The sequence below is a fragment of the Nocardia callitridis genome (assembly GCF_039543305.1).
Classification (GTDB): domain Bacteria; phylum Actinomycetota; class Actinomycetes; order Mycobacteriales; family Mycobacteriaceae; genus Nocardia; species Nocardia callitridis.
Genome location: NZ_BAABJM010000001.1, coordinates 1,761,767 through 1,819,437 on the forward strand (window position 1 = coordinate 1,761,767; position 57,671 = coordinate 1,819,437).

Annotated in this window: 50 protein-coding genes, 1 tRNA gene, 1 pseudogene and 1 riboswitch; of the genes and pseudogenes, 31 read left to right on the plus strand and 21 right to left on the minus strand. The window is 66.2% G+C overall.

The window, feature by feature from the left end; translation table 11 throughout:
- Positions 1-147: 147 nt before the first annotated feature.
- Positions 148-375, minus strand: coding sequence for a hypothetical protein (locus tag ABEA50_RS07480; protein ID WP_345494313.1), 228 nt, complete (start codon positions 373-375; stop codon positions 148-150).
- Positions 376-481: 106 nt separating this feature from the next.
- On the opposite strand from ABEA50_RS07480, the gene nth reads away from it, so the two are divergent.
- From nth to ABEA50_RS07500, 4 genes are all read left to right on the plus strand, one after another.
- Complete coding sequence (gene nth, locus ABEA50_RS07485; RefSeq protein ID WP_345494314.1) at positions 482-1,315, plus strand: endonuclease III; 834 nt, start codon at positions 482-484, stop codon at positions 1,313-1,315.
- Positions 1,312-1,941, plus strand: coding sequence for a TlpA family protein disulfide reductase (locus ABEA50_RS07490; RefSeq protein ID WP_345494315.1), 630 nt, complete (start codon positions 1,312-1,314; stop codon positions 1,939-1,941). Before nth ends, ABEA50_RS07490 begins: the two co-directional genes overlap by 4 nt.
- Before the next feature lie 91 nt (positions 1,942-2,032).
- Positions 2,033-2,749, plus strand: coding sequence for an NUDIX hydrolase (locus ABEA50_RS07495; protein ID WP_345494316.1), 717 nt, complete (start codon positions 2,033-2,035; stop codon positions 2,747-2,749).
- Positions 2,746-3,939: a MarP family serine protease gene (locus ABEA50_RS07500; RefSeq protein WP_345494317.1), complete on the plus strand. Its 1,194-nt coding sequence runs from the start codon at positions 2,746-2,748 to the stop codon at positions 3,937-3,939. Before ABEA50_RS07495 ends, ABEA50_RS07500 begins: the two co-directional genes overlap by 4 nt.
- Positions 3,940-3,961: 22 nt before the next feature.
- Here ABEA50_RS07500 and ABEA50_RS07505 read toward each other — a convergent pair whose 3' ends face one another.
- The 4 genes from ABEA50_RS07505 to acs form a co-directional block, all read right to left on the minus strand.
- A complete protein-coding gene (locus ABEA50_RS07505) occupies positions 3,962-4,909 on the minus strand; it encodes an alpha/beta fold hydrolase (protein WP_345494318.1) in 948 nt (315 codons plus the stop codon).
- Between the two features lie 45 nt (positions 4,910-4,954).
- Entirely contained in the window at positions 4,955-5,500 is a 546-nt protein-coding gene (locus ABEA50_RS07510; protein ID WP_425577543.1) for a phage holin family protein, read from the minus strand.
- Entirely contained in the window at positions 5,497-6,777 is a 1,281-nt protein-coding gene (gene nhaA / locus ABEA50_RS07515) for a Na+/H+ antiporter NhaA (RefSeq protein ID WP_345494319.1), read from the minus strand. Before nhaA ends, ABEA50_RS07510 begins: the two co-directional genes overlap by 4 nt.
- Positions 6,778-6,933: 156 nt before the next feature.
- Positions 6,934-8,883: an acetate--CoA ligase gene (gene acs / locus ABEA50_RS07520; RefSeq protein WP_345494320.1), complete on the minus strand. Its 1,950-nt coding sequence runs from the start codon at positions 8,881-8,883 to the stop codon at positions 6,934-6,936.
- Between the two features lie 397 nt (positions 8,884-9,280).
- Between acs and ABEA50_RS07525 the strand changes: the two genes are divergently transcribed.
- From ABEA50_RS07525 to ABEA50_RS07545, 5 genes are all read left to right on the plus strand, one after another.
- Positions 9,281-10,921, plus strand: coding sequence for a peptide ABC transporter substrate-binding protein (locus ABEA50_RS07525; protein ID WP_425577544.1), 1,641 nt, complete (start codon positions 9,281-9,283; stop codon positions 10,919-10,921).
- Between the two features lie 64 nt (positions 10,922-10,985).
- Entirely contained in the window at positions 10,986-11,912 is a 927-nt protein-coding gene (locus ABEA50_RS07530) for an ABC transporter permease (RefSeq protein ID WP_345494323.1), read from the plus strand.
- Positions 11,905-12,867 (plus strand): ABC transporter permease, encoded by a 963-nt coding sequence (locus tag ABEA50_RS07535; protein ID WP_345494325.1) that lies wholly within the window; start codon positions 11,905-11,907, stop codon positions 12,865-12,867. The genes ABEA50_RS07530 and ABEA50_RS07535 overlap by 8 nt, the downstream gene beginning before the upstream one ends.
- A complete protein-coding gene (locus ABEA50_RS07540; RefSeq protein ID WP_345494326.1) occupies positions 12,864-14,591 on the plus strand; it encodes an ABC transporter ATP-binding protein in 1,728 nt (575 codons plus the stop codon). The genes ABEA50_RS07535 and ABEA50_RS07540 overlap by 4 nt, the downstream gene beginning before the upstream one ends.
- 51 nt (positions 14,592-14,642) lie before the next feature.
- Complete coding sequence (locus ABEA50_RS07545) at positions 14,643-15,386, plus strand: Fic family protein (RefSeq protein WP_345494327.1); 744 nt, start codon at positions 14,643-14,645, stop codon at positions 15,384-15,386.
- A gap of 651 nt (positions 15,387-16,037) precedes the next feature.
- Here ABEA50_RS07545 and ABEA50_RS07550 read toward each other — a convergent pair.
- On the minus strand, positions 16,038-16,862 hold the full coding sequence (locus ABEA50_RS07550) for an HAD-IB family hydrolase (protein ID WP_345494329.1): 825 nt from the start codon (positions 16,860-16,862) through the stop codon (positions 16,038-16,040).
- A 400-nt stretch (positions 16,863-17,262) separates the two neighbouring features.
- Between ABEA50_RS07550 and ssd the strand changes: the two genes are divergently transcribed.
- Genes ssd through ABEA50_RS07565 form a run of 3 tightly spaced genes read left to right on the plus strand, consistent with a single transcriptional unit; the run spans position 17,263 to position 20,341 of the window.
- Positions 17,263-18,372 carry a septum site-determining protein Ssd gene (gene ssd, locus ABEA50_RS07555; protein WP_345494330.1) on the plus strand — a complete coding sequence of 370 codons (1,110 nt, stop codon included), beginning with the start codon at positions 17,263-17,265 and terminating at the stop codon, positions 18,370-18,372.
- Positions 18,369-19,553, plus strand: a complete 1,185-nt coding sequence (locus ABEA50_RS07560) for a TadA family conjugal transfer-associated ATPase (RefSeq protein ID WP_345494331.1) — start codon at positions 18,369-18,371, stop codon at positions 19,551-19,553. The genes ssd and ABEA50_RS07560 overlap by 4 nt, the downstream gene beginning before the upstream one ends.
- On the plus strand, positions 19,550-20,341 hold the full coding sequence (locus ABEA50_RS07565) for a type II secretion system F family protein (RefSeq protein WP_345494332.1): 792 nt from the start codon (positions 19,550-19,552) through the stop codon (positions 20,339-20,341). Before ABEA50_RS07560 ends, ABEA50_RS07565 begins: the two co-directional genes overlap by 4 nt.
- On the opposite strand, the gene ABEA50_RS07570 is transcribed toward ABEA50_RS07565, so the two are convergent.
- Entirely contained in the window at positions 20,319-20,726 is a 408-nt protein-coding gene (locus tag ABEA50_RS07570) for a hypothetical protein (protein ID WP_345494333.1), read from the minus strand. The genes ABEA50_RS07565 and ABEA50_RS07570 overlap by 23 nt on opposite strands.
- A 1,161-nt stretch (positions 20,727-21,887) precedes the next feature.
- Between ABEA50_RS07570 and ABEA50_RS07575 the strand changes: the two genes are divergently transcribed.
- The 4 genes from ABEA50_RS07575 (at position 21,888) to ABEA50_RS07590 (ending at position 24,270) form a co-directional block, all read left to right on the plus strand.
- A complete protein-coding gene (locus ABEA50_RS07575) occupies positions 21,888-22,502 on the plus strand; it encodes a type II secretion system F family protein (RefSeq protein WP_345494334.1) in 615 nt (204 codons plus the stop codon).
- A gap of 126 nt (positions 22,503-22,628) precedes the next feature.
- Positions 22,629-22,829 (plus strand): DUF4244 domain-containing protein, encoded by a 201-nt coding sequence (locus ABEA50_RS07580; protein WP_345494706.1) that lies wholly within the window; start codon positions 22,629-22,631, stop codon positions 22,827-22,829.
- A gap of 74 nt (positions 22,830-22,903) precedes the next feature.
- A complete protein-coding gene (locus ABEA50_RS07585) occupies positions 22,904-23,215 on the plus strand; it encodes a TadE family type IV pilus minor pilin (protein ID WP_345494335.1) in 312 nt (103 codons plus the stop codon).
- Positions 23,216-23,877: 662 nt separating this feature from the next.
- Positions 23,878-24,270 carry an Rv3654c family TadE-like protein gene (locus ABEA50_RS07590; protein WP_345494336.1) on the plus strand — a complete coding sequence of 131 codons (393 nt, stop codon included), beginning with the start codon at positions 23,878-23,880 and terminating at the stop codon, positions 24,268-24,270.
- 440 nt (positions 24,271-24,710) lie between these two features.
- Here the strand turns inward: ABEA50_RS07590 and ABEA50_RS07595 are convergent, their stop codons facing one another.
- Both ABEA50_RS07595 and ABEA50_RS07600 read right to left on the minus strand, forming a co-directional pair.
- Positions 24,711-24,845 (minus strand): hypothetical protein, encoded by a 135-nt coding sequence (locus tag ABEA50_RS07595; RefSeq protein ID WP_345494337.1) that lies wholly within the window; start codon positions 24,843-24,845, stop codon positions 24,711-24,713.
- Between the two features lie 72 nt (positions 24,846-24,917).
- The gene (locus tag ABEA50_RS07600; protein ID WP_345494338.1) at positions 24,918-27,383 is read right to left on the minus strand and encodes a DEAD/DEAH box helicase; all 2,466 of its coding nucleotides are present in this window, start codon (positions 27,381-27,383) and stop codon (positions 24,918-24,920) included.
- 356 nt (positions 27,384-27,739) lie between these two features.
- On the opposite strand from ABEA50_RS07600, the gene ABEA50_RS07605 reads away from it, so the two are divergent.
- The 5 genes from ABEA50_RS07605 (at position 27,740) to ABEA50_RS07625 (ending at position 33,285) form a co-directional block, all read left to right on the plus strand.
- Positions 27,740-27,946: a cold-shock protein gene (locus ABEA50_RS07605; protein ID WP_297626431.1), complete on the plus strand. Its 207-nt coding sequence runs from the start codon at positions 27,740-27,742 to the stop codon at positions 27,944-27,946.
- Between the two features lie 327 nt (positions 27,947-28,273).
- Positions 28,274-31,216 (plus strand): type I DNA topoisomerase, encoded by a 2,943-nt coding sequence (gene topA / locus ABEA50_RS07610; protein ID WP_425577545.1) that lies wholly within the window; start codon positions 28,274-28,276, stop codon positions 31,214-31,216.
- Between the two features lie 179 nt (positions 31,217-31,395).
- Complete coding sequence (locus ABEA50_RS07615) at positions 31,396-31,524, plus strand: hypothetical protein (protein ID WP_345494339.1); 129 nt, start codon at positions 31,396-31,398, stop codon at positions 31,522-31,524.
- Positions 31,525-31,575: 51 nt separating this feature from the next.
- Positions 31,576-32,781, plus strand: a complete 1,206-nt coding sequence (locus ABEA50_RS07620) for a DNA polymerase III subunit delta' (RefSeq protein ID WP_345494340.1) — start codon at positions 31,576-31,578, stop codon at positions 32,779-32,781.
- A gap of 428 nt (positions 32,782-33,209) precedes the next feature.
- Positions 33,210-33,285 (plus strand) — tRNA-Thr (locus tag ABEA50_RS07625).
- 169 nt (positions 33,286-33,454) lie between these two features.
- Here ABEA50_RS07625 and ABEA50_RS07630 read toward each other — a convergent pair.
- From ABEA50_RS07630 to ABEA50_RS07640, 3 genes are read right to left on the minus strand one after another with little or no spacing between them, the layout of a single operon-like run.
- Positions 33,455-33,760: a hypothetical protein gene (locus ABEA50_RS07630; RefSeq protein WP_345494341.1), complete on the minus strand. Its 306-nt coding sequence runs from the start codon at positions 33,758-33,760 to the stop codon at positions 33,455-33,457.
- A complete protein-coding gene (locus ABEA50_RS07635; RefSeq protein ID WP_345494342.1) occupies positions 33,760-34,092 on the minus strand; it encodes a hypothetical protein in 333 nt (110 codons plus the stop codon). Before ABEA50_RS07635 ends, ABEA50_RS07630 begins: the two co-directional genes overlap by 1 nt.
- Positions 34,089-34,394, minus strand: a complete 306-nt coding sequence (locus ABEA50_RS07640; protein WP_345494343.1) for a hypothetical protein — start codon at positions 34,392-34,394, stop codon at positions 34,089-34,091. The genes ABEA50_RS07635 and ABEA50_RS07640 overlap by 4 nt, the downstream gene beginning before the upstream one ends.
- 593 nt (positions 34,395-34,987) lie before the next feature.
- Here ABEA50_RS07640 and ABEA50_RS07645 point away from each other — a divergent pair.
- Both ABEA50_RS07645 and ABEA50_RS07650 read left to right on the plus strand, forming a co-directional pair.
- A complete protein-coding gene (locus tag ABEA50_RS07645) occupies positions 34,988-35,860 on the plus strand; it encodes a tetratricopeptide repeat protein (RefSeq protein ID WP_345494344.1) in 873 nt (290 codons plus the stop codon).
- Positions 35,861-35,970: 110 nt separating this feature from the next.
- Positions 35,971-36,336: a hypothetical protein gene (locus ABEA50_RS07650; protein WP_345494345.1), complete on the plus strand. Its 366-nt coding sequence runs from the start codon at positions 35,971-35,973 to the stop codon at positions 36,334-36,336.
- 338 nt (positions 36,337-36,674) lie between these two features.
- Here ABEA50_RS07650 and ABEA50_RS07655 read toward each other — a convergent pair whose 3' ends face one another.
- The gene (locus ABEA50_RS07655) at positions 36,675-37,259 is read right to left on the minus strand and encodes a TetR/AcrR family transcriptional regulator (protein ID WP_345494346.1); all 585 of its coding nucleotides are present in this window, start codon (positions 37,257-37,259) and stop codon (positions 36,675-36,677) included.
- A 101-nt stretch (positions 37,260-37,360) separates the two neighbouring features.
- Between ABEA50_RS07655 and ABEA50_RS07660 the strand changes: the two genes are divergently transcribed.
- Together ABEA50_RS07660 and ABEA50_RS07665 are read left to right on the plus strand one after the other, a co-directional pair.
- Positions 37,361-38,500 (plus strand): acyl-CoA dehydrogenase family protein, encoded by a 1,140-nt coding sequence (locus ABEA50_RS07660; RefSeq protein ID WP_345494347.1) that lies wholly within the window; start codon positions 37,361-37,363, stop codon positions 38,498-38,500.
- Between the two features lie 124 nt (positions 38,501-38,624).
- Positions 38,625-39,605, plus strand: coding sequence for an NAD(P)H-dependent flavin oxidoreductase (locus ABEA50_RS07665; protein ID WP_345494348.1), 981 nt, complete (start codon positions 38,625-38,627; stop codon positions 39,603-39,605).
- Positions 39,606-39,701: 96 nt separating this feature from the next.
- On the opposite strand, the gene ABEA50_RS30910 is transcribed toward ABEA50_RS07665, so the two are convergent.
- Positions 39,702-39,824: a type II toxin-antitoxin system YoeB family toxin gene (locus ABEA50_RS30910; protein ID WP_425577575.1), complete on the minus strand. Its 123-nt coding sequence runs from the start codon at positions 39,822-39,824 to the stop codon at positions 39,702-39,704.
- A 9-nt stretch (positions 39,825-39,833) separates the two neighbouring features.
- Here ABEA50_RS30910 and ABEA50_RS07670 point away from each other — a divergent pair.
- A pseudogene (locus ABEA50_RS07670) lies at positions 39,834-39,899 on the plus strand (type II toxin-antitoxin system YoeB family toxin); the annotation flags it as partial.
- A gap of 63 nt (positions 39,900-39,962) precedes the next feature.
- Here ABEA50_RS07670 and ABEA50_RS07675 read toward each other — a convergent pair.
- The gene (locus ABEA50_RS07675; protein WP_345494734.1) at positions 39,963-41,153 is read right to left on the minus strand and encodes a hypothetical protein; all 1,191 of its coding nucleotides are present in this window, start codon (positions 41,151-41,153) and stop codon (positions 39,963-39,965) included.
- 154 nt (positions 41,154-41,307) lie between these two features.
- Between ABEA50_RS07675 and ABEA50_RS07680 the strand changes: the two genes are divergently transcribed.
- The gene (locus tag ABEA50_RS07680) at positions 41,308-42,747 is read left to right on the plus strand and encodes a hypothetical protein (protein WP_345494349.1); all 1,440 of its coding nucleotides are present in this window, start codon (positions 41,308-41,310) and stop codon (positions 42,745-42,747) included.
- Positions 42,748-44,056: 1,309 nt separating this feature from the next.
- Here ABEA50_RS07680 and ABEA50_RS07685 read toward each other — a convergent pair.
- From ABEA50_RS07685 to ABEA50_RS07700, 4 genes are all read right to left on the minus strand, one after another.
- A complete protein-coding gene (locus ABEA50_RS07685) occupies positions 44,057-46,270 on the minus strand; it encodes an ABC transporter ATP-binding protein/permease (protein ID WP_345494350.1) in 2,214 nt (737 codons plus the stop codon).
- 495 nt (positions 46,271-46,765) lie between these two features.
- Positions 46,766-47,737 carry an ABC transporter permease gene (locus tag ABEA50_RS07690; RefSeq protein ID WP_345494351.1) on the minus strand — a complete coding sequence of 324 codons (972 nt, stop codon included), beginning with the start codon at positions 47,735-47,737 and terminating at the stop codon, positions 46,766-46,768.
- 2 nt (positions 47,738-47,739) lie between these two features.
- The gene (locus tag ABEA50_RS07695) at positions 47,740-49,317 is read right to left on the minus strand and encodes an ABC transporter substrate-binding protein (RefSeq protein ID WP_345494352.1); all 1,578 of its coding nucleotides are present in this window, start codon (positions 49,315-49,317) and stop codon (positions 47,740-47,742) included.
- Between the two features lie 35 nt (positions 49,318-49,352).
- Positions 49,353-49,503: riboswitch (cobalamin riboswitch) on the minus strand.
- 105 nt (positions 49,504-49,608) lie between these two features.
- Entirely contained in the window at positions 49,609-50,676 is a 1,068-nt protein-coding gene (locus tag ABEA50_RS07700; protein ID WP_345494353.1) for an alpha/beta fold hydrolase, read from the minus strand.
- Between the two features lie 179 nt (positions 50,677-50,855).
- Between ABEA50_RS07700 and ABEA50_RS07705 the strand changes: the two genes are divergently transcribed.
- The 4 genes from ABEA50_RS07705 to ABEA50_RS07720 are packed head-to-tail and all read left to right on the plus strand — an operon-like array spanning position 50,856 to position 52,144.
- Positions 50,856-51,242 (plus strand): glyoxalase superfamily protein, encoded by a 387-nt coding sequence (locus tag ABEA50_RS07705; RefSeq protein WP_345494354.1) that lies wholly within the window; start codon positions 50,856-50,858, stop codon positions 51,240-51,242.
- Between the two features lie 59 nt (positions 51,243-51,301).
- Positions 51,302-51,763, plus strand: coding sequence for a DUF2752 domain-containing protein (locus tag ABEA50_RS07710; RefSeq protein WP_345494355.1), 462 nt, complete (start codon positions 51,302-51,304; stop codon positions 51,761-51,763).
- Between the two features lie 7 nt (positions 51,764-51,770).
- On the plus strand, positions 51,771-51,947 hold the full coding sequence (locus ABEA50_RS07715) for a hypothetical protein (protein WP_345494356.1): 177 nt from the start codon (positions 51,771-51,773) through the stop codon (positions 51,945-51,947).
- An 8-nt stretch (positions 51,948-51,955) separates the two neighbouring features.
- Entirely contained in the window at positions 51,956-52,144 is a 189-nt protein-coding gene (locus tag ABEA50_RS07720) for a hypothetical protein (RefSeq protein ID WP_345494357.1), read from the plus strand.
- Position 52,145: 1 nt separating this feature from the next.
- Here the strand turns inward: ABEA50_RS07720 and ABEA50_RS07725 are convergent, their stop codons facing one another.
- On the minus strand, positions 52,146-53,477 hold the full coding sequence (locus tag ABEA50_RS07725) for a M1 family metallopeptidase (RefSeq protein WP_345494358.1): 1,332 nt from the start codon (positions 53,475-53,477) through the stop codon (positions 52,146-52,148).
- The gene (locus tag ABEA50_RS07730) at positions 53,477-57,424 is read right to left on the minus strand and encodes a Pls/PosA family non-ribosomal peptide synthetase (RefSeq protein WP_345494359.1); all 3,948 of its coding nucleotides are present in this window, start codon (positions 57,422-57,424) and stop codon (positions 53,477-53,479) included. The genes ABEA50_RS07725 and ABEA50_RS07730 overlap by 1 nt, the downstream gene beginning before the upstream one ends.
- Between the last annotated feature and the right edge of the window lie 247 nt (positions 57,425-57,671).

A 57,671-nucleotide genomic window follows, 5' to 3' on the forward strand; every position in this document is an offset into this window, starting at 1 on the left:
AGTCTACGCGGCATGGTGGTCGCGCAGTGATGGACACCACGTAAAGAGTGGATTGCGTGGCGCAGCGCAAAACCGTACCAGTGTCTGAACGAAGGCTTATGCGCGTCCCCCGGCGGTGTCCACACCCCGGACGCGACTCACGCCGGGTCAGCTTGCTCGTGCCACATCCAGTTCCTCGGTGCGGGCGCGTCGCTTCCGTTTCCGGGCGACACCCGCGGGGAGTCCGAGCTTCCTCAGCTCTTTCACCTCGGCGTTGCTTGCACTGTCCAGGTAATGCTGCACCTCTTCGTCGGGCTCGAGGAGCTTGCTGAGTCGATGTTCGACCCGCTCCATACCCAACGCGAACAGCATCAACACCACTGGGAAGAGCGCCACAGCGAGTCCTTGCATACGGAGGAGTAAACACGCTCGAGGTCTCAGATGGAACACGGCAGTGGAACTGACAGGACAAGCCTCTCCGACGATTCCGTATGGTGGTCGGGTGCGCGTCTCCTCCTCCTCAGCCGCTGAAAACGGGCTTTCCACCAACGCCGAGGAGACCGATGCGCCGCCGACGCGGCCGTCGGCACCGAAGCGGAAAACGCGGGCGCGACAAGCGGAAACCCGGCTCGGTCTCACCCGCAGGGCGCGCCGAATGAACCGGACGCTCGCCGAAGCCTTCCCCGACGCGCATTGTGAGCTGGATTTCACCAATCCGCTCGAATTGGCGGTGGCGACAATTCTTTCCGCACAGTCCACCGATGTGCGGGTAAATCTCACCACGCCCGCCCTGTTCGCGAAGTACCGCAGCGCCCGCGATTACGCCGAGGCAAACCGCGCGGAGCTGGAGGAATACATCCGATCCACCGGCTTCTACCGGAACAAGACGAGCTCGCTGATCGGCCTGGGACAGGCGCTGCTGGAACACCATGACGGTGAATTGCCTCACACCCTGGACGAATTGGTGCGTTTGCCCGGGATTGGGCGAAAGACCGCCAACGTGATCCTCGGCAACGCCTTCGACGTCCCGGGGATCACCGTCGACACGCATTTCGGGCGGCTGGTGCGGCGCTGGCAGTGGACCGAGGAAGAAGACCCGGTGAAGGTCGAGCACATCGTGGGTGCGCTCATCGAGCGCAAAGACTGGACGATGCTTTCGCACCGGGTGATCTTCCACGGCCGCAGGGTCTGTCACGCGCGTAAACCGGCCTGCGGCGTGTGTGTGCTCGCCAAGGACTGTCCGTCCTTCGGGGTGGGACCCACCGACCCCGAGACAGCGGCGAAGTTGGTGAAAGGTCCGGAGGCGCAGCACCTGCTCGAGTTGGTGGGGCGGTGAGATCGGGCAACCGGTGGCGCTGGTTGTTGGTCGCGGTGATCGTTGTCGTCGGGCTCACTGTCGCGCTGTGGCCGCGTGCCGAACACACCGAGAACACCCGCGACCGAGCGGCACCCCCCAACGCCGGCGTGTCGGAGCAGGCGCGCGCGGCGGCTGAACTCGCGCCGTGTCCGCGTGCCGAACCGGGGGCGACCAGCGCGGGACCGCTCGCGGGAATCACCGTGAAATGCCTGGCCGACGGCCGATCCACCGACATCGCCGCCGCGCTCGGCGGTAAACCGGCGCTGCTGAACCTGTGGGCGTACTGGTGTGCGCCGTGTGCCGAAGAGTTGCCGTATTTGCGGCAGTACGCACAGCGAGCGGGAAACGCGATTACGGTGCTGACGGTGCACAGCGATCCCGATGAGGCCAAGGCGCTTGCGCGGCTCACCGACATGGGTATCCGGGTGCCCGGTGTGCTCGACGCCGAGGCCGCGGTGCGAAACGCGGTAGGGGCGCCCGCGGTGCTCCCCGTTTCGGTACTGCTGCGAGCCGACGGATCGGTCGCGCGGGTTATGGTGCGAGCATTCACCGGGGTCGACGACATCGCGGCAACGGTCGCGAACGAACTCGGAGTAGCCGCGTGAAGTTGCCCAAACTTCCGCGACGGGGCGGACAGATCGGTGGTGAGTTTGTGCTGCGGGCGCGAACAGTGCGTGGTGGGTGCGAGGTCGACGCATGACCTTGCCCGTCCCACAAGACATTCCGAAATGGTTGAGTAGGGCGATCGAGCCGTCGACGGACACGACCGATACCTTGACGATCTCGCGCGCGGTACGCAGGGCGATGACGATCACCTCGACCCCACGGCAAGCCGCCGTCCTTGTCCTGTTCGGCGGCTCGGTCGAACCGAACCACGATGTTCCCGGCGGTCTGCCCGCCGACGCCGATGTGTTGCTCACGCAACGCGCTTCCACGATGCGCCAGCATTCCGGCCAGGTCGCCTTTCCCGGCGGTGCGGTCGATCCCGGTGACACCGGACCGGTCGATACGGCCCTGCGGGAGGCGTGGGAGGAGACCGGGCTCGATCGCTCCGGCGTCGAGCCGTTGGCCATCTTGCCGAAATTGTTCGTGCCGCCTTCACGTTTCGATGTCACCCCGGTGGTCGCCTACTGGCGCGAGCCGAGCGCGGTCGATGTGGTCGACACCGCCGAGACCGAGCGCGTGGTGCGTGTGTCGCTCGCCGAGTTATTGGCTCCTACCAACCGTTTCGTCGTTCGTGGTCGACTCGGCTACCAGAGCCCCGCCTTTCAGGTCGACGGGCTGCTGGTCTGGGGACTGACCGGCGGAATACTCGCGGCGATCAGCAAGACCGCCGGGTGGGAAATGGAATGGGACCGATCCGACGTCCGTGACCTGGACGTCGCGCTGGCCGCGGTGGGGATGACGTCATGAGTTCATCGGTATGGCTCGATATCGCCGTGGTGTTGCTCGCACTGCTGGCCGCCTCCTCGGGCTGGCGCCAAGGTGCGGTGGCTTCGGCGCTGGCCTTCCTCGGCGTCGTGCTCGGCGCGGTGGCGGGCATCCTGATCGCGCCACACATCCTGCTGCACGTCGACGAGGGCCGTGCGCGAGTGCTCACCGGCGTGCTGTTGATCGTGCTGTTGGTGATCATCGGCGAGGTCGCGGGCATGGTGCTCGGGCGCGCGGCGCGCGGCGGCATGCACCACCCGTTCACCAGGGGTGTCGACAGTGTGACCGGTGCGGTGTTGCAGGCGGTGGCCGTGCTGGTCACCGCATGGCTGCTCGCGTTGCCGTTGGCCACATCCTCGCAGCCCGCCATCGCGACCGCGATCAACGGTTCTCGCGTGCTCGCCGACGTCAACGATGTGGCGCCGAACTGGTTGCGACGGCTGCCGAACGAGTTCTCCAAACTGCTCAACACCTCCGGCCTGCCGGACGTGATCGGTCCGTTCGGTCGTGCGCCGATCGCGGCTGTCGACCCGCCGGACGCGAACCTCTTGTCCAGTCCCGCCGCCCGTGAATTGCAGCAGAGTGTGTTGCGTATTCGGGGCGTGGCCCCGAGTTGCCAACGGGCGCTGGAAGGTTCGGGTTTCGTGATCGCACCCGAGCGAGTGATGACCAACGCGCACGTCGTCGCGGGCACCACCGATGTGTCGGTCGATTCCGCGCGCGGACCGCTCGACGCGCAGGTGGTGTTGTTCGACCCCTCCAAGGACATCGCCATCCTCGCGGTTCCTGGCCTCACCGCGCCCCCTGTGCGCCAGGCTCCCGCGGCGGCGCGTTCGGGTGACAGCGCCATCGTGCTGGGCTATCCGGGCGGCGGCCAATATACGGTGAGCGCGGCGCGGGTTCGCGAGACGCTCGATCTCACCGGACCGACCATCTACCGTGACGGCACGGTGGAGCGCGAGGTCTACACCGTGCGTGGGCAGGTGCGCGCGGGTAACTCCGGTGGGCCGTTGGTCGACGCCGACGGTGACGTGCTCGGCGTGGTGTTCGGTGCGGCCGTCACCGACGACGACACCGGCTACGTGCTGACCCTCGACGAGGTACGCGAGCAACTCGACATCGCCACCGACGTCACGGTGCCGGTGGGTACCGGAGGATGTGTGCTGAGCTGAGCGGTGCTGGGCTGAGCGGTACTCAGCCCAGCAGTTGCGCCAACTCGGCGGTGACCGCCTCCGGGTTCTCCTGGTGGGCGAAATGGCCGGCGCCGGGAATGCTGCGCACCTGCCGTCGCGGCGAAAGGCGGGCGCCGCGACGGATCGTTTCCTCGAACAGGTAGGGGTCGTATTCGCCGCGCATGCTCAGTACAGGAATGTGGATCGGCTCGCGCATGGTGGCCATGAAGCGGCGACCGTCGGGACGCCACTGGCTGCGGAAGGCCCAGCGCTGATATTCCAGCGCGCAGTGCGCGACGCCCGGGATACGGATCGCCGTGCGCATCCGACGCACCGTGTCCACGAATTCGGCTGTTCCCGACCATGTTCCGCTCACCCGCGCGCGCAGCAGTCGTTCGACCTCGAAACCGTCACCGGTGGTGAGTCGGTGTTCGCCGTAGCGTGGGAGCTGATACCGCAGAAAGTTCGGTAGCCACGTGCCGCGCTGGTGCCGATCACGCAGGATCGAGCTCTTGAGCGCCGCGGGATGCGGTGAACCGACCAGCGCGATCGAGCGCACCAACCGAGGGTGCAGCACGGCCGTGCTCCAGCAGACCAAACCGCCCTCGGCATGTCCGACGAGGGTCGCGTCGGTGTGGCCGAGCGCGCGGATGAGACCGGCCACGTCACCGGCGAGGGTCCACCCGTCGTAGCCGCGTGGCGGTTTGTCGCTGTCGCCGTAGCCGCGCAGGTCGACGGCCACCGCCCGGTAGCCGAGTTCGGCGAGCGCGGTGAGCTGATGCCGCCACGACCACCAGAAGTCGGCGAATCCGTGCAGCAACAGCACCAGTGGTGCGTCGTCGGCAGGATGTGCTTCGGTCGACGCCGATTCGACGATGTGAAACCGAATGCCGTTGGCATGCACGTCGCGATGGTTCCAGTCACCGTCGTAACGGACGCTGGAGGGGTCCGGGAGGTAGTTCGACGGCACGTTCGACGAGCCTAGTGGGCGAGGTTCGCGCGAGGAACGGCGCGCTCAGGCACCCGGCTTGTCCAGTTCGATCGCGCCGTGTCCCTGCGTGAGCCGATCCTGGCGCGCGGACGCGCCGACACCCTGCGGCAGCACCGTGCGCGCCTGCTTGAGCGAGTCGATCGTCTTGGCGGGTGCGCGCAGCTTCTTCACCCGCAGATACCCCAGCAGCGCGAGCAGCACGGTGGTGAGCACCATCAGCCCGAACACGATCAGGAACGCGGCCCAGCGGGCGAGCCAGAGATCGAGCAGCTCGCCGAGGAAGAAGAAAAAGAAGAACGTGCTGAACAGCAGCACGGTGAGGGCGAGGATGAAGAAGACGCTGCCGGTGAGGCCCTTCTTGATCTCACCGGTCACCTCCGCCTTGGCGAGTTCCACCTCGGCACGGACCAGGGTGGACACCTGCTCGGTGGCGTCGCGAACCAGACTGCCGAAGCTGGAGGTGCCGTGGGGATCAGTGTCCGACAGCGGAATGGAGGTGACCGTGTGACCGTGGCGCACGTCGTCTCCGCCGGCGCTCTGCGCTCCATTACCGCCCTGGGTGAAACTCACTTGGTTGACCCTTCTCCCTGTCCCTGCACTGCCTGTCCCTGCACTGTCTCGGCCGCACTGCCCTGATCATCCTGCGTATCCGCGTCCCGTAGCGATTGGTGGACACGCCCACGCCGCAACAGTAACGCCGAACCGACCAACGATGCCGCCATTGAAGTGACCAACACGGCGGCCTTCGCCAATTCGGCGGCAGACCCGTCGCCGACGTCGGCGAGCGCGAGTTCTGCCACCAGAAGGCTAACGGTGAACCCGATCGCGCCGAGAACCGACAGGGCGAACATGTCGCGATTGCCCAGCCCGACGGGACGTTTGGCGACGCCCAACCGGATCGCCAGCCAGCTGATCCCGAAGATACCGATGATCTTTCCGAGCAAAAGGCCGAGCATGATGGCCAGCGCGAGCCGGTCGGTGAACAACTCGCCGACAACCTTGCCGTCCAGCGGAACTCCCGAAGCGAACAACGCGAACAGTGGGACGCACAGCCCCGCGGACAGCGGTTGGAGCGAGTGTTCCCAGCGGGTGGCAGGCGATTCTCGCTCACCTTCGTCCGGTCGCACCCTGGTGAGCAATCCGAGCGCCACACCGGCCATCGTCGGATGGATGCCCGCCTCGTGCAGGGCATACCAGGCGATCAACGCGAGTGGCAGGTAGACCACGGGCGTGTTGATTCGGCGATGCTGCAACAACGCCCACCCCGCGAAGCACGCGGCCGCGGCCAGTAACCAGAGCAGCGAGATCGCCGAGGTGAACAGCACGGCGATCAACAAGATCGCGATCAGGTCATCGACGACGGCGAGGCTGAGTAGGAACACTCGAGCGCTGGCAGGAATGCGTGAGCCGGTGAGCGCGAGCACGCCGAGCGCGAACGCGATGTCGGTCGCCACCGGGACCGCCCAACCGCGATCCATGCCTGGTACGCCGAACCCGACGGTGAATGCGATCAGTGCGGGGGTAATCACGCCCGCGGTCGCGGCGATGATCGGCAGCAGCGCTCGCCGGAAGTCGGCCAGTTCGCCGACGACGAGTTCACGCTTGAGTTCGAGCCCGGCGACGAAGAAGAAGATGGCAAGCAACCCGTCTCGGGTCCAGTCGCCGAGCGTCAGGTCGAGATGAAGCGGGGGTACAGGCAGCGTGAACTCGGTCATGGCGAGGTAACCGTGGCTCCACGGCGAGTTCGCCCACAGCAATGCCACGCCTGCGGCGATGAGAAGTATTGTGCCGCCGACCGTTTCGGTGCGGAGGTAGCGGGTCAGTTCCGAGCGCACTCGCGTGATCATCGGGGCCTTTCGGGCGTGCGGTCATGGCCGCGGTCACTCGGACCGCACGCCGACCAGACTTCCCGGCACACCACCGGTGATCTTACCGGTGCGTCCGCCGACTCGGACGACTGTGGCCGGTGCCGAAGACGGCACCGGCCACAGCGGCAGGTCAGGTCAGGACTTGCCCGCCTTGATCGCCTCGAAGACGGTCGGATCGACCAGTGTGGAGGTGTCGCCGAGTTCGTTGCCTTCGGCGACGTCGCGCAGCAGCCGACGCATGATCTTGCCGCTGCGGGTCTTGGGCAGCTCGGGTACCACGTGGATTTCCCTCGGCCGCGCGATCGGGCTGATCGCGCGCGCGACCTCCGCCTTCAATTCCTCGACCAGTGCGTTGCCGGTGTCGGTTGTCTCCGCGGTGAGGATGACGAACGCGACAATGCCTTGTCCGGTGGTCGCGTCGCTCGCGCCGACTACCGCGGCTTCCGCGACACCGGAGTGGCCGACCAGTGCCGACTCCACCTCGGCGGTGGAGATGCGGTGACCGGAAACATTCATCACGTCGTCGACGCGACCGAGCACCCACAGGTCGCCGTCGGTGTCGAGCTTGGCGCCGTCGCCTGCGAAGTACCAGCCCTGTTCGGCGTAGCGCTCCCAATAGGTGCTGCGGAAGCGGTCGGGGTCACCCCAGATGCCGCGCAGCATGGACGGCCACGGTTGGTCGAGCACCAGGTAACCGTTGGCCTCGGTTTCGCCGAGCCGCACCGGGTTGCCTTCTTCGTCGACGACTTTCGCCGAAATGCCGGGCAGCGGGGTCATCGCGGCGCCCGGTTTGGTCGCGGTGACGCCGGGCAGCGGGGAGATCATGATGGTGCCGGTCTCGGTCTGCCACCAGGTGTCGACGATGGGTGCGGTTCCCGCGCCGATCACGTCGCGGTACCAGCGCCACGCCTCCGGGTTGATCGGTTCACCCACCGAGCCGAGCACCCGGACGCTGGACAGATCGTGCGCGTCCGGAATCTCCCTGCCCCACTTCATGAATGTGCGTACCAGCGTCGGCGCCGTGTAATAGATGCTGACGCCGTACTTTTCGATGATCTGCCAGTGCCGGTGCTCGTCCGGGTAATTCGGGGTGCCCTCGTAGACCACCTGGGTGGCCCGATTGGCCAGCGGTCCGTAGACGATGTAACTGTGTCCGGTGACCCAGCCGATGTCGGCGGTGCACCAGTAAACATCTTGTCCCGCTTGGTGGTCGAAGACGTTGTGGTGGGTGTAGGCGGCCTGGGTGAGGTACCCGCCCGAGGTGTGCAGGATGCCCTTGGGCTTACCGGTGGTCCCCGAGGTGTACAGGATGAACAGCGGGTGCTCGGCGTCGAACGGCTGCGCTTCGTGCTGATCGCTCGCCTCGGCGACGGTCTCGTGCCACCACACGTCGCGACCCTCGGTCCACGCCACCTCGATGCCGACGCGGCGCACGACGAGCACGTGCTCGACGCTGTGCGGTGTCGACCCGTTCGCGGACAACGCCTCGTCGACGGCTTCCTTCAGTGGCGCGGGTTTGCCTCGGCGCCACTGTCCGTCGGTGGTGATCACCAGGCGAGCGCTCGCGTCGTCGACGCGCTGGCGCAGCGCCGACGGTGAGAACCCGGCGAACACGACCGAGTGGGTGAGTCCGAGCCGCGCGCAGGCGAGGATCGCGACGATGGCTTCGGGGACCATCGGCATGTATATGGCGACCCGGTCACCCGCGACCAGTCCGAGTTCGGTGAAGTAGTTCGCCGCGCGGCTGACCTCGGCGAGCAGCTCGCGGTAGGTGATCGCGCGCGAGTCGCCGGGTTCACCTTCCCAATGGATGGCGACCTGGTCGCCGTGTCCGTCGAGGACGTGCCGGTCGACGCAGTTGTAGGTGACGTTGAGTTTGCCGTCGACAAACCATCGGGCGACCGGCGCGGCGCTCCAATCCAGCACCCGCGTCCATGGTTCGTGCCAGTGCAGTGCCGCGGCTTGTTCGGCCCAGAAGGCGTCGCGGTCGGTCTCGGCGCGCTGATATAGGGAGGCGTCGGCGTTGGCCGCTGCGGCGAAGGCCGGGCTGGGTGGATACGAGTCCCGATGGTCGGTGTCAGTCATCTCGCTTCTTCCTTCGACGGAGCTCTTCTCGTGCGCGGCGCCGTTGTTCCCATCGACCGTTGGCAGGTGGTTGGCGCGCACGCCGTTTCGACAGTAGCCAAGTGTGACGGGTGTCGCGCCCGGTTGTGTCGGCGAGGTTTCCTGGAGCTCGTGCGCGCAGTTGCGTTCGCTGTGCGTCGAACTCGCGATTGCTGACTGTTCGCCGAGCCCATATCGCAGGGCTCGCGATGAAATCCTTGGACAGACAGCCAATTTTGTGCATTTCGTTCGTGTTGCCACCTCGATAACAAGCAGGTGGAACCTGATCCAATCAGATGACAGGACTCGTTCGCATGGCTAATGTGCGACACACCAGGGCGATCGTGCCGGCGTGCGCTGGGTAGTCAACGCACGCCCCATGGTCGCCCGTATTGCGAACCGGGAGAATGCGTTGAGATTCAACAGAGCGATCGCGCTGAGCGCGGCGGTGTTGCTGGCCACAAGCCTCGGACTTGCCGCGTGTTCGTCGGGGGACGACCTCGACCCTGACATCGTCACGGTCAACGGCGGCGAGCCGCAGAATCCGTTGGTGCCGACCAATACCAACGAGAACATGGGTGGGCGGGTAGTCGACCGGTTGTTCGCCGGACTCAAGTACTACGACGCCGACGGTGTCGCGCACGACGAGGTGGCCGACAAGATCGAGACCACCGACAACAAGAGCTACCGGATCACCATCAAGCCGGACTGGAAGTTCAGCGACGGGACCGCGGTCACCGCCAAGTCGTTCGTCGACGCGTGGAACTACGGCGCGCTCGGCACCAACGCGCAGCTGCAGAGTTACGTGTTCACCCCGATCGTCGGCTTCGAGGATGTCTCCGCGGAGCAGCCCAAGGCGCAGACGATGTCGGGTCTGAAGGTTGTCGATGACCGGACGTTCACCGTCGAGTTGAAGTCGCCTTCGATCGACTTCGAGGACGCGCTCGGCTACGCGCCGTTCTATCCGCTGCCGGAGTCGGCGTACAAGGACATCAAGGCTTTCGGTGAGAACCCGGTCGGCAACGGCCCCTACAAGTTCTCCGAGAACGGCTCCTGGGAGCACAACGTCAAGATCGACCTGGTGCCCAACCCGGAGTACCACGGTGGACGCGCTCCCAAGAACAAGGGCTTGCGCTTCGTGATGTACCAGTCCTACGACACCGCGTACGCGGATCTGCAATCGGGCAACCTCGACGCGCTCGACACCATCCCCGACAGCGCGCTCGGTGCGTACAAGCAGGATCTCGGTGACCGCGCGATCACCAAGCCCACCGCGCAGAACCAGCACATCGGTGTGCAGGCCAACGTGCCGCACTTCTCCGGTGAAGAGGGCCTGCTGCGTCGCAGGGCGATCTCGATGGCGATCAACCGGGAGCAGATCGCCGAGAACATCTTCCACGGCACCAGGGTCCCCGCCCGCGACTTCACCGCCTCCACACTGCCCGGCTTCAACGGAAACCTGCCCGGCTCCGAGGTTTTCGACTACAACCCGGAAGAGGCCAAGAAGGTGTGGGCGCAGGCCGACGCCATCTCCCCGTGGTCGGGTCGTTACGAGATCGCCTACAACTCCGACGGCGGTCACCAGGCCCTGTTCGAGGCGGTAGCCAACGGCGTGAAGAACACCCTCGGTATCGAGTCCATCGCCGTGCCGTACCCGACGTTCAAGAACATCCGTGACGAGGTGAACGCGCACACCATCGGCAAGGCGTTCCGCTACGGCTGGCAGGGCGATTACCCGACCATGCTGCAGTTCCTCACCTCGCAGTACTACAGCCACTCCGAGACCAACAACGTCGACTACAACAATCCCGAGGTCGACCGCCTGTTCAACGAAGCACTCGCCGCGCCGACCCAGGAGGAGTCCTACAAGATCGTCGCCCAGGCGCAGACGCTGATGATCAAGGACATGGCCGATATCCCGCTGGTCGACTACGTCGCCGCCGCGGGGCGGTCCGATCAGGTGACGAAGGCCGAACTCGGCTGGAGCGGCCTGTTCGACTTCGAGAACATCGAGAAGTAACCAGCCCCGCGACAGTGCCGCACCGAATATCGGTGCGGCACTACCGTTTACCCAGGAGGCAGCCATGGCCTGGTATATCGTGCGGCGTCTACTTCAGATGATCCCCGTGTTCCTCGGGGCGACGTTGCTCATTTATGCCCTCGTATTCCTTATCCCCGGTGATCCGATCCAGGCACTCGCCGGTGACAAGCCGATGACCCCCGCGGTGGAAGCACAACTGCGGGCGCGTTATCACCTCGATCAGCCGTTCATCATCCAGTATCTGGAGTACTTGAAGGGCATCTTCACCCTCGATTTCGGCACGGCGTTCTCCGGACGGCCGGTGCGTGACGAGCTCGCACGCGCGTTCCCGATCACCATCAAGCTCTCGATCATGGCGCTGATCGTCGAAGGAGTATTCGGCGTGGTGTTCGGGCTGATCTCCGGCCTGCGCAAGGGCAAGCTGTTCGACTCGACCATGTTGGTGCTCAGCCTGATCCTGATCGCGGTGCCGATCTTCGTCGTCGGCTTCCTCGCGCAGTTCCTGCTCGGGGTGAAGTGGGGTATCGCGCCGGTCACCGTTACAGGCAAAGCGAGCATCACCGAACTGCTGGTTCCCGCGTTCGTGCTCGGCGCGATGTCGTTCGCCTATGTGCTGCGGCTGACCCGGAACTCGGTGTCGGAGAACATGTCCGCCGACTACGTGCGCACCGCGACCGCCAAGGGGCTGAGTCGCCCGCGCGTGGTGACCGTGCACATCCTGCGCAACTCGATGATCCCGGTGATCACCTTCCTCGGCGCCGACCTCGGTGCGCTGATGGGTGGAGCGATCGTCACCGAGGGCATCTTCAACATTCCCGGCGTCGGTGGAACGATGTACCAGGCGATCACCCGAGGCGAGCCACCGACGGTGGTTTCCTTCGTGACCGTGCTGATCGTCATCTTCCTGGTCTCGAACCTGGTCGTCGATCTCCTCTACGCCGCACTCGACCCGAGGATTCGCTATGCCTGACCTCGATAAGAACCGGGAGAAGCAGCCGCGCGGCGGACAGCAACACTTCGTCGCGCCGCCGGAGGAGGTCGATGTCGTCGCGATCGACCAGGTGGTCGATACCGGCACGCCGACCAGCATCTGGCGGGACGCGTGGCGTCAGCTGCGCCGCAACCCGATCTTCGTCATCGCCGTGCTGCTGATCCTTTTCGTGCTGGTGGTCGTGTTCTGGCCGGGACTGTTCACCAGTCAGGACCCGCGATTCTGTAGTGGCGACTTCAGCATGCGCAGCAGCGGAGCAGGGCATCCGTTCGGATTCGACAAGCAGGGCTGCGATATCTACGCCCGAACCGTCTACGGCGCACGGGCTTCGGTGATCACCGGAGTCGGGGCCACGCTCGTGTTCGTGCTGGTCGGTGGCCTACTCGGGGCGCTGGCCGGGTTCTACGGTGGAATACTGGACTCGATCGTCTCCAGGGTCGGTGAGATCTTCTACGCGATTCCGCTGATGCTGGCCGCGATCGTGATCATGCAACTGCTCGACACGCGCACCGTCTGGACGGTGGTGCTGATCCTCGCGTCGTTCACCTGGCCACAGGCCGCCCGCATCGCGCGCAGTGCGGTGATCCAGGCCAAGAACAGTGACTACGTCACCGCGGCAGAGGCATTGGGCGTATCGAAGATCGGGACGCTGCTGCGGCATGTGTTGCCGAACGCCGCCGGTCCACTGATCGTTGTCACCACGCTGTGGCTCGGCGTTTTCATCGTCACCGAGGCGACACTGTCCTATCTCGGTGTCGGCCTGCCGCGCACAGTCGTTTCGTGGGGTTCGGATATCGCCTCGGGGCAGAAGGAGATTCGCACCGCGCCGATCCTGTTCTATCCCGCCACGGCGCTCGCGGTGACCGTGCTGAGCTTCATCATGCTGGGCGACGCGGTGCGTGACGCCCTCGATCCGAAGGCGAGAAAGCGATGAGCGCCCCGGCGAAGGACGAGTCCGAGCAGTCGCCGTTGCTGGAGATCAAAGACCTCGACGTGTCTTTCACCACCAACGGCAAGCAGACCCCCGCGGTCCGATCGGCGAGTCTGTCGGTGTATCCGGGCCAGACGGTCGCGATCGTCGGTGAATCCGGCTCCGGTAAGTCGACCACCGCACACTCGATCATCGATCTGCTGCCCGGTACCGGCAAGGTCACCTCGGGCTCGATCCTGTTCGACGGAAAAGACCTCACCTCCGCGTCGAAGAAGGACGTGGTCGCCGTGCGCGGCAGCGAGATCGGGTTGGTCCCACAGGACCCGATGTCGAACCTCAATCCGGTATGGACCGTCGGGTACCAGATTCGGGAAACCTTGGCGGCCAACGGCATCGCCAAAGGAAAGGCCGCGGCGGCGCGGGCGGTCGAGCTGCTGGAAGAAGCGGGTATGTCCGACGCACAGCGCCGGGTGAATCAGTATCCGCACGAGTTCTCCGGCGGCATGCGTCAGCGCGCGCTCATCGCGATCGGGCTCGCGTGCCGACCGAAACTGCTGATCGCGGACGAACCGACCTCGGCGCTCGATGTCACCGTGCAACGCCAGATCCTCGACCACCTCGACGGTCTCACCGCCGAGCTCGGTACCGCGGTACTGCTGATCACCCACGATCTCGGCCTCGCCGCCGAGCGCGCCGAGCACCTCGTCGTGATGTATCGCGGGCGGGTGGTGGAATCCGGTCCCGCGCTCCAGATCCTGCGCGATCCGCAGCACCGCTATACCCAGCGGCTGGTGAGCTCGGCGCCTTCGCTTGCCTCGCAACGGCTCTCGTCGGTGCGTCAACGCGCCGAGATCCGTGAACAGGCCGTGCAGGCCGCCGAACAGCACCATGCCGGACTCGACGCCGCAGAGGACACCGCGGCCGAGAGCACCGACGACATCGTGGTGGTCGACAAGCTCACCAAGCTGTTCAAGATCAGGGGCAACGCCCCGTGGAAGTCGACCGATTTCACCGCCGTCGACGCGGTGTCGTTTCGGTTGCGACGCGGGACGACCACCGCGATCGTCGGCGAATCCGGGTCAGGGAAGTCCACCGTCGCGCAGATGGCGCTCGGGCTGCTCGCGCCGTCCTCCGGCTCGGTGACCTTCGACGGACAGGAGGTCGCGAAGCTGGATCGGCACGGCACGTTCGCGTTCCGGCGTCGAGTGCAGCCGATCTTCCAGGACCCGTACGGCTCGCTCGACCCGATGTATTCGATCTTTCGCACCATCGAGGAGCCGTTGCGCACCCACGGTGTCGGAAATGCGACGCAGCGCGAGGAGAAGGTGCGTGAACTGCTGGACAAGGTGTCGTTGCCCTCGACGGTGATGCGGCGTTACCCCAACGAGCTGTCGGGCGGGCAGCGTCAACGCGTCGCGATCGCGCGTGCGCTGGCCCTGTCGCCGGAGTTGGTGATCTGCGACGAGGCGGTATCGGCGCTCGACGTACTCGTCCAGGCGCAGATCCTGCAACTGCTCAACGACCTGCAAGCCGAGCTCGGTCTGTCGTATCTGTTCATCACCCACGACCTGGCCGTCGTCCGGCAGATCGCCGACAACGTGCTGGTGATGGAGAAAGGGAAGGTCGTGGAGGCGGCCGCCACCACAGAGGTATTCGACAATCCGCGTGAGGAATACACGCGCCGACTGCTCGAGGCGATACCGGGCAGGGATCTGTTGGCCGGGTGATCGCGCCGGGGCGGCTCGGGCCGTGGGTGACGCGCAAGTAGCCTCGGTCGCGTGAACGATCCGTTGGCGCCCCTTGTCGATCTACCCGGCGTGCGTGACGCGGCCGACCGCGCCCGCGATGCCCTCGCCGAGGTGCACCGGCACAAAACCAACCGGCGAGGTTGGCCGGTGACCGCCGCCGAGGCGGCGGTGCGCGCGGCGCGGTCCTCGGCCGCACTCGAAGGCGCGGCCACTGAACTGCCCGCCGACGGGCGCGTCGAGGACCCGGTGCTGGCCGGGTCGCTGCGCGTCGGGCAATCGCTCGACGGTGACGCGTTGCGCAATCTGGTCGGTGTCTGGCAGCGCGCACCGTTGCAGGCGCTGGCCCGGCTGCACCTGCAAGCTGCCGCCGACCTCGTCGCGGACGAACAATCGCTCGGCAGGCCGAGGGCGGACGCCGGAGTGGCCGAACGACTCGACCTGCTCGGGCAGACGGTGCTCGGCTCGCAGGCGCCCGCGCCGGTGATTGCCGCGGTGGTGCACGGCGACCTGATCACCGGACAGCCGTTCGGCACGGCGGATGGTGTCGTCGCGCGGGCGGCATCGCGATTGGTCGCTGTCGCAAGCGGTTTCGATGCGCGCGGACTCGGCGTTCCCGAAGTGTTCTGGATGCGTCGACGTGCGGCCTACCTCGACGCGGCGGCGGGATTCGCCTCCGGACAGCCGGACGCGGTGGGTGCCTGGGTGATCCAGTGCTGCGACGCGTTTGTCGATGGTGCGCGGGAAGCGATGTCGATTGCCGACGCCGCCGGGTAAGCCGATCGGTGGTCTCGCCGGGGGTCGGTGCTCCGAGACACACACCGGTAGTTCGAATGCGCAGCATGTGTGGCGGTATATGGCCGAGCAGACGTGTGGGAGCTGACGAACTCGTCAGTAGCTGGCGCGCGTGCCATGGGTGTTCTGTGCGACACAGTCGCTACATTCGGGGAGAGCGTAGGCGGGGGATAATCGCACTTCCAGCAGTTGGCGGTGGACGACCGCGATGTGCTGGTCGTTGCGTCCGGAAAACAGCCCTACACATCAATGCGGGCGGCGTTGCCGTTGTCGACATCACCGCCCGCCTAGCACGGAACATCGGGTTACCAGGCGTGCTGAGGTGGGTTGTGTTTTCCGGCCTCGGCGACGGTCCGGACTTCGTCGGTTATCCCCGCAACCCGTGCGGGGCTTCCGCCTTCGAAACCCGTATCTCGCAGGCCCACAACGCTTATGCCCTTTCGCGGCGCGCTCCGCGTGGGTGCCCGGTGTCCGTGCTGGGAAGGATGGCTGGGAGAGCGAACCTTCTCTTCCGGTCCGACCTTGGCCTTCCGTCCCTCCGTAGCTTCAGTTCTACACTGTGACCGCGCTCACAGCAAGGGTTTCGGTCGACATCGACCCGATAGGCGGAATGTGCGTTTGGCGGTTCGCGCGTTATTTGCGCCGACGGAGTAGCCGGTAGCTGATCGCGCCCGCGAGCAGGGCACTTACGCTGACCGCCGCCGTAGCTGCCACGGTGGTGGACGAGGGGGACTGGAACCGAGCCCACAGCGAGACCGGGTTGGAGAAGGTGAGGATCGGCCACTCCCGGGCGAGCGACTCCTTGCGTAGTGCGCGATCGGGATTCACCGCGGTCGGGTGCCCGACAGCGCCGAGCATCGGCAGATCGGTGACCGAATCCGAATACGCGTAGCACCGGGAAAGGTCGTAGCCCTCGGTGGCGGCCAGCTTTTCGATCGCGGTGACCTTGCCCTCGCCGTAGCAGTAGAACTCCACCTCGCCGGTGTATTTGCCGTCCTCGACCACCATCCTGGTCGCCGCCGTGTGGGAAACGCCGAGCACCTCGGCGACCGGACCGACGATCTCCTCGCCGGAGGCTGAGACGATCACCACATCGTGGCCGCGGATCTTATGATCGGCGATCAGGTCGGCTGCCTCCGCGTAGATCAGCGGGTCGACCAACTCGTGCAGCGTCTCGGCCACAATGGATTTCACCTGTTCGACGTCCCAGCCCGCGCACATGCTCGTCAGGTGTGCGCGCATGCGTTCCATCTGGTCGTGGTCGGCGCCCGACAGCAAGAACATGAAGTGCGCGTAGCTGCTTTCCAGGACTGTGCGCCGGTTCAGCAGTCCCTGGGCGAAGAAGGGCTTGCTGAACACGAACATGCTCGATTTCGCGATGACGGTCTTGTCGAGGTCGAAGAACGCCGCGACGCGTCCGTCGTCGGCACGTGGTTGGTGGGTGGCTGAGTTGTCCACTCGACCAGGATAGGCATGCGGGTTCGCGGCGCGACGCTCGAGCCGAATCGCAGCGGCCGCTGCGGCCGCGTTCGCCGCCCAGACGCCGGGTCATTGCCCTCTTTGCGGGTCACGGCATCGCGAGAAGTTCCTTGAATATCGGACTTGCACTAAGCCAGGGGAGTGGGTGTAGTATTGCTGGCACCTGGACTTGTTCCAGGCGCGTTCAGCCCGACCCCCCGGGGCTGAACCCCGACGGCCCCAGCCTCCTCCCCCCCCGGCTGGGGCCGTCCTCTATTTCAGGGAGGTTCGCTCCAGCCGCACCAGCTCTTGCAACAGCGGTTGTCCACATCTGGCGAAGTTATCCACATTCGCCGTTCGGCTCTTTCGTCGGTCCGCGAATTCCGTGACGCTGACCTGCATGAACATCGAAGCACCACGAGCAGACGGCCCGCCGCCCGCGCTCGTCCTGGTTCGTGACGACAGACTGCGCGACGAAGTGCGCCGTGTCGCCGCGGCGGCCGAACGTGACCTGGACGAGCGGACGCCGCCCGTCGGCAGGCACGCGTGGACCGGGGCACCACTGGTGATCCTCGACACTCGCACGGCACAAGAATGCGCGAGCGCGGGATATCTGCGCCGCGTCGGTGTCGTCGTGGTCACCGAAGGCGAACCAGGACTTACTGATTGGCAGGTCGCCGCCGCCATCGGTGCTGAGCGAGTGATCGCCATGCCCGGCGCCGCCGTCGGATTGATCGAGATGTTCGCCGCATACGGTGAGCAGCGCCCCGGCGACGGCGTGGTCGTTGCGGTCACCGGTGTCGGCGGCGGTTCCGGCGCTTCGACTCTCGCCGCCGCGACCGCGCTTCGCGCTGCGGCACAGGAGTTTCGCGGCGACACCGTGCTCATCGACGGAGCGCCACTCGGCGGCGGTCTCGATCTGCTACTCGGTATCGAGACCACGCAGGGACTGCGCTGGCCGGACCTTGTCATCGAGGACGGGCGGGTCTCCGCCGCCGCGCTGCACGGTGCGCTTCCGAGCGCAGGTCCTGGTTTGGCGGTGTTGTCCTGCGGGCGCGGTGGTTCCGGGCGATTGCCTCGCGAGATCGGGTCCGCCGCGGTCCGCGCGGTGATCGAAGCCTGCCGCGCCGCAGGCGATCTGGTCGTTTGCGATATTTCCGGCGAGCGTGGTGCGCACGCGGATCAGATGCTGGACGCCGCCGATCTTGTCGTCCTCGTCGTCCCCGCGAGATTGCGCGCTGTCGCGGCCGCCGAAACGGTCTCCGCGCACATCGCTCGGCGAAATCCCAATCAGGGCTTGGTCGTTCGCGGGCCCGCCCCGGGAGGGTTGCGCGGCGATGAAGTCGCCGAGGTGCTCGGGCTTCCGCTGATCGCCGCGATGCGCGCCCAACCCGGGTTGGCGAACCGCGTCGAACGCGGTGGCCTCACCGTACGTCGGCGTAGTCCGCTATGTGAGGCCGCCGACGCGATCCTCGGCGTACTCAGCGCACCGACGGGGCAGCGGCGATGAGCGCGCTGGTGACCACGGAACTGCTGGACCGAGTGCGCGAACGGCTGTCCGGCGGGTCCGGGGAAATCGAGCCGGCACAGGTGGCCGCCGCGATCCGGGCGGAGGCGGGCGGAGTGCTCGGTGACACGGATCTGCTGCGCGCACTGCGGCTTCTGCAAACGGAGATGACGGGCGCGGGCGTCCTCGAACCGCTCTTGCACGACCCACTGGTGGCCGACGTACTGGTCACCGGGCCCGATGCGGTGTGGATCGACCGGGGTAACGGGCTGGAGCAGACCTCGGTCACGTTTCAGGACGAAGCGGCGGTGCGGCGTCTCGCACAGCGCCTCGCGCTTTCGGCGGGGCGCCGACTCGATGACGCGCAGCCGTGGGTCGACGGACGACTCACCGGAACCGGTACAGCACTGGGTGATTCGTTCGGAGTACGCCTGCACGCCGTTCTCGCGCCCGTCGCACACGGCGGCACCTGCCTGTCGCTGCGTGTGCTGCGTCCCGCCTCGCAGGGACTGGACGCGCTCGCCGCCGCCGGTACGGTGCCCGCGGAGGCGAAGCTTCTGCTGGAGCGAATTATTCAGGCACGCTTGGCATTTCTGGTAATCGGTGGAACCGGGGCGGGAAAAACTACGTTGTTATCGGGGCTCCTGGCCAAGGTGCCCGCGTGCGAACGCATCATCTGTGTCGAGGACGCCGCCGAACTGGCGCCGCCGCACCCGCACGTCGTGCGGTTGGTCGCCAGGACGGCCAACGTCGAAGGTGTCGGCGCGGTGAGCGTGCGCGATCTGGTGCGGCAGTCACTGCGCATGCGTCCGGACCGAATCGTCGTGGGGGAGGTGCGTGGCGCCGAGGTTGTCGACCTGTTGACCGCATTGAACACCGGTCACGACGGTGGCGCTGGCACAGTGCATGCCAATTCGCCGAGGGAGGTGCCCGCACGGCTGGAAGCCCTTGCCGCACTGGGTGGGATGGACAGGGCTGCGCTGCACAGCCAACTCGCTGCCGCCGTGCAGGTTGTGCTGCACGTGCACCGCCGCCCTGATGGCACCCGCGGTCTCCAGGAAATCGGTCTCGTGTGCCGAGCCGATTCCGGGCGCGTGAGTATCACCCCCGCATGGCATGCCACCTCGGCAGCACCCGCTGCAGCGAAGCTGGATTCACTGCTCACCGACCGGCTCGCACCATGAGCCCGCCGCTGGTGTGTCTGGCGCTCGCCTTGCTCGTCGCGCCCGCCTCGGTGACTCGACGCCGATTCGATGGACTGTTCGCCGTATCCGCGATAGTTCGAAAGCCGGGAAGCTCCTTGGTATTTCGTCTGGGCTGTGTCGGGGGTGCCGGCGCCGTCCTGATGGTCGGGCCCGGCCAGTTCATCGCGGTCGCGATGGTGATCCTGACCGCGGTCGTACGTTATCGGCGGGCCGAACGCGACCGTCGCCGAGGCACCGAATGTGGTTATCTGCTCGACGCTCTCGAAGCGGTGATCGGTGAGCTTCGGGTTGGCGCGCACCCGAGTGCGGCGGCCGGTAATGCCGCACGCGAGTCCAAGGGGGACGCGGCGCTCGCGCTCGCGGTCAGTTCCGCCCGCGGCAGGCTCGGTGGTTGCGCGTCCGAGGGGCTGCGCAAGGCCGATTCGATCGTCGCCGCCGAACTGTCGCGCATCGCCGACGCGTGGCTGGTCGCCGAGCGTCACGGCCTCGCGCTCGCGGAGTTGTTGGCGGCCGCACGAGCGGATCTTGTCGGACGCATGCGTTTCCACGGGCGAACCGCGGCCACCCTCGCCGGTGCTCGTGCCAGCGCCTCGGTGCTGGCAGGGCTTCCATTACTCGGAATCGTCCTCGGCCAGCTGATGGGCGCGAGCCCACTACCCGTCCTGTTCACCTCCGCCGCGGGCACGATCCTTCTCCCCCTCGGCGTCGCATTCGTCTGCGCCGGTCTGCTGTGGACCGACGCCATTACTCGAAAGGTGGTCGCGTGAAGCGACTTAACGAGCCACAGGCTCCCGAGCTGACCGCGCCACCGACTGCCGCACCGACCGAGTCACGTGCTTGTTTTTCGAACGGGCGATTGGCCGCTGCGTTGAGCAGCCGGCTGGCAAGTCGACCGCGCCCGCGCCGGAATGCCGCGATGACGGTATTGCGCACAGCCGCGTCGACTCGGTTGTGGACCGTTGTGCATATCTGGCGGCGCACCATGGCGTCGGTCGGCCCGGTACGACTCTCGACTGTGCCGCGCGCTGTTCCTTCTGCCTGGCTGTGGGCTGAAGGGATTCTCGGTGCGTCGATTTGGCGGCAGTCGATGGTCTGGATCAGACAGGGACCGATGCGCCGCGCGACCTCATCGTCGAACTGCTCTTCGAGCAATCAGATCTCGACATCGGGTCACTCCACAGTCAGCTGGCGAGGGTCGCCGAAGAACGCACGGGAATCACGGTCTTCGTGCGCGGCGCCGACACCAGCAGCCCGACCCCACCGCGCGGCGCCGTTTCGGCTGCGTGTCGGCCGACCACGTGGGTCACGCAGTCAGGCCGCCGTGCCGTTCAGGCGACATGCTGCTGTGTCAACCGGTGTGCTCGCTCGCCGTCGGCGCCGGTGGCGGGCGACCTGGCGGGTGGGACGGGTGGCCGTGTTTCGTTCCTGCTGTTCGGTGTCGCTGTGGTGTGTTGGGCGACTGGGCGGGTCGCGTCGTCGGGTGTCCGTGCTGTTGGGGCGGCGTGGTGTTGTGTCGGTTGCTCGTTGTCTGCGTCGGTGGCGGGCGATTGCGCGGGTGGGCCGAGGGGCCGTGTTTCGTCTCTGCCGTGCGGAGTCGTTTCGGTCGTGCGTCGAGCGACGGTATGGATCGAGCCCGAGGGGCGTTGACTCGACCGCTCGCCTTGTCGCCGCCTCGATGAGTCTGCGTGCGGGTCTTTCGGCCCTGTGGAGAACTCTTGTGCCGGTTGGTCTGTGGACCGTTGTGCATATTCGTAGGACGTGGGCTGTGTCGATTGGTCCGCGTGTTCGTGTGCTGACCGAATGGCGAGGCGTCGACTCGACCGGGAGGCGGGGTGTTGCCTGGAGCGGGCGGCACCTGGCCGCGTTGACAAGCGGGTTGCCGTGTCTGCTGAACCTGCGGCGAGTAGCTGTCTTGTTCGGACGGTGGGCTGGCGCGCGGGCCGTGCAGCGGGTGGCTGTGTTGGATGGCCCGCGGGCTTCTTTGACGACGTTGCGGAAAGCGGTCGCGCGCAGCTCGCAACCGGTGGCCTCCGTGATAGCGCCGACCTTGCGGCGAGCCGTCGTGTCGGTAGTGCTGTGCGGCGGTGCGTGGCGCGAGCGTCGCGGGCAGAGGGTGTTCAGGTTTCGATGCGCCGTGGCGAAGGGCTCGCGGTTGGTCGTGTCACGGGTCTTCAGGGGGCTGGAAACGCGGCTGGGAGCGCTTGGATTATCTGTGCGACCACATATCCGGTCCGAACCCGAAGACGGCCCGGTCGCTGTAGAGCGCGGTTTGTCTGGTGCGGACCTGTCCGGCGCGGCACAAAAGGCGGTGCGATGGAAATGATTACGTGGCCAGCACCGTCCTCGCTGCTGTTGCTGGCGGTCGCGGTGGTTCTTCTGCCCGGACGGGTCGCTCTGCGGCGGCGCCTGCGTGTGTTCGGCTCGGAATTGTTGGGGGAGCGCACCGAACCGGTGTCGGACTCGCGGCAGGACCCGTTGGCGACGGCGTCGGTGTTCGACCTGTTGGCAGCGTGCTTGCGTGCGGGATTGCCGATGGCGGGTGCGGCGCGCGTGGTGGCCGGGGGAGCACCCGAGGTGCTCGCCACCGCATTGCGCCGTGCCGCAGACCTTCTCGCACTCGGCGCGGACGCGGCTACCGCATGGGAGAAGGCCACCATGGATGCGGCGGGCAACGTCGAGGTGGCGGCGCTCGCGCGGATGGCCCGCCGCTCCGCGCGCTCGGGATCGTCGCTCGCGGAGGCGGTGGGTGAGCTCGCCGAACAACGCCGCGGCGCCGTCGAGGACGAGGCCGCCGCGCGAGCCGAACGTGCGGGTGTCCTGATCGGCGGCCCGCTAGGTCTCTGCTTCCTTCCCGCCTTCCTCTGCCTCGGCATCGTGCCGGTGGTGATCGGGCTCGCGGGCCGCGTGCTCGGTGGTGGGCTGCTGTGACGGTGCGCGAGAACACAACCCGAAACAGCCTTACCCGTACTCATCCGTGCGGACCGTCCGCGCGGAGCGCAAGGAGAGGGGAATCCAGTGCGATTCGATCAGCTCAACAGTCATGTCGGCCAAGCGGTGAGCGGCGCCTACTCGCTGCTGTTTTCGCGAATACGCTCGGCCGCCACCGCCGACGACGGCATGAGCACGGTGGAATACGCGATCGGGACCGTTGCCGCCGCGGCATTCGGTGCGGTGCTGTACACGGTGGTGACCGGCGACAATATCGTCAACGCGCTCACCGAGATCGTCGACAAGGCGCTGAATACCAAGGTGTAGGAGCACGGCCCCGAACTGGGTCGCGCACCGTAAGTGCCTGGGGAACAGGATCTCTCGGTGACGATCGCGGTGCCGTGACGGTTGAAGCGGCGATCGCGCTCGCCGCCGTCGTCGTGGTGGTCGTGTTGTGCGTCGGCGCGTTGTTGGCGGCGTCGACACAGGTGCGCTGTGTCGACGCCGCGCGGGAAGCGGCACGGTTGGCTGCCAGAGGCGACGATGCCCGAGCATCATCGGCGGCCGCGCGGATAGCGCCCCCCGGTGCGGGCGTTGGAGTCAGAGTCGAGGGCGACCACGTCGTCGCACGGGTCTCAGCCCACTCACCACTACTGCCACTGTTGGTCCTTCGTGCCGAGGCGATCGCGGCCCGCGAGCCGGGGACACCGTGAACCGCGGGCGACACGCCCACCCGCCGGTATCCAGATCCCGCGTGGCGTGGGCGAGTGGGGAGGCAGGAGGCACCGAGGGGTGTGTGGATCGGCCGGGGCGAGGTGAGGTTTCGGCCGAGTCGGGCGGCTGCTGGCGGCATCTGAGAGGTGCTGTGCGTGAGGTGGGGCGTTGGGGAGGGGCGGTGGCATCCGTGAGGTGCGTGGGTTGGGTGAGCCGGGGTGCTGTGTGCGAGGCCAGGTTTCGGCGAGTTGGGCGCGCGCTGGTGGCATCTGAGAAGTCCGTGTGGGCGGGGTGGTGCGGGTGTGGTGGGGCGCTGGTGGGCTCCGCGCCCGGAATCAGTGTCCGCGCGGTCGGCGGGTGTGTATGTCGGGAGCGTTGTGCGGTGGCGCCGGGGCGCGTGTTCGAAGAGGCTCTCGGGTGGGCAGTTTCGGCTCGGAGCGGGGTGGGCTACCGGCGCGAGCCCAGGTCCGCCACGGTCATCGAGAAGCCTGGGGCGGGCAGCTGGGTTTCGATGGCGAAGGTGGGGCGTTCGAGGGTGTCGTGTCGGCGTGGACCTGGGGAATCGGCTGGGCGGGGTGGCGGCGAAGGGAAGCGTGGGGTGGCCGGTTGTCCGGCTGTGTGGAATCGGCGGCGCGGACAGGCACGGGAGTTTTTCGGTGGGATGGCCGTGCGGTTGCGCGCGGACGCCGGGGTCGCGACGGTGTTCACCTGCTTCGCGGTGATCGGCCTGATCGGGATGAGTCTGCTGATCGGACAGGTCGGCGTGGTCACAGTGGCGCGGCATCGTGCGCAGGCGGCAGCCGATCTCGCTGCTCTCGCAGCCGCTGGCGCGATCGCCGAAGGAGCCGATGCCGGGTGCACCCGGGCGAGCGATATCGCGCGACGGATGGGCGCGCGAATCGGCGAGTGCGCAGTGGTCGGTTGGGACGTGACAGTAGCCGTCGAAAGAAATGTACCGTCGGGTCTGTTGGGTGACCCGACAGTACGCGCGATCGCACGCGCGGGACCGGTCGAAGAGTGTGGAACTAACGAAGCAACACAGTGCGTCGAGTAGCGGAAATCGGAACCGTCCTTCGCTGAATAAAACCGGTGCCAGACAATTCCCCGTAGACCGGTGGATAACAAATCGATTTTATTACGCGGCAGTAGCTGAAGATCGAATAGCAATAGGGTGGCTAACCCGCCGCTTACCGGTCGTTTGACCAGTTTGGTTTCCGGTGGTCGCGGTAAGTGAGTGGCGCGAATCCACCGAGACAACCTGGACACCCCGGCTCTATCGCCCACGAGGACGCCTCGGGGAGAACCAGCATCCGGCCGGGCGCGGACGTCAACTCGCTCATCCCGGCGACCGCCGAGTCGAGGTCGACACCCGCACGCGCGAGCGCGGATGGCATCGAGTGCATTCGGACGAACCGGTGTCTTCGCGCTGCGACCGGCCCCCGCAAGCGCGAGCGCGGCGATGGGCATCGAGTGCATTGCCGACCTGGTGTGCGCTCAACAGCCGCAACCGCACGATCGCGCCCTGCTCGTCGCCGTGCCGGAGACGAACGAGGTGCCGTGTTCGTCGGCCGTGTGCTCGGCGTAGAAGTCAGCGGCGGTGGAGGTGGTCGAGCTGAGATGGCCGACCATCAGTCTTGCTGTCCATCGGTGGCGCATCGACCGGAACGGCTCGGCTCGGCGTGGGCGGGGTTTTGATCGAGGTCAGCGCTCGGGTATCTCGGCGAGAAGTGCGCGGAGTAGGCGGCCGGCTGCCGCTTTCGCCAGTGGTTCGTTGCCGTTGCCGCACTTGGGTGACTGCACGCACGAGGGGCATCCGGCCGCGCAGCCACAGGACTCGATGACGGTCAGCGTCGCCGCGAGCCAGTGCCGCAACCGGGCGAATCCGCGCTCGGCGAATCCGGCCCCACCGGGCTGACCGTCGTAGACGAACACCGTCGGCAGCCCGGTGTCGGGGTGTTCCGCGGTGGATACGCCGCCGATGTCCCAGCGGTCGCACGTCGCGACCAGGGGCAACATCCCGATCGCCGCGTGTTCCGCCGCGTGCAGCGCCCCTGGGATGTCTGAAGGGTCGATGTCGGCTCGCGCCAACAGTTCCGGTGTGACCGTGTAGAACACGGCGCTGGTCGGCAAGGTCTGCGGGGCCGTGTCGAGCTCCACGAGGTCGAGCACTTCGCCGGTGAGCAGCGTGCGAAGGTACCCGACCACCTGGCTGGTGACGCGCACGCGGCCGAGTGCGAGCGTCACGGCACCGTGGCTGTGACGTTCGATCAGCTCATCGACCGCGATCGAGGTGACCTGGCGCGCGTGGGTGGTCCACCCTGGTTCGTCGGCGCGCACGATGGCGACGCCACCGTCCACATCCAGCTCGTCGACCACATACGTGTCGCCCTGATGCAGGTGCACGGCGCCGTCGTGCAGCGTCGCGAGTGCTCGACCCGCGTCGGCGGTGCCGAGCAGCCGACCGGTTTCGCCGTCGATAATCGCCACCTGCGTGCCGATTCCCCCGCGCACGTCGACATCGTCATGTGGTTGGGCGTGTGCGTCGGTGACGAACCACCGCGCCGCACCATCGGCCTTGCGCGCCTGCCTGCGCCGGATCAGTCCCTTATCGGCCAGGTCGGCTACCACATCCGTGGCACCGAGCTCGGTGACCTCCGATTCGGTCAGCGGCATTTCCAGTGCCGCGCACAGCAGCTGTGGGCCGAGCACATAGGGATTGCGCGGGTCGGTGATCGTGGCTTCGACCGGCTTGTCCAGCAGTGCCTCCGGGTGGTGGACCAGGTAGGTGTCGAGCGGATCGTCCCTGGCCACAAGCAGGACCAGCGAGCCATGTGTGCGCCGACCGGCACGACCGGCCTGCTGCCAGAAGGAGGCGAGCGTGCCGGGAAAACCGGTGATCACCACGGCGTCCAAACCCGCGATATCCACCCCGAGTTCGAGTGCGTTGGTGCTCGCCGCACCCAGTAGCTCGCCCTCGGACAGTGCCGTTTCCAGCGCCCTCCGGTCTTCGGCCAGGTATCCGGCGCGGTAGGCGGCGACGCGGCGGGCCAGCGCGGCGTCGACCTCCGACAATTGCCGTCGCGCCTGGATGGCGACCAGTTCGGCGGCTCGTCGCGAACGCACGAAGGTCAGCGTTCTCGCCCCTTCGACCACCAGGTCCGCCATGATCTCGGCGGCTTCGGTGGTGGCCGACCGACGGACCGGCGCGCCGTTTTCCCCGGTCACCGCCGTCGACAGGGGTGGCTCCCACAGCGCGATCGTGCGCGGTCCGTGCGGTGACCCGTCCTCGGTGACGGCCACGCACGGCGCACCGATCAGCCGGGTCGCGGCGTCCGCGGGTTCGGCAGTGGTCGCCGAGCACAGCACGAACACCGGGTCGGCGCCGTAGCGCGCGGCCAGCCGCCGCAGCCTGCGCAACACCAGTGCCACGTGCGAGCCGAAGACACCGCGGTAGGCGTGGCATTCGTCGACCACGACGTAGCGCAGTCGGCGCAGCATGCGTGCCCACCGTTGATGCGAGCGCAGGATGCCGAGATGCAGCATGTCCGGGTTGGTGAAGACCCACCGACTGTTGGACCGGACCCACTGCCTGATCTCGGTGGGGGTGTCGCCGTCGTAAGGCGCGGGGTGGATGTCGCGCAGCGGCCCTTCGTGGGTCATGGTGCCGATCGCACGCAGTTGGTCGGCGCCCAGCGCCTTGGTCGGGGCCAGATACAACGCGGTGGCGTTCGGCTCGTCGAGCAGCGTTGTGAGCACGGGTAATTGGTATCCGAGCGATTTCCCCGACGCGGTCCCGGTGCTGACGACGACGTTGTGCCCGTGGAAGGCGAGTTCGGCGGCCTCGGTCTGGTGTGACCACGGTGCGCGCACCCCCGCCGTCTGTAGCGCGGCGACGACCTGGGGTGATGACCATTCCGGCCAGGTGGTTGGCTTAGCGGCTCGCGCAGGTAGTTCGACGACGTGCGTCAGGCGTTGGTCGTCGGCGGACGCTCCGGTTCGGACACGATTCAGCAACGAAGCCCCGTAGCCGGGTGGTGTCGATGGTCGGCTCAGTGGCTCTTCGGGGCCGGGCAGGCTCACCGGTTTGCCGATCCGCGCGACACGGAGTACCCGGAAAGTGTGAAACGTGTGTGCTTGGGAGAAGTTACCCGGCATTTCGGTACCCAATAGCGACCTTGCTCACACGCTGTTTGCCAGACGCTGGCTCGGTTATCCGAGAGCAAACGAACCGTAAGTCTGGATTTAGCCATTGTGTTCCTCACCTGCGCATTCGCAAGATCAACTTTTTTGCGAATTGTCGGTAACTCGGCTGTTGAATTTCCCGAAGACATGGTTCACTGGTTCCTGGTCGCAAGCTTCTGTGTTCGAGGGACGGATCCAAAGTCCAAACCGCTCAGCAGGATCGTGTTGCGAACGGTGTGCTTGGCTTTCCTAGCAGGGGGAACCAACAGTACAACGGTCGGAACGGGCCCGGTGGACGAACCCAGTTGTCCGCCGTTCCGTAGATAAAGAAGAGGAACAGAATGGCACAGGGAACTGTGAAGTGGTTCAACGCGGAGAAGGGGTTCGGCTTCATCGCGCCCGAGGACGGGTCCGCTGACGTCTTCGTCCACTACTCCGAGATCCAGGGTTCGGGTTTCCGCACCCTCGAAGAGAACCAGAAGGTCGAGTTCGAGGTTGGCCAGGGAACCAAGGGCCCCCAGGCCACTGGAGTTCGCGCGCTCGCCTGAGCGACGGGAACCATCCACCCCCTCGTCCCTCACCGCCGGTAACGGAGGTGGGGGACGAGCTATATCCGGGGTACGACATATCGAGCACAGCTCGCGCCGTACGCTTCCTCCGAACATGCCGCGCGACCGGCGCGGTGAAAAAAGAGGGCATACTGATTCGCGGTGACGCGCGTACGCTCTGTGGTTCGAGTCGCAAGCACTCGGCCGCATACAGGCGTCAGGGTATAAACGTGTCTGGTGGCAACGCCCAGCCGTAGCCGCTGCTTGCCCCAGCCGCGCACAGTGCGAAAAGCGCCGCGCGGATCGAAAGGAAAGGTGTATTCGCCGGTGGCAACACGAGACCGCGGTGCAGCCGACCAGGGCCGTCCCCTGCGTCGTCTCGTGATCGTCGAGTCCCCTACCAAGGCTCGTAAGATCGCGCCCTACCTGGGGCGCAACTACGTCGTCGAGGCGTCGGTAGGACATATTCGTGACCTGCCACGCGGCGCGGCGGATGTCCCCGCCAAGTACAAGGGGCAGTCGTGGGCACGCCTCGGTGTCGACGTCGACAACGACTTCGAGCCGATCTATGTGGTGAGCCCGGATAAGAAGGCCAAGGTTTCCGAGCTGAAGAGCCTGTTGCTCGACGCCGATGAGCTCTACCTCGCCACTGACCCCGACCGCGAGGGCGAGGCCATCGCCTGGCACCTGCTCGAGACGCTGAAGCCGAAGGTCCCGGTGCGGCGGATGGTGTTCCACGAGATCACCGAGCCCGCGATCCTCGCGGCCGCCGCCGACACCAGGGAGCTCGACAACGACCTGGTCGACGCGCAGGAGACCCGACGCATCCTCGACCGGCTCTACGGCTACGAAGTCAGTCCCGTGCTGTGGAAAAAGGTGATGCCTCGGCTGTCTGCCGGTCGCGTGCAGTCGGTCGCCACCAGGGTGGTTGTGCGCCGTGAGCGTGAGCGCATGGCGTTCCGCTCCGCCGAGTACTGGGATATCGCCGCGAAGCTCGACGCGGGCAGCGACCCGAACGCGGAGTCCGCCAATCCGAGGACCTTCGGCGCGCGGCTGGTGAATGTCGACGGCGCCAGGGTGGCCAGCGGTCGCGACTTCGGCTCCGACGGCCAGCTCAAGGGTGACGGTGGTGTCGTCGTTCTCGACGAGGGTCGGGCGCGACGGCTTGCCGAATCCTTGGACGGCGCAGATCTCGTCGTCTCCTCCGCGGAGGCCAAACCCTATACGCGTAAGCCGTATCCGCCGTTCATGACCTCGACGTTGCAGCAGGAGGCGGGGCGCAAGCTTCGATTCACCTCCGAGCGCACGATGCGGGTCGCGCAGCGGTTGTACGAGAACGGCTACATCACCTACATGCGTACCGACTCGACCACGTTGTCGCAGTCGGCGATCAACGCGGCACGCACGCAAGCCACTCAGCTCTACGGCACGGAGTACGTGCACCCTTCGGCGCGTCAGTACAACCGCAAGGTGAAGAACGCGCAGGAGGCACACGAGGCGATCCGTCCCGCGGGTGACAGTTTCGCGACGCCAGGTCAGTTGCACGCCCGGCTGGACAACGACGAGTTCCGGCTCTACGAACTGATCTGGCAGCGCACCGTCGCCTCGCAGATGGCCGACGCCAAGGGAACCACGCTGACCTTGCGCATCACCGGCGTCGCGGGGACCGGCGAGGAGTGTGTGTTCTCCGCCTCCGGTCGCACGATCACCTTCCCCGGCTTCCTCAAGGCCTATGTGGAAAGTGTCGACGAGGAGGCGGGCGGCCAGTCCGATGACGCGGAGTCGAGACTGCCCGCATTGTCGGAGGGCGAGGGCGTCACCGCCGTCGAGCTGAATCCCGATGGGCACAGCACGAATCCGCCCGCACGCTATACCGAGGCGTCGTTGATCAAGACGCTCGAAGAACTCGGCATCGGCCGCCCTTCGACCTACTCGTCGATCATCAAGACGATTCTCGACCGCGGCTATGTGTACAAACGTGGCAACGCGTTGGTGCCGTCGTGGGTGGCGTTCGCCGTAATCGGTTTGCTGGAGGTGCATTTCGGCCGCCTGGTCGACTTCGACTTCACCGCCGGGATGGAAGATGATCTCGACGCCATCGCCGGTGGTCGTGAGCAGCGCGGAAACTGGTTGTCCAGCTTCTACTTCGGTGGCGATCACGGCGCAGAGGGTTCGGTCGCGCGGTCGGGTGGTCTCAAGCGGATGGTCGGGGATCGCCTCGACGGCATCGACGCGCGAGAGATCAACTCCATCAAGATGTTCAGCGATTCCGAGGGTCGCGACGTTGTTGTCCGGGTCGGCCGGTACGGGCCGTATCTGGAGCGGATGGTCATCAATCCCGATGACCCCGAAGGGGATTCGATTTCGCAGCGGGCGAACCTGCCCGACGATCTCCCGCCCGACGAGCTGACCCCCGAGGTCGCGGAGAAGCTGTTCTCCACGCCGCAGGAGGGTCGTTCGCTGGGGACCGATCCGGTATCAGGGCACGAAATCGTTGCCAAGGAAGGGCGTTTCGGCCCGTACGTCACCGAGGTGCTGCCCAAGCCTCCCGAGGAAGAGGGCAAGCCGCCGGCGAAGAAGACGGCCAAGAAGTCCACCGCCCCGAAGCCGAGGACCGGTTCGTTGTTCAAGTCGATGGATCTGGCGAGCATCACCCTCGAGGACGCGTTGCGGCTGCTCTCGTTGCCTCGGGTGGTCGGTACCGACCCGACTTCCGGCGACGAGATCACCGCGCAGAACGGCCGCTACGGCCCATATCTGAAGAAGGGCACCGATTCTCGCTCGTTGACCGGCGAGGAGCAGATCTTCGGCATCACGCTCGACGAGGCGTTGAAGATCTACGCGGAGCCGAAACGCCGTGGGCGCCAGGCGTCGGCCGCGGCGCCGTTGCGTGAGTTGGGCGAGGATTCGGCGAGCGGGAAGCCGATGGTGATCAAGGACGGACGTTTCGGTCCCTACGTCACCGACGGCGAAACCAACGCGACGCTGCGCAAGGGCGACGAGATCGAATCGGTCACCCCCGAACGTGCCATGGAACTGCTCGCCGATCGCAGGGCGCGCGGGCCGGTGAAGAAGGCCGCCAAGAAGTCGGCGGCCAAGAAGGCGCCCGCGAAGAAGGCCGCGGCGAAGAAGGCGACCGCGAGCAAGACGGCGGCGAAGAAGACGACGGCGAAGAAGACCGCGACCAAGTCGACTACCACGAAGACCGTTGGTAAGAAGACGGCAGCGCAGAAGGCGGCGGCGTCGAAGTCCGGTATCGGCAAATCCTGATCGGCGGGTCAACAGCGCTGGCTGCCGGAAAACGGTTCGCCGACTGGGCGCCGAGTGAGCAGGAACACCGGGTCCGCAGTCATGTTCGCGCTGCACATGGACGCACGGGTCGCGCGGTCGACAACGAAGGACTCGCGGTCATCGAATTCAAATGGTCTCTGGTCTCAATGGTCGCTTCGATGATCCCGAGCTCAGGCGTGCTCGCGCTGCTGGAAAGTCCGCCCGGCGAACTGCTCGACGCCACCGCTGGAGTGCAAACCCACACCACACCCCGCCGTGGTGATCGCGCAGTTCGCTGGGTGGAGTAGGTGTGGCGTCGTGGGTAATCGGTGTCGGTGGCGGTCGCTAAGGTGGAGCGCGTGGCAGGTGTCTTCGATCGGTTGGTCGGCCAAGAGACGGTCGAGTCGGAGTTGACGGCTGCCTCGATCGCGGCGCGCGCGGACGTCATCGAGGGTGCGATGACGCATTCTTGGCTGTTCACCGGGCCGCCAGGATCGGGCAGATCCGTTGCGGCACTGTGCTTCGCGGCGGCACTGCAATGCACCGACCCCGGCACACCGGGGTGCGGTCGATGCCACGCGTGCACCACCACCATGGCGGGTACCCACGGCGATGTGCGTCGTGTGATTCCCGAGGGCCTCAGCATCAGCACCAAGGAGATGCGCGCGATCGTGCAGGTGGCCTCCCGCAGGCCGAGCACGGGGCGGTGGCAGGTGGTGGTGATCGAGGACGCCGACCGTTTGACCGAGGCCGCGGGCAATGTGCTGCTGAAGGTGGTCGAGGAACCGCCGGATCGCACAGTGTTTCTGTTGTGCGCGCCGTCGGTGGATCCCGAAGACATCTCGATCACGCTGCGTTCGCGCTGCCGCCACGTGCATTTGGTGACCCCGTCGGTGCCCGCGATCGCGCGGGTATTGCGTGAACGCGACCAACTCGACGAGAAGACCGCGAATTGGGCGGCTTCGATCAGCGGCGGGCACGTCGGCCGCGCTCGTCGCCTGGCCACCGACGAACAAGCGCGCGCGCACCGGCAACGTGCGCTCGCCCTGGTGTCGGCCGCCGCGCGACCCGGTGCCGCGTACGCGGCCGCGGATCAGTTGGTGAAGGCCGCCGACGACGAGGCCAAGGAGATGAGCGCCGCCCGCGACGAACGTGAACGCGACGAGCTGTCCACGGCACTCGGCGCTGGCGGTACCGGAAAGGGCTCCGCCGGTGCCACTCGAGGTTCGGCCGGTGTCCTCAAGGACCTCGAACGCCGCCAGAAGTCCCGCGCCACCCGCACCGGCCGCGACGCCCTCGACCGCGCACTCATCGACGTCGCCGGCGTATACCGCGACGCTTTGGCCGTCCGCTTCGGCGCGGCAGGCCGAGGCACCGGCGTCGCTCTCACCCACCCCGACCTGGTCGACGAGATTCACGAGTTGGCGACCGACGTCCCTCCCGAGGGCCTACTCCGCTCGATAGACGCTGTCCTTGCCTGCCGCGAGGCCCTCGACACGAACGTCAAGCCGCGTTTCGCCCTAGCGGCTTTGGCGGCTTCTCTCATTGCCGCACACGCCAGCTGACGGAGCCCTGGCGTTCAAGAGAGATGCTCGCCAACGCGATCTGTTCGCCGATCCTGCGGGAGCCGGTTGGGCCCGGCCAGTTCTCCGAGCGGCGTCCTGGCTTGTTCGGCAACGCACAAATCTCGGCGGTGACGATGTTCTCGTCCGTATGAGCGGGTTTGTGCGCTGGCGCTTGGCGAAGTTCAATACGCTGAGCTGAGCGCGGAGACGCCGATGCGGCTCAACGCCACGGCGACCTCGCGCCGACAAATCGCCGACGGCAGTCGTGCAGGTACTCGATGTTGCCCATCTGCCTGTCGTGGCTCCGCCACGTCAACGACTACCGACCCCGCCTTGCACGACGACCTATGCGAGGCAGCCACGTCACCACGACCACCCGTTTTCGCGATCCGTGCGCGAGGCGATAGACTCGCCAAGCCGAAAGGCACGCCGCCTTAGCTCAGTCGGTAGAGCGCTTCACTCGTAATGAAAAGGTCAGGAGTTCGATTCTCCTAGGCGGCTCCAGGCCAGAGGCACTTTCAGTGCCTCACCCGCGCGGGTTGGCGCGCTCAGTGTGCCAACCAGCGGGGGATTTGCTTGCTCACTCAGCCGAACAGCGCGGTTCCCGCAGCCTTCAAGTCCTCGGTTGTGCGTCGCTGTAGATCGACAACGACGCAGCTCGACGGTGGTGCGTTCAGCGGCCTCGCCCGGCGGTGCACGGGACCACGACCGTGGGAGTTTCCAGCAGGCACGCTAGCGCTACCGCGTGCGCGGCCGGGCCGAAGTGCTCGGGGCTCGGCGCAACAATCGCGGTGGCACCCTTGCTGGATGTGGTGTGCACTATCAGCGTCGTCGGCATGTAGGTATCCGCGGTGATCGTGAGCACCCCGGCGAACTGGTAGCCGCGCGCTGCGGCGAGCTCTTGAGTCACTTGCTCGTCGTGAGCCTGCTGATCGCCGTACACCTGCGTGTTGATCAGTCCGATCGCGTTCGTGGTCATTAGGTGCCTTCCGGGATTGCGTACCGCTGGAACGTCTGCTGTGGTCGCAGCGTCGTCACGCCGTCGACTTCGGCGAGCAGTGTTCGCACCACCGATGCGGGTAGGTGTTCGAGCGTCGGCAGGAACACGGCTGCGGCGTTCATCCGGCGCACCAGGTCGAGCAAGTGCGCAGCGCGGTTCGGCGTGCTCTCCGTGTGGGTAACGATCAACGCCATGTCGTAGCCGTAGCGGGTTGCCAACGCGTACATCCGTTTCGCGTCCCACTGCCGCGTCTCGCCAGACAGGTCGGCGCGCATGTAACCCACCGCGACGAACGGTTCGTCGTCGCTCACCGCACCACTCGTGGGTCCGGTGTCGCATGCCCAGCGTCGACCACCGTCCAGAATGCCGCGTACTTCGCCGGACATGTAGCGGTGTCACAGTCGATGCGCAGTTGCATCACGCGGTGAGCCTGCTCGACGGTGTAGGGAACCTTCGGCGCCGAATGGCATTCCCGCTCCAGAAGCTCGCTGACCGACACCGCGCCGGGCACCTGCACTGGCCGATCAAGTAGCCACGGCAGCAACCAGAACACGACGCCGAGTAGTGCCAGCGTTCCGACAACGACGATCACGGTTATCTCGAGTTCGCTCACGTTCACCCCTGCTGTCCCCGCCGACTGGTTACCCCCGACGCCGGGGAAGCGGGGTTCAGCCCGGCGTCGGGCGTGGGTCAACGTTCTCTGGAACGATGCGACGGTGCGACGGCACGTGATGGGGCGAGTTGTGGGAAAGCGATGGGAATTGGTGCCCGCCGCAACGATTGGGCACCTACGCTCGGGGTAGGTCCAGCAGAGAGGCCGATAAATCCGTGACCGGACGAAACGATCAGCTCATAGAGGCTCGGTTGCGAGTGGAGTCGCCCGGATCGCCTGGCCATTCGATGACGCGCCAAGAGCTGGCGAATGCGGTCAACGACCATGTTTTTCGGGCGACCAACAAGCGAGGTGCTGTCGATGAACGGCACGTCGGTAAGTGGGAGCGAGGCGAAACTACGTGGCCACGAGCATACTATCGGGCAGCACTGCGAGCGGTATTGAACATCGCGACCGATGTCGAACTCGGGTTTGTCCGGCATCGAGAACCGTCGGATGACGACGACGTGAATCGCAAGCAGTTCCTTCAAACCACTGCACTGACCGTGGGTTCGGGTGCGGTGCTGGCGAATGCCGCACCGTCAGATCCTGAAATGATCGAGGCAATGGCCGGGCCGACCACGCACTACCGGCGCATGGAGTCCTCGGTGCCATCCGATCGGCTATTCCCTGCTGTTGAGGCACAGCTAGCTCTTGTCGCCGGAGTTGTGCGCGATCGGTTCCGCACTTCCAGTGGATTCCGCGTGTTGTCCGAAGTGGCCGGCCTCTCCGCGTGGCTGGCCGTCGATCGAGCCGATGACTCGACCGCCCGCAAGCGCTACGGAGAGGCGATCTCGTTCGCCGAGCGCACTCATCACCCGTTACTGGCCGCATACATGACGGCATCTCTCGGGCATTACGCCGTCGAGGCAGGAGACGGACGCGCCGGACTTGCGATGCTCCGCACCGCGGCGGGTCAGATGGGTACCGATGTGCCCGACAGTGCTGGTGCGTGGCTGGCGTCGTTGCTCGCGGTCGCGCACGCGGCAACCGGCGATCGAACTAGCGCCCTTGCATCATTGCGTCGGGCCGAGCGCTTGGCGAACCGACAACGGGGCGAACCACGGTGGCCGTGGGTATTCGTATTCGACGGGCCGAAAGCGGCGCGTTACGAGGCCAGCACGCTTGCCCGGCTCGGCGAACATCGCATGGCGCGAGAAGCGTTCGCTGTCGCCGAACCGACACTGATTGCCGCCAAGCCGCGCGCACTGGCGCACGTCGAACACGCCCACGCCTTGGCGCGGAGTGGCGATATCGAAGGCGGGTGTGCACTCGCCTCCGACGCGTTGGCTGTCGGATTGACGTACCGCAGCGAGCGAATTACGAGGCTGGCTCGAAACTTCCGAGCCAGTCTGCCGACGCAGACTGTCGAGGCTCGACCCCTTGATGATGCACTGGCCACGCTGTACAGACGGGACGATCTATGACGCGGATTGCGATCACAGGACATCGGGGGCTTCCTCCTGAGACCACGACGCGGGTTGGGGTTGAGATTCGCACCGAGGTAGTCAAGCGCGTCGGCGCCGACTTGGTAGGGGTGAGTCTTATTGCCGATGGGCCGGATTCGTTGTTCGCATGCGCCGTCCTCGAACTCGGCGGCTCACTCGTCGTCGTCGTCCCGTCCCGCAGATACCGTGAGGGGCTACCAACTGAACATCATCTGGTATACGACGAATTATATTCCGCTGCATCGGAAGTGATCGCGCTCGATCGGGAAGAGTCCGATTCCGAAGCCCACCAGGCGGGTAGCGTGCGCATGCTGGAGGAAGCCGACGAACTGCTCGCCGTTTGGGACGGCCAGCCAGCACGCGGTTACGGCGGGACCGCCGACGTAGTGGCAGCGGCAAGAGACCGAGCCATGCCGGTCACGGTGATCTGGCCCGTCGGCGCAACGAGGGACTAGCTTCGCGAGGTTGTTGGCGACGACGATCCAGGCGATGCCAGTTCAGAGCCAGTTTCCAGCGTGCCGCCAGTGTGCCAAGACGGGCAGATACGAGCCGGAACGGTTCGGTACCACCTGGACACGAAAGGGCCTCTGACTTGGACTAGCCGGACCTGTACGGACGCCGGATCATACTTTCCGGCTCACTCGTAATGAAAGGTCAGGAGTTCGATTCTCCTAGGCGGCTCCACCCGGAAAGTGGCCCTAACCAGCCGCTTTCCGGCTCTGGTGCAGGCTGTTCCGCTCGCGGGGCGTGAGCGAGAAGGGTTGCGCGCCGTCGCCGAGGCGCTGCTGTGAGGCTATGCGCGCAGCCCGCCGGTGAGGAGGGTGGCCAACTCCCGGTAGGCGTCGGCGTCATCGAGTCCGGTGGCCGCACGTACGCCGCCCTGCTGGATGCGGGCCATCATGGTCGCGGTGAGCTCGGCGGTGAAAGCGGCGTGCACATCCCGGAATTCGCCGTTCGCGACGCCTTCATCGATGAGTTGCGCGACTCTGTGCGCCGCGATGCGGGTGTTCTGCTCGTAGACCTCGCGTGCGGGGGCCAGTGCGTCGAGATCCGACATGAACTGATCCGAGGCCGCGCCGAGGGCTTTTCCGACCGCGGTGAGGTAGGCGATGATCCGTTCCCTCCCCCCTTCGATCTGGGTGATCTGCTGCTCGACGTCCTCGGTCGCGCTGCGGAAGAAATGCACTGCCGCGGCTTTGACCAGCTGCTCTTTGCTTCCCGCGAGGGTGTACAGGGTCGACTTCGAGCAGCGCAGTCGTGCCGCGATGTCATCGAGGGTGAGGTGGGCGAAGCCCTCGGCGAGGAAGAGCTCGACCATGGCGTCGAACAATTCGGTTCGCCGCCGAGTGGTGAAACCGCCAGGAGTGAGCTGATCCATACGCCGAATAGTACTGAAAGTGCTCTTGCAGTACTGTCGACGTGACAGTACTGTGATGAGTACTGGAGTACTGTTTTTCGTAGCCTGAACGGAGAATTCCTGTGGCCGTCGAACGATTGCTGCCCACCGATGAGGCCCGCGATCTGATCCAGCTCGCGCGCGATATCGCCGACAAGGTCCTCGCTCCGATCGTCGACGAGCACGAAAAGGCGCAGACCTACCCCGAGGGTGTCTTCGCGCGTTTGGGTGAAGCCGGGCTGCTGAGCCTGCCGTACCCCGAGGAGTGGGGCGGTGGCGGTCAACCGTACGAGGTGTATCTCCAGGTGTTGGAGGAACTCGCCGCGCGCTGGGCGGCGGTCGCGGTCGCGGTCAGCGTGCACAGTCTGTCCTGCCATCCGCTGCTGGCCTTCGGTACCGAGGAGCAGAAGCAGCGCTGGCTTCCGGAAATGCTGGGCGGCAACACGATCGGTGCCTACAGTCTGTCCGAGCCACAGGCTGGTTCCGATGCCGCCGCAGTGGCATGCAAGGCCAACCCCGTCGAAGGGGGTTACCGAATCAACGGCACCAAAGCGTGGATCACCCACGGTGGCGTCGCCGATTTCTACAACGTCTTCGCCCGCACCGGTGCGGGATCGCGCGGCATCTCCTGCTTCCTGGTTCCGAAAGACCTCGACGGATTGAGCTTCGGTAAGCCCGAGGAGAAAATGGGTCTGCACGCCGTGCCGACAACCACCGCGCACTACGACCACGCCATGGTCTCCGAGGATCGCCGCCTGGGTTCCGAGGGGCAGGGGCTCCAGATCGCGCTGAGCGCCCTCGACGCCGGTCGGCTCGGGATCGCCGCGGTAGCAACCGGATTGGCGCAGGCCGCGCTCGACGAAGCCGTCGCCTACGCCAAAGAACGCACCACCTTCGGTAAGAAGATCATCGACCATCAGGGCCTCGGTTTCCTGCTCGCCGACATGGCCGCCGCCGTGGATTCGGCGCGAGCCACCTACCTCGACGCCGCGCGACGCAGGGATGCCGGGCTGTCCTACTCGCGGCAGGCTTCGGTCGCGAAACTCGTGGCCACCGACGCGGCGATGAAGGTCACCACCGATGCGGTGCAGGTCTTCGGCGGCTCCGGCTACACCCGCGACTTTCGGGTCGAGCGGTACATGCGCGAAGCCAAGATCACCCAGATCTTCGAGGGCACCAACCAGATTCAACGGTTGGTCATCAGTCGTTCGCTCGCGAAGTGAACCGAATATGTCGGCAGCCGGTTGCCACCTGCCGGCCGGGTCGAACAGCGAGCACCCATCGGTCGCAACGCCCTGGGCAGCCAGGGACGCCGATCCCGGACACCGACACACTCAGGAAGTGCCCATGAGCCTGCCAGCCATTCTCAGCGACCGGCTGCGACTACCCGTCGTGGCCTCGCCGCTTTTTCTCGTATCCGGTCCGGAACTGGTGGTGGCCCAATCCATCTCCGGTGTGGTCGGCTCATTCCCCTCGCTCAATGCCAGGCCGCAGCCTGTCCTACGCGAATGGTTGACCCGCATCACCGAGGATCTGGCCAAACACGACGCCGATCATCCGGACAGCCCCGCCGCACCCTTCGCGGTCAACCTGATCGTGCACAAGAGCAACGACCGGCTCGAGGAAGATCTCGCGACGATCGTCGAATTCCAAGTGCCCATCGTGATCACCTCGCTCGGTGCACGAACTGATGTCAACGAAGCCGTGCACTCCTACGGCGGCGTGGTCCTGCACGACGTCATCAACAATGTGTACGCGCACAAGGCGATCGAGAAAGGCGCCGACGGTCTGATCGCCGTCGCGGCGGGCGCTGGCGGCCATGCCGGTACCCAGTCGCCGTTCGCGCTGGTGCAGGAGATCAGGTCCTGGTTCGACGGCCCGCTATTGCTGTCCGGCGCGATCGCGCACGGCCGTTCGATTCTCGCCGCTCAGGCCGCGGGCGCCGACCTCGCCTACGTCGGCTCCGCGTTCATCCCCACCGACGAAGCCAACGCCGACGGCCGCTACAAGCAGATGATCGTCGACTCCACCGCCGCCGACATCGTCTACTCGAACCTGTTCACCGGTGTCCACGGCAACTACCTGCGCGCCAGCATCGCCGCCGCCGGCCACGACCCCGACAACCTGCCCGAATCCGACCCGTCGGCCATGGATTTCGGCACCGGCGACCAGCCGACCACCGGTGCGAAACCCTGGCGCGACATCTGGGGCTCCGGCCAGGGCGTCGGGGCCATCGAGGCAATCGAACCTACCGCGCGGGTTGTCGACCGACTCGCAGGCGAATATGTCGCCGCCCGCCGCCGCCTGCTGCTGGAACTCAGCGACTGACCCTCCCGCGCAACGGTTTCGTCCTCGCGCGCGGAGACTCGGTGCGGCGACCGACGATGATTGTCGTGGACTACTCCGGTGAAATGGCAATTCACACTATTGGTAATGGTGCTTGCACGACAGGATATGGATTACCTCGTTCTCGACTCGGTACACCAGGCGGTGCTCTTCGTGCTCGCGCCAGAACCGATGCGCAGAGGAGTCCGGCGGCAGCGACATGCCGAAGGCATGGGGAAACCCGAGCCACTGATGCACAGCCTGGCAGGTTGGTGGTCGCGCCGGATCACGCAGGAGTTCCGAACCGTGGACCGGTCGACGCTCTGGCGCGCGGGTAGCACCGCTGCCGAAATAGCCGGCTCAGTTCCGGGTCGTACCGGGTTCGAGAGCCAACCGGACCTGAGCTTCGATCGCGGCAACGACGGGCCTAGGCAGATGCACCCGACCTCTGGCCTCGAGGTCGACGACGATCTGCTGCGCTTTGCGCAGGTAGGAGGTCTTTTCGGCGGCGTGATCAGTGGCTTGTGCGTGGTTGTAGAGCTTGGCGGCGGTGTCGAGGTCGCAGCGGTCGTTCTGGTCCAGGTAGTTCGTTCCGGTGGCTTTGCCGTCGCGTTCGCAGCGAATCCAGGTGCGCCGCAGCGTATCCACCGCCGCACGGTAGCGGCCCGCGTACGCGGCATCTTCGGGGTAGGTGTCGGTGGCGAGTGCCTGCGCCTCCGCCAGTGCGGTGTGGAAATCCATGACCGGGTCCCTGGTGATGTCGGTGACTCCGGGATAGCGCAGGAAGAGGGTGGGATCGAGTTCGTAGGCGCCGTATTCGGAGAGGACCCGTCGGTGGGTGGTGCGCGACGCTTCCCACAGTCGGATATCGGCGGCGGGTGATGCGCTCGGTGTGGTGTGCCACCTCTGGTCGGTCGGTTGTTCTGCGTCACGACGATCGGCGGAAGTTTTCTCGGCGGCGGCGGCGTCGTCGGCGGTGGGAGCGGCGACGTTCGACGGTGTCGGCGAAATATCGTCGGCCGATTCTTCGACCGCGTCCTGCGGTTGTGCCTTGCGGAGTCGTCGAATGATCTCCTCGGCAACGGGATCGGATTCGTGTACCGCGACCTGGTAGGGACCACCGTCGACGAAGGTCAACCGCAGAAACCGGCAGCCCTCGACGCGAAGGTCGCGATACTCGGGTGCGACGTGCGTTTCCGAAGCGGCCTCGGACGACAGTTCGACGCCGACGAGCTCCGTGAGCGGTCGGACGACATCCGAGGAATCCGCTGCGTGCGCGGCATCGATGCCGATGATGACCTGTTCATCGGCCAGTCCGAGCCGCACCGTCGGGCGCACGGACGCACCGAACACGGTAAGCCCGAGCGAACCCGTCACCGCCGCACCGACGATTGCGACGACGATGTCGGGCGTTACACCGAGCAGCGCGAGCACCACCAGCAGCGGTAGCGCGCCCAGCAGCAGTGCGGTGCCGATCACCTGCCGCATCCGCGCCGTGCCGGTGACGTATTCGGTGCGGGTGACCAGTGCCGCGTCCGAACCCGTCGTCACGGAGTTCACGGTCGCCGAATCGTCGAGCACATACGGTAAACGTTACCGTGACACCGTCGTTCCCGGTGCTCAGCGCGTATGGTTGGCTCGTGCCCGACGCTTTGCCACAGTGCCGGCGGGTCGTACTCTTTCCCGCCGATCATCAGGGGCGCCGGTGAATTCGATGGTCCGCGCCGCGATAGGTGGCGTGTGTGTCGGCGGCGGGGTCGCGGTCGGCGCCTACTCCGGTGGTTGGTTCCTGCTGGTCGCGGTGATCGCCTCCCTGTTCGGAATAGGGCTGGTCGTCGGCGACTACTTCCGTTCGCTCAGCGCAGTTTCCGACGGTGAGCTCGTACCGGTCGAGGTGGACCTGCTCGACCGCAGCCCAACGCTCATGGGCAGCTCGCCGACGCTTGTCGCCGGCACGGCGAGCCCGGAAGGCGATGTGCCGTTTCGCTTTCAGGCCAGTGCGAAGCTCTCCGATGCCCAGGTAGCCGAGGTGGTTCGGGAAGGGCGCGGTGCACTTCCCGCGCAAGCGCTCGGAACCCCGGGCTCGGCACCGGTGACCGAGCATCGCACGCCCCGGCTGCGGGCTCCTGCGGCACTGGTGGCTGCCGGCGCGATGTGGACGACGATTCTGTTGCCACCCAGCGGCTTCTGGGACCTGCGTGAGGTGGCGACGAGCCTGCCCGCCGCGGTGTCCTCGGTCGGTTCCGATGAGCGCCCGCTGTGGCAGTGGTACGACGACGCGCTCGCGCACGTGCGTGCCGAGGCACCCGATTTGTTGAATTCGATTCTGGAGATCACCGCCAACGAGAGCTATGTCGAGCTGAAGGTGTATCTCGGCGGCGATCGGACGCGGGTATACGAGGGCCGTACCCGCGGCTGGGAGGTGCGTGAGGAGGCGACATCGTTGCGGACGCGCGATACCTTCACCTCCGCCGACCTGCACGACTTTTCGGCGCGCGACGTGCTGTCTCGACAGGCCGCCCAACTACCGGAGGAGAAACGGCAACCTGGCCGGTTGGAGATATCACGGGACAGCGAAGACATCTTCGGCGTCACCCACCCGCTGGTGGCCGAGGTGTGGTTCGGCGACTCCTCCGACACCCGGATGTACGCACTCCCCGACGGTACGGTGGCGCCGTGGTGGCGGGCCGACGATCTCGCCGGGGCCCTCGAACAGGTGGGGGCGGCTTTGACGGCCCGAGGTGTCGCAGCCGACGCTGCGGTGCTGAACTCGATCACGCTCGGCCGAAGCGGGTCGAGCCTGTCCGGTTCCTTCGGCCTCGAGTACTCCCGCGATGGCACCCACCACAGGACAGTCGCTACCGCAGGCAGATTCACCTCCCCCAACGACTCGAGCCGCAGCTCCGACACACCCAGTTTCCGACTCGCTGATGTCGACCCCACCTCGCTCACCCGTGTCCGGGACGACGCGATGACCCGCTACGGCATCGATCCCGTCGACCGCGCGACCGCGGAGATCTCCATCACCAACTGGCGACGAATCGACTCCGACCACGGCGAAGAAATAGTGATCGAGGTCGATTACAGCCGCGCCCACGGTGATTCGGCGTTCTACACACTGAGCGGCCAACCTCTGTCCGGCTGATCTGTGCGCGCTGCCCGCGTCCCGGTCGCGGCGATCGACCGGAAAACGACACAGCGACAGCCGACGTTTCGGCCGTGGCTTTTCGCTGCCATCGACCGATCCTGGTGGCGCACAATCAGAATGACGCGTCCGTCGGGCGTTCGAATGACGTGTCCGATAGGTGTTTGCTGGAAGGCTGGCGGGCGGTCGTGTCCACGGTCTGTTCGGTGGTGGCGTGTGCTGCCGCTTTAGCGTAGTGATAGCTATGGTCAGGTGGACGAATTTGCAGATGGGCACGGTATTTTCGTGTTCGCCACGAGCTGAACTCAGCGTATTGCGAGACCAGCCGGTCTGCGAGATTTTCCCAGGGGTGTTGCTGTGCTGATGCCGGTTGCTCTGTGGTCCAATAGCTCTGGCTCGCTGCTGTATCGCGGGAATGCGATGCGGCAACGGGTGTCCGACGGGCTGAGAGCGTCACGGGTCCTACCGAGTACGAGTGCGTGGAGGTTGTGAAGGTCCAACAGGCAAGTAACCTCTAGGCTTTCGGTTCGGTTCGACCATGCGGTCCGACTATGAATCCCCACTGCATCGCCTCCCTCCGAGGAGGCCATGAGACCCCGGTACTCGCGAATCGCGGTACCTGGGGCTGCTGCTGATCGGCAGCAGTCACCGCAGTGAAGGAGGTTCGGTGGGCAGCGTTCCGCCCGAGTCATCGGACAACACCCGGGAAGGGGCCTCGCGCCCCGGCGGGGTGGAGACAGTCAGCCGTTGGTGCACGGCTGCCGCTAAAGGATGCGACTTCGTGTTTACGATTTTGGTCGTCATAGATAGCGACAGCCTGGCAACAACGGTTGCCAGGCTGTCGGCTGTGTCACTTCGCGCGATCAGTGCTTTGCTGAATTCCTCGCGCGAGTGACCTCTGGTGCCCGGTTTGTCAGGTTGCCCCCTGGCGAACCGGGCACTGTCTACTAGTAGGACATCTGTACGGTATTCCCGCAATTGGTCCCACGGTTTTCCTGCGGCAAAGGTGAGGTTTCGTGATGAAAATTACGATTTCTCCCTCATCGCAGAACGCTAGCTATCCGTATTCGGTGCATTGCAGTGGCAACGCGTCACAAACCAGTGGCAAGTTGCTGTCCCTGCCTAGCCTGTGCAGCCAGTAAGTTACTCGCCATTAGTCACATTCGTGCAACAAGTTCCAGTCGCTGGAAAGCCTGGGCCTGAACAAAATTCAACTGCTGGCATCCGGCCTGGTAGCTCATGAGGTATTCGGAGGGGTGCGGGCGCCGGATTGCTGTGACCGTGAAGCAGGCTTGCGACGGGACCTCGGTTAGGCGCCCAGGCTGGCTGAGGCGGCGTCCAAGGCCACGGTGGTGTCGGCGAGATGGTGGATTGCGGTGTGTTGGTGGGTGATCAGGATCAGGGCTGTGCCTTGGGATTTGAGGGTGTTGAGGAGGGTGAGGATCAGGCTTTGGGTTCGGGGGTCGAGGGAGGAGGTGATTTCGTCGCAGATGAGGATGCGGGGGGAGGCGGCCATGGCGCGGGCGAGGGCTACGCGTTGTTGTTGGCCGCCGGAGAGTTCGGTGGGGCGACGGATGGCCAGTGCGGGGTCCAGGTGAACGGATTCCAGGAGGCGGGCGGCTTCCTCGGCGGCTGCGCGATTGTCCATGCCGCGCAGGCGTAGCGGACGGTGGATCTGGGTGCCGACGGTATAGCTGGGATTCAGTGAAGTGGCGGGGTTTTGGAAGATCAACTGGATGGCGCCGCGTTGTTCGGGCGAGCGTTGGTCTACCCGTGCGAGCAGACGTTGGCCGTCGAGTTCGATTGTGCCCGTCTCTGGTTGGTGTAGACCGGCGACAACCCTCGCCACCGTGGTCTTGCCCGCGCCGGAGCGGCCGGTGATGGCAACGCATTCTCCCGGGTGTAGGTCGAAAGAGAGATTCTCGGCTACCGGAAGAAATCCACGCTGCTGGCGATGGCCGACCGTGAGTGCCTCGACGTGCAGGACCGGTGTATCGGACGACGCCGCTGGGCGGCACGCCGGAGTAACAGCGGCGCTTGTCTCGGTACGGCGGTATGGCGCTCGGGAGACGATCCTTCCCGTATCCAGCTGCGCCACTTCATCGATCACCGGTGCGAGGCCGGGCAGGTCATGGGTGACCACGAGTAGCGCCGTCGAGGTGGTGCGGCGGATATCGGTGAGCAGTTCGACCAGTTCCGCACGAGTCTGCTGGTCGAGGCCGGTGGTGGGTTCGTCGAGCACGATGACGGCGGGATCGCCGATCAGCGCCATCGCCAGCAGCACGCGTTGCTGCTGGCCGCCGGAGAGTTCGTGTGGGTAGCGACGGCGGAACCGGGCGTCGTCGGGCAGGCCGACTCGGCGCAATGCCGTGGCGACGGTGGCCTCCAGGTCGGAAGTCGGTTGCAGGCGGGCGATTTCGCGGATCGCGGTGGCAACGCGCATCGCCGGGTTGAGGCCCGCCGCAGGGTCCTGCGGCACGTAGCCGATACGACGCTCGCCGGTGCCCACCATGACGACGCCCTCCGTACGCAGTTGCGGTGGTAGAGCGCCGAGCGCGGCGAGCGCGAGGGTGGTCTTGCCAGCACCCGACGGGCCGACGACCGCGAGCCCCCGGCCGGGCGGAACATCGAGGGTGACGTCGTCGAGGACGATCGCGTCGTCTTGATCGCGGACGGTGAGGTGCTCGACGCGAATCCCCCCGTCGCCGCCGCGCACGATTGCTGTTCGTCTGCCGCGCCGTGTGCCCAACGCACGGTCGGTGAGCATATTGATCGATACCACCAGCAGCATGATGAGCACAGTCGGCGCGAGCACAGACAGCGGCTGCCTGGCGAAACCAGGACGGTTCTCGGTGATCATCAACGCCCAGTCCGCCGAGGGTGGGCGCAACCCGAGGCCGAGAAATCCGCTGACCGCCACCATCGAGATGGTCAGTGAGATCCGCACACCGGCGTCGGCCAATACCACCGAACGCAGATTCGGCAACACCTCGACCACGGCCAACCGCCACAGCGGTTCACCGCGCGCCCGAGCTGATTCCACGTACCCGGTCGCCGCGATATCCAGTACCGCGGTGCGCACGATGCGGATGATCCATGGCACGCAGGCGAACGCGGTGGTCAGCACCACGGCGGTCGGCCCGCCACCGACCGCCGTAGCGATCACCGCCAACAGCAGAAACCACGGCACGACAAGGATCGCGTCGACCGGTCGCATGATCCAACCGTCCAAACCGCGTCGCAACCCCGCGACCAGCCCCAGACACAGGCCGATCGCGTATGCCACCAGGATGGCGACGGTGGCGATCGAGACCAACGGCAACCCGCCGTGCAGCACACGCGAAAGTACATCGCGACCGATCACATCGGTACCGAGCAGATGCCGCGCGGACGGTCCGCGCAGCGGCGGCCCGGCGGACGCGGTCGGTGCGTAGGGTGCGAGCAGCGGGCCGAAAACTACCAACCCCAACACTGCGGACGCGAGCAGCGCCCAGCCGGTCCGAAGGTTGAACTTCTTGCGCATCAACGCTCCTCGGACATGCGGTGTCGAGGGTGCCGACCGGTACGCGCCGTCGCAGCATAGGTGGGCGGAAAAACGGTGGTGTCGGCCGAGACCGTCAACGCCGGAATACGCAACGTTGGTGCCGAGAACACGCTCGCTGAGTTCTGTATCGAAAGAGTGCACTCAAACGCCAATGGCGTGACCGTGCGTGATGTCCGCATGTGCGTATCGATCCGGTTGCGCGCCGGTGCTCTTCGGGTGCCGGCCGTTGGGGGCACGGTTCGCCGCACGAGGTGAGTGTGGGGCGATCGCGGAAACACCGATCTCGGTCGCCGTCGGCGACGACTTCGGCATCTCTGATCATGAAGTGGTGGTGGCGAATATCGCCGCGAACTACCTGGTCGTTGTGCGCTGTACATGATCGGCTCGCATACCGATTCGATTGCGCAGCATGGTGCATCGTGCGGAAGCGGCGTGCTCGAGTGAATGCGAAAGTCAAGGGAGGTCATCGGGGTTTCACCGTTTCTCCAGAACCAACTGTCGGGCGCGTGGGCTGGTGAGCAACGCCAAGATGTCGGCGATCAGGTAGACCGTGATGCCAGCCGCGGCCATCAGCACCGCCGCCGACTGCACGAAGGGGAAATCACGAGCGGAGATGGCGCGCAACAACTCCTGTGACAGCCCTGGGTACACGAACAACGTCTCGACCACCGCGACGCCGCCGATCAAGCCGACCAGCCCGGCCGCCAACGGGTGCACCGAAGCCGACAACACATTGGGCGCGGCGTGGCGCAGCAGCAAACGAAGTTCGCCCACGCCATTGAGCCGAGCTGCCTGGATATACGGCCTGGTCATCACCTCGGTGGTTTGTGCGCGCACCATCCGAGTCGGGTGCGGTGACAATCCGGTGAGCAGACAGACGATCGGCAGGATCAGCACCTCGGGACGGCTGAACGGGCTGGCACCGGTGGGCAAAAGTGAGACGGCGGGGAGTAGGTGCAGTGTCAAAGAAACCAGCGCGACCAACAGCACGCCGGAGACGAAAGACGGCACCGACTCCGCGGTGAGAGCCCCGACGCTGATCGTCCGATCCAGCCGCGATCCCGGTCGTGCTCCCGCGGCGAGTCCGAGGCCGATAGTCAAGGGAACCAACAGGATCGCGGTCAGGACAGCCAATGCGGCACTGTTGGACAGACGCTCGAGCAGGATGTCGTGCACGGGGCGGCCCGAGATCAGCGAGGTCCCGAAGTCGCCGCGCACGAATCCGCTCGCCCACTCGGCGAACCGCACCGGCGCGGGGCGGTCCAGTCCGAGTTCGGTGCGCAGCGCGGCGACCTGTTCCGGTGTCGGCGTCGCACCGCCATTGCGCGAAAGCGCGACGGTGGCCGCATCCGAATCCAACGATTCGAACAGGCAGAACACCACCAGCGCGACGACGAACAGTACGACGATGCCCGCGCCGACGCGGCGGGTCAGATATCCGACCATGGTCAGCGAGCGAGCCAGGCTTTGGCGAAATTCGCCCAGTCGTCGGTGCCGGGGACACCGCTCGGCACGCCCTGCACCTCGACGCGTGCGGCGTCGGGGCGCTTGGCGAAGCTGTGCAGAATGAGCCCACCCTCATCCCAGAGTTCTTGTTGCAGTCCGTGATACAGCGCCGTGCGCTGCTCGACACGCAACGAAGCGCGTGCCTCGGCGAACTTCGCGTCCCACGCTGGGCGATGCCAGCCGGTGCCATTGTTCGGTGCGTCGGTGACCATGGTCTGGCCGTAGAAATAGTCCAGGCTGTAATTCCACATCCCCAGGTGGGTGAGCGGCTGCTTGCCCGCGACGATCGCGAAATAGGTGTCGGCGGGTACGGATTCGAGTGCGATGGTGATACCGGCGGCCTTGGCCTGTTCGGCGAACAGTGTCGCCGATTCGACCATGCCGGGGATGGCGTCGGCGGTGTGCATGGTCACCTGGAGGTTCTCTTTGCCCGCTGCCTTCAGCAGGGCTCTGGCCTGTTGCGGGTCGTAGGAGCGTTGCGGCAGCGTGTCGTCATAGAAGGGAGCACCCTTGCCGTAGGTGTCGTTGCCGATCTCGGCGTAGCCGTAGTAGACGGAATCGACCATGGCCTGTCGGTCGACCGCGAGGCGCATCGCCTGGCGCACTCGCACGTCGTCGAAAGGCGCCATGTCCGAACGCATCTGGAAACAGTTCATCAATCCGAATTGCGGCACGAGCAACTTGATGCCCTGGTCGCTGTCGGCACTCTGCGCCTGTACATAGGACATTTCCTGGACCATCTCCGCGTCACCGGAGAGGAACGCGTTCATCCTCGCCTCGGTTTCGGCGATCTGGATGACTTCCACCTCGTCGAGCAGAACCTGCCCGTCCCAGTAGCGTTCGTTGCGGCGCAGCAGAGTGCGATCGCCGGGCGACCAGCTCGCGAGCGCGTAGGGGCCGGTGCCGACGGGCAGCGTCCTGTCGTCGAAGGTGCTGGTGCCGTCCTTGATCACGTAGCAGTACCAGCCGGCCAGTACCGATCCGAAGTCGGCGATCGGTGCCCGCATCGCTACGTCCACGGCGAGGTCGCCGTCGGTGCGGGTGTTCGCGATATCGATGATCGCGACGTCGCCCGCCGAACGCTGCCTCGGGTTGACCATGCGTTGAAAACTCCAGAGCACATCACGCGAGGTGAGCGGGGTTCCGTCGCTGAAGACGATGCCGGGACGCAGCGTGATCCGCCAGCGGCTGCCGTCGGCGTTGGGCTCGACCGATCGCGCGAGCCGGTAGCGCAACGTCAGATCGTCGTTGTAGGCGACCAGCTTGTCCCAGACATTCTTGGAGACGACACCGCCCGCGGAACTGCCCGCGTCGAAGGGGTCGAGCACGTCGGCGCTCGCGGAGCGACCCGCGACGACGGTGCGTAGTCGACCGCCGGGTCGGGGCGGGCCGACCGGAATGTCGGTGGCGTCGGTGCCGCAACCGGTCAGCGATGCGGCGAGCGCGGCGGCGCCGAGTGCGCCGCCCACCAGAAAGCTCCGGCGCCCTAAGGGGTGCCGAGCCGATGTGGAGTTGTTCATGGCCATCCTCGTGGGTGTGTCCCGATACAGCGGGCGCAGGTGTCCTGGCTCCCGGATCGACGCGCACCGCCGGCCTTCCAACCTGGGTAGGTCGTGACCACTGAATTGGCGGATTACTCCTCGGTGACAGTTGCGGGACAGCCCCGGATTCGCACCGGTGTTCCCTACGCCGTTCACCGACGTTACAAGACCGCGCGATGGCGCGTCGGCACGCGGCCGTGGTCACGGCGAAAGGCGAACCGGGCGTGGACGATTCCGACGCTCGGCGAATCCGCTGCGGATCAGCGCAGGTCAGCCAGCCGCATAGGTGGCGTGCCCGCCCGCGCGCTGCACGACACGGGCGAGTTCGGCATTGAAGTAGTCGGCGGCCTCGATATTGGTGAGGTGTCCGGTCGGCCACACTCGGTAGGACGCCAGGTTTCCGGCCTCGCGCAGGATGTCGGCGATGCGCCGCGACATCCGTTTCGGCAGGAGATGGTCGTGCTCGCCCGCGATGACGGTGGTCGGCACCGTCAAATACTTGGCGGCATCGCCCAGTTCGAGGTTCGCCAGCATCGCGGCGTGACGTCCCCGCGCCAGCGGACGACACGATCGCACGATGCCCAGCGCGAAATCGACCTGGTCGGCGGTCGCGTGCTTGGACATCACCCGCGCCTTCAGCAGGAAGTTCACCGGCCAGCCGCCCGGCAACGGCAGCGGGGAGGTGAGCAGGGTTTCGGCGAAGATGATCGGCACCCGAATGCTGGCGCCGAGCACCGTGACCGGCTTGTCGCCGACGGTGAGCGGCTTGTTCAGCAGCGGGAGCAGATCGGTGTCGTAGCGGATACCGCCCGAAGAGGTGTTGACCAGCATGACGGCGGCGGCGCGGCGGCGTACCTGCTCGGGATACCGTGCGGCCCACGCCTGCACCGTGATGCCGCCCATGCTGTGGCCGACCAGTACCGCGCGCTGACCGGGGTGCAGGGTGGCGTCGAGTACGGCGGCGAGGTCGTCGGCGAGGGTTTCGCGGCTGGGCAGCGTACGGCCGGGTTCGCTGCTTCCGTGCCCGCGCTGGTCGTAGACGACCACGCGGTGGTTCTCGGCGAACGCGTTGATCTGCGGGTTCCAGTATTCGAGGCAGCAACTCCAGCCGTGGATCAGCACGATGACGTCGCCATCGGCGGGCCCGTAGGAGTGCACGCGCAGACGAGCGCCGTCGACGGTGGTGACCGGAACAACCTGATGCGGTGTGGTCGGCGCGTTCAGTGCGGCGGTGCGATAGGCCCGCGATCGCAATCCCGCGCGATAAGCGGCGGTCAACGCGCCGTTGGGGGCACCGGCCAGCGCCTGGATGGACGTCTGAATCGTCTTTGTCAGCATCAGGCACTCCTTTGTGTCCGCCACCACATTACCGTGCAAGCCCAGTGCTAGCTAGTGCTAGCAGTCCAGGTGGTGGCCCTGACTCACTGGTAGTAATACCCACGGATCGGTACGTTCATGCCTGAAATCGACCATCCGGAGGGCACCGATCTGTCCTATGCCGTCGGCATACTGCGCGCATGACCTCCGATTCGATCGGTTTCGAGCCGCCGATTCCCGTGCAGCGGATCTTCGACGTCACCAAGGCTTACGGGTTCTATCGCGACTATCTGGGATTCGTCGTCGACTGGGAGTACAGGTTCGACGACCTGCCCGGTGGCGGCCCGCTCTACGCGCAGGTATCGCGTGCCTCGATGACGCTGCATTTGAGCGAGCATCACGGCGACGGCACGCCGGGCACCGTGCTGTGGATCGCTGTGCACAACGTGGACGCCCTGCACGCGGAATTGGCGGACGTGGAATACGGCTTCGCGCGGCCCGGCGCTCCCGAGGACGGGCCAGGTGGGCGTGGGTTCGAGCTCATCGACCCGTTCGGGAATGTGCTGCGCTTCGCGCAGAGCTCCTGACGTCGTCGGATATCGATACCGTGGCGGCGTGCCGCGGCGCGCGGCTACCGTGGGTGCTTGTGGAGAACGCGCATGTTGCCCCCGAACCCACGGCCGAGGCCGAATCGGCGCCGCTGGCGCGTGGAGTTGCGGGAGCTTGGATTCCGTTGCTCGTAGCGGGTGCCGGGATCGGCGTCGGGGTATTACTGCATCTGCGTGACCCGCATGTCGAAGGTTCCTATGGGATCTGCCCGCTCTACGCGCTGGCCGGGATCTATTGCCCCGGTTGCGGTGGCATGCGGGCGGTGCACAACCTGACCGAGGGTCACATCATCGACTCGTTGCACAGCAGTCTGCTGGCGATTCCGCTGGTACTCGCGTTCGTGCTGTGGGTGGGCGATTGGACGGTTCGTGCCTGGCGCGGCGAACCCATGCGGTTACCGGCGATCAGTCGCACCACGATGTGGGTGTTTCTCGGGCTGCTCGCGCTGTACACCGTGCTGCGCAATACACCGTGGGGGACGTGGTTGACTCCGGTTTAGGAGGGACATGGATTCGATTCTGGGTCAGGTCTTTTCGATAGTTCTCGTGCTCGGTGCGTTGGTCGTGATGATTCCGCTGGCCCGTCAGGTGTTCCGACGGTCCCGACAAGACGACGAATCCGATGAATCCAAGGAATTCAGGGGGCCGGAATCCGGCCGAGACGACGAGGGAAAGGACCGCTGACCGCGACGATGAGCGATGTGCTGAAGCAAAGGGTGCGCGAGAAATTGGTCCGCCAGCTCGCCGAGGACCCCGCGACCGACGCCGAGCCGGACGATCAACGGCAGCTCGCGGTCGAGGCCGACCTGGAAACGCTCGACCATATCGCCGCCGACGACCCGATTATCGAGGAACTCGCCGCGCGCTACCTGGTGTTCTGACCTAGCGCTTGGCCGAGGGCAGTTCCGGCAACCGATCGGTGCGCAACCACGCGTCCCACAACGGGCGCAGCGCGGACGCGCTGTAGTGACCTGCCAGGTCGGTGAATTCCTCGGTGGTCACCGACGCGTGCCGGTAGCGCTTCGTCCATTCGCGCAACAGTGTGAAGAACTGGTCGTCGCCGAGCTCGAGGCGCACCGCGTGCAGGGTGAGCGCGCCGCGCTTGTACACCCGGTCGTCGAACATGTCGCGCGCACCGGGATCGCCGACGACGATGTCCTGCGGTAACCGCGAAAGGCCGTGTCGCGCCGCGCGAGCCAATTGATCGGCGGTCGGCCCGCCCGCCGCCTCCGACCAGATCCATTCGGCATAGCAGGCGAACCCCTCGTGCAACCAGATGTCGCGCCAGCGTCGCAACGTGAGGCTGTTGCCGAACCACTGGTGGGCGAGCTCATGTGCGACAAGTCGTTCGGCGCCGCGTCGTCCGTCGCAGTGGTTCGCGCCGAAGATGGAGATGCCTTGCGCTTCGATCGGGATTTCCAGCTCGTCGTCGGTGACGACCACGGTGTACGCCTCGAAGGGGTACGGGCCGAATCGCTCGGTGAACACCGCCATCATCCGCGGCTGCCTGGCGAAATCATGATCGAAATCGATGCGCAGCCGAGGGGGGAGCACGGCGTGCATCGGCACCGTGCCCGGTCCCGCTATCCGGTGCTTGCGGTACGGGCCGATCTGGATGGTCGCCAGGTAGCTGGACATCGGTTCGGTCTGCTCGTAGACCCAGGTGGTTTGGCTCGCTTTGGTCTGCTTGGCGATCAAAGCACCGTTGGCCAGCGCGTAGTACGGGGTGTCGGTGGTGATCGAAATCCGGTAGCTGGCCTTGGAACTGGGGTGATCGTCGCAGGGAAACCAGGAGGCCGCGCCATTGGGTTGACTGGCCACCAGCGCGCCCTCGGTCAGTTCCTCCCAGCCGACCTCGCCCCACTGCCCGCGCACCGGTTTCGGCGCACCCGAGTAATGCACACTGATCGCGAGTACCCCTCCGGCCGGAATCCGTTGGCGCGGTGTGACAACGAGCTTTCCCCGCTGGTGGGTGTACTTCCCCACCTTGGCTCCGTTGACGAAAACCTTTGTCACATGCAGTGATTGCGCGAGGTCGAGCGCGAAACGTGGTTGCGCCGCCGTGGTGACCGCGGTGATATCGGCACGTCCGGACAGCCGGTTGCTCGCCACGCGGTAGGCGAGGGTGAGCTCGTAGCGCGACACCCGGTAGCCCCGGTTCCCGTTCTGGGGTAGATAGTCATCGATCGGTGCATCGGCGAATTTGCCTGGCATCAGCGCGCTTTCGGGTCGCCCGTGAACCATGGGGCGATCGGGTTGCCCCACCAGCGAGTCGAGGGTGGCACCGCGTCGCCACGCATGACCAGCGAGGCGGGGCCGACCGTCGCGCCGTCACCGATGCTGGAGGCGGGCAATGCGACGCAGTGCGGTCCGAGGGTGGCTCCCGCGCCGAGGGTGACGGTGTCCATCGCCATGATGCGATCGTGGAACAGGTGGGTTTGCACCACGCATCCGCGTTCCACGGTCGCGCCGTCACCGAGTGTCACCAGGTCCGCCTCCGGTAGCCAGTAGGACTCGCACCATACCCCGCGTCCGATCCGCGCACCGAGCCCGCGCAACCAGATATTGAGCACGGGTGTTCCGGTCGCCGCACGCGCGAACCACGGTGCCGCAACGGTTTCCACGAACGCGTCGGATACTTCGTTGCGCCACACGAACGAACTCCACAGCGGGTGTTCCTCGGCGCCGATCCGCCCGACCAGCAACCATTTCGCCGACACCGCGCACGCACCGGCCACCGCGCCCGCGGCCAACAACACCACGCCGCTCAACAGGGCGGCGACGAAATGGCCGAGCCCGTGGGCGATCCAGGCGAGAGTGAACAGCACCCCGAGGCCGATGGCGAAGGTCACCATCACCGGGACCAGTCGACAGGTCTCCACCAGTGCGCGCGCCACCCGCAGCCGGGGCGGCGGGTCGAAGGTGCGTGCGGTGTCATTGCTTTCGGCGGAGCGGCGCAGCCGAACCGGCGGGCTGCCCAGCCACGACGATCCGGCCTTCGCCTTGGACGGCGCCGCCGAGAGCACCGCGACCAGGCCGTTCTTCGGGACTCTGCGACCCGGCGCGGTCATCCCGGAGTTGCCGAGGAACGCGCGCTTGCCGACCTTCGCTTCGCCGATGCGCAGCCACCCGCCACCCAGTTCGTAGCTGGCGATCATGGTGTCGTCGGCGAGGAACGCGCCATCGGCGACGGTGGTGAATTTCGGTAGCAGCAGGACGGTCGAGGCTTCGACGCTCTTGCCGATTCTCGCTCCGAGCAGGCGTAACCAGATCGGGGTGAGCAGGCTGGCGTACAGCGGGAACAGGAAGGTCCGCGCCGAATCCAGCAGGCGTTCGGTGGACCACACCTGCCAGCCGACGCGGCTGCGGACGGGGTGATAGCCCTCGGTCAATCCGATGCTGAGCAGCCGGACCGCCACGATTGTCGCGATCGCGTACACGCCGAGGCTCAGCAGTGTCGCGACCGGAAGGATGGCCAACGCGCGACCGAGTCCGCCCGCGATGGTACGGGTGTCGCGGACGAACCAGGCGATGAACAGCCCACCGACGGCCAAACCGAAGATCGGCATCGCGGCCAACACCATGGACGTGACACCGAAGACGCCGACCCAACGCCTTGCCCTTTCCGGGGTGTGTGCGGGCCAGCGATGCCTGGCCTTGCCGATCTTCGCGGCGGGCGAACCCGACCATTCCTGTTCGGCCTTCACCTTGCCCGACACCGAGGAACCGGCGACCACCTCGGCGTTTCTGCCGATCTTGGTGCCAGGAAGCAGGATCGAGCGCGCGCCGACCACCGCGCCGGCGCCGATGGTGATGGGGCCCAGATGCACGACGTCACCGTCGAGCCAGTACCCGGACAGGTCGACCTCGGGTTCGACGCTGCATCCGTCACCGAGTTCGAGCATGCCGGTCACCGGTGGCAGGGTGTGCAGGTCGACACCGTGGCCGATCTTCGCGCCCAGTGCCCGCGCGAACGGCACCATCCACGGCGCACCGGACAGATTCTCGGCGCCACTGGCCTCCGACAGGCGCACCGCGGCCCACAGCCGCAGGTGTACCGAGCCGCCGCGCGGATAGCTGCCGGGCCGCACGCCGCGCAGCAGTACTCGTGCACCGGCGACACAGATGGCCATCCGACCCGGTGGCGTGATGAACAGGACGAACGCGATCAGCGTCCACCACCACGACAGCTGCGGTAGCCACGGCAGCGAACCGGACCAGCTCGCCACATTGCCGACGATGGCGAGCCAGGTGAGCCATTGCAAACCGGTGAGTGTGGTGAGTGGGACGGTGGCCAGCACCTGGGTCCACTGCGCGTGCCGCGGCGTGGGGGTGACGACGCGTTCTTCGACGGCGACGGCGGGGGTGCTGCGGTCGAGTAGTTCGGCGAGCGCGCCGAGGCGGGGGTGATCGTAGAGGTCGGCGACGGCGATCTGCGGATACCGTTCGCGCAGTGCGGCGACCAGTTGAGCGGCCGACAGTGAACCGCCGCCGAGGTCGAAGAAGTCGGCGTCCAGGTCGGTGACGTCCGCGCCGAGAATCGAATCCCACAACCCGGCAACCCATTCCGCGGTGCCGGTGAGCTCGTTGTCGACATCGTCCTCGTCGTCGGCATTGGGCAGCGGCCACGGCAGCGCGTCGCGGTCGACCTTGCCCGAGGTGCGAGTCGGTAATTCGGCCACCACCGCGAGCCGTGGGATCAGCGGCGTTGGTAGGTGTTCGGTGAGCAGGGCGCGTGCGGCCTTGGAATCGAAGTCACTGCCTGGGCCGGTCAGATACCCGATCAGGATCTTGTTGCCCGCCTTGGTGGTTCGGATCGCCGCGGCGGCGCCGGTGACACCGGGTAGGTGTTGCAGCGCGTTGTCGATCTCACCGAGTTCGATGCGGCGACCGCCGAGCTTGATCTGATCGTCGGCGCGGCCGAGGAACACCAGACCCGCACTCTCGTTGCGCACGAGATCGCCGCTGCGATAAGCGCGTTCCCAGCCGACCGAGGGCAGTGGCGCGTATTTCTCGGCGTCCTTGGCCGGATCGAGGTACCTGGCCAGGCCGACACCGCCGATCACCAGTTCACCGGTTTCGCCTTCGGCCACCGGGTTTCCGGCCTTGTCCACCACGACCAGGTCCCAGCCGTCCAGCGGTAGTCCGATCCGGATCGGCGGGTTGCCGTCGAGCAGCGCCGCGCACGCGACCACCGTCGCCTCGGTGGGGCCGTAGGTGTTCCACACCTCGCGTTCCGAATCACCTTTGGCCGCGAGGCGTTCGGCCAGTTCCGGTGGTACCGCCTCGCCGCCGAAGATCAACAGGCGCACGGCATCGAGTGCTTCGGCGGGCCAGGTCGCCGCGAGCGTCGGCACCGTCGAGACGACGCTGATCTCCCTGCGTACCAGCCATGGGCCGAGATCGGCGCCGGTGCGCACCAATTCGCGTGGCGCGGGAACCAGGCAGGCGCCGTTGCGCCAGGCCAGCCACATCTCCTCGCAGGAGGCGTCGAAGGCCACCGAAAGACCGGCGAGCACGCGGTCGCCCAGTCCGATCGGCTCGTCTTGCAGGAACAGCCGTGCCTCGGCGTCGACGAAGGCGGCGGCATTGCGGTGCGTGACCGCGACGCCCTTGGGGGTTCCGGTCGAGCCGGAGGTGAAGATGATCCACGCGTCGTCGTCGGGGGCGGGCAGCGCGGACGGACTGTCGTCGGCGCGGGTCTGCTCGGCGGCGCGAATACCCGCGGCGGTGGTTTGCACACCCTCGCCGGTGACGATCGCGGTGACCTGCGCTTCGCCGAACACCAGTTGCGCGCGTTCGGGGGGATCGTCGGCGTCGACCGGGACGTAGGCGGCACCGACGTAGAGGACCGCGAGGATGGTGACGTAGAGCTCGTGGCTGCCCGACGGCATGCGGACGCCGACACGATCACCGCGCCGCACACCGGCGATGGCCAGCCGGTTCATCGTGTTCTCGATCGCGACGACGAGTTCGAGATAGCTCAGCGTGACGCGGCCGTCATCGATGGCGGGGGCGTCGGGGTCGGCCTGCGCGGTGGCGGTGAGGATATCGACGAGGGTGCGCGGCGCCGGCGTGCGCGCACCGCCCGCGAGTGCGGGCGAAGTCTCCGGTATCGGCGGGGTCACCTCGGGGACCTCTTGGGCTTCTGGTTCGAGCATGACGCTCCGCCCACCTCCCATCGACGTGCCTCGCATCTCTCTTGTTGTTTCACAGCTGGGTTACCAGTGGGCAAACGCCCAGGTGACCGATTGTCTACATTACCTGGGCCTGCCCGTATCTACTGCTCGCCGAACGATTGCCAAAGGCGGGGGAGTGGTCGTGGCTCGTTGCGGGAACCGCCGGTCGAGGCGCGCTTTCCGATGCCGATGCCTGGTGGACGCCCGCATCGGCGCGGTTCGCCAGATG

Coding starts and splice junctions, on each gene's coding strand:
- ABEA50_RS07495 (WP_345494316.1), top strand. CDS start 2,033: ATGACCTTGCCCGTCCCACAAGACATTCCGAAATGGTTGAGTAGGGCG.
- ABEA50_RS07500 (WP_345494317.1), top strand. CDS start 2,746: ATGAGTTCATCGGTATGGCTCGATATCGCCGTGGTGTTGCTCGCACTG.
- nhaA (WP_345494319.1), bottom strand. CDS start 6,777: ATGATCACGCGAGTGCGCTCGGAACTGACCCGCTACCTCCGCACCGAA.
- acs (WP_345494320.1), bottom strand. CDS start 8,883: ATGACTGACACCGACCATCGGGACTCGTATCCACCCAGCCCGGCCTTC.
- ABEA50_RS07525 (WP_425577544.1), top strand. CDS start 9,281: ATGGTCGCCCGTATTGCGAACCGGGAGAATGCGTTGAGATTCAACAGA.
- ABEA50_RS07530 (WP_345494323.1), top strand. CDS start 10,986: ATGGCCTGGTATATCGTGCGGCGTCTACTTCAGATGATCCCCGTGTTC.
- ABEA50_RS07535 (WP_345494325.1), top strand. CDS start 11,905: ATGCCTGACCTCGATAAGAACCGGGAGAAGCAGCCGCGCGGCGGACAG.
- ABEA50_RS07540 (WP_345494326.1), top strand. CDS start 12,864: ATGAGCGCCCCGGCGAAGGACGAGTCCGAGCAGTCGCCGTTGCTGGAG.
- ssd (WP_345494330.1), top strand. CDS start 17,263: ATGAACATCGAAGCACCACGAGCAGACGGCCCGCCGCCCGCGCTCGTC.
- ABEA50_RS07560 (WP_345494331.1), top strand. CDS start 18,369: ATGAGCGCGCTGGTGACCACGGAACTGCTGGACCGAGTGCGCGAACGG.
- ABEA50_RS07565 (WP_345494332.1), top strand. CDS start 19,550: ATGAGCCCGCCGCTGGTGTGTCTGGCGCTCGCCTTGCTCGTCGCGCCC.
- ABEA50_RS07575 (WP_345494334.1), top strand. CDS start 21,888: ATGGAAATGATTACGTGGCCAGCACCGTCCTCGCTGCTGTTGCTGGCG.
- ABEA50_RS07590 (WP_345494336.1), top strand. CDS start 23,878: ATGGCCGTGCGGTTGCGCGCGGACGCCGGGGTCGCGACGGTGTTCACC.
- ABEA50_RS07595 (WP_345494337.1), bottom strand. CDS start 24,845: ATGGTCGGCCATCTCAGCTCGACCACCTCCACCGCCGCTGACTTCTAC.
- ABEA50_RS07605 (WP_297626431.1), top strand. CDS start 27,740: ATGGCACAGGGAACTGTGAAGTGGTTCAACGCGGAGAAGGGGTTCGGC.
- ABEA50_RS07615 (WP_345494339.1), top strand. CDS start 31,396: ATGATCCCGAGCTCAGGCGTGCTCGCGCTGCTGGAAAGTCCGCCCGGC.
- ABEA50_RS07630 (WP_345494341.1), bottom strand. CDS start 33,760: ATGACCACGAACGCGATCGGACTGATCAACACGCAGGTGTACGGCGAT.
- ABEA50_RS07645 (WP_345494344.1), top strand. CDS start 34,988: ATGATCGAGGCAATGGCCGGGCCGACCACGCACTACCGGCGCATGGAG.
- ABEA50_RS07655 (WP_345494346.1), bottom strand. CDS start 37,259: ATGGATCAGCTCACTCCTGGCGGTTTCACCACTCGGCGGCGAACCGAA.
- ABEA50_RS07665 (WP_345494348.1), top strand. CDS start 38,625: ATGAGCCTGCCAGCCATTCTCAGCGACCGGCTGCGACTACCCGTCGTG.
- ABEA50_RS30910 (WP_425577575.1), bottom strand. CDS start 39,824: ATGTCGCTGCCGCCGGACTCCTCTGCGCATCGGTTCTGGCGCGAGCAC.
- ABEA50_RS07685 (WP_345494350.1), bottom strand. CDS start 46,270: ATGCGCAAGAAGTTCAACCTTCGGACCGGCTGGGCGCTGCTCGCGTCC.
- ABEA50_RS07690 (WP_345494351.1), bottom strand. CDS start 47,737: ATGGTCGGATATCTGACCCGCCGCGTCGGCGCGGGCATCGTCGTACTG.
- ABEA50_RS07695 (WP_345494352.1), bottom strand. CDS start 49,317: ATGAACAACTCCACATCGGCTCGGCACCCCTTAGGGCGCCGGAGCTTT.
- ABEA50_RS07700 (WP_345494353.1), bottom strand. CDS start 50,676: ATGCTGACAAAGACGATTCAGACGTCCATCCAGGCGCTGGCCGGTGCC.
- ABEA50_RS07705 (WP_345494354.1), top strand. CDS start 50,856: ATGACCTCCGATTCGATCGGTTTCGAGCCGCCGATTCCCGTGCAGCGG.
- ABEA50_RS07715 (WP_345494356.1), top strand. CDS start 51,771: ATGGATTCGATTCTGGGTCAGGTCTTTTCGATAGTTCTCGTGCTCGGT.
- ABEA50_RS07720 (WP_345494357.1), top strand. CDS start 51,956: ATGAGCGATGTGCTGAAGCAAAGGGTGCGCGAGAAATTGGTCCGCCAG.
- ABEA50_RS07725 (WP_345494358.1), bottom strand. CDS start 53,477: ATGCCAGGCAAATTCGCCGATGCACCGATCGATGACTATCTACCCCAG.
- ABEA50_RS07730 (WP_345494359.1), bottom strand. CDS start 57,424: ATGCTCGAACCAGAAGCCCAAGAGGTCCCCGAGGTGACCCCGCCGATA.